Origin of the sequence: Chungangia koreensis (assembly GCF_042651785.1) — a bacterium.
Classification (GTDB): Bacteria; Bacillota; Bacilli; order Bacillales_A; family Planococcaceae; genus Chungangia; species Chungangia koreensis.
Window position 1 is genome coordinate 1 of sequence record NZ_JBHSEC010000012.1, and the last position, 56,098, is coordinate 56,098.

The following is a 56,098-nucleotide window of genomic DNA, read 5'->3' on the forward strand; positions in this document are numbered from 1 at the left end:
CGTCCTGAGCCAGGATCAAACTCTCCATAAAGAGTATGAGTTAAGCTCATAAGTTTTGCTGGCATCATAATGATGTCCAAATTTGTTGTCTGTTTTGTCCGACGGAGGTCGGATCAAAACAAGTGTTTGTTAGACGTTTTGCTGTTCAGTTTTCAAGGTTCATTTTGTTCATCGCCCCGTTGGCGACTTATATATCTTATCAAGTTAGCAACCTCTTGTCAACTACTTTTTATAACTTCTTTTTCGCAGTTCCAAAGCCGGCTAAAGTGACAACGTTCTTTACTATACCACCATCTTTATAACACCGCAAGCTTTTTTCGCAGGAAATATTCGGGAAGTTCGCCTCTTCATTAGAAAGAGAAAAGGATCTGCAATCTCCTGTCAGAACAAGAATGTTCTTCTCGTCTGATAGGATGCAGATCCTATTTCATTCGCTTTATATTAGTCGCGTTTTCTCATTTGAGGGAACAGAAGGATGTCACGAATAGATGGTGCATTCGTCAATAGCATGACGAGACGGTCAATCCCGATTCCAAGACCACCAGTCGGCGGCATACCATATTCTAATGCTTCAATGAAGTCATCATCCATTTCATGAGCTTCGTCGTTTCCTGCTTCTTTCTCTTTTAACTGTGCTTCGAAACGCTCACGCTGGTCGATTGGATCGTTCAATTCTGTAAAAGCATTCGCATGTTCACGGCGTACAATGAACAATTCAAAGCGATCTGTGAAGCGTGGGTCTTCTTCGTTCTTCTTAGCCAATGGAGAAATCTCCACTGGATGACCGAAGATGAATGTCGGTTGCACAAGACTCTCTTCAACTTTCTGTTCGAAGAATTCGTTCAAGATATGGCCGACTTCCATTGTGTCTTTAATTTCAACGCCATGTTCTTTCGCAAGTGCTTGTGCTTCTTCTTTCGTCATTTGCTTCCAGAAGTCAGCGCCTGTGAATTTCTTGACTGCATCCGCCATATGGAGACGTTCCCATCCAGATGATAGGTCGATTTCGTCTTCACCGTACATTACTTTCGTTGTCCCTAATACTTCTTGAGCAACATGGGCCACTAAGTTTTCAGTAAGTTCCATGATATCGCGGTAGTCTGCATATGCTTCGTAAAGCTCAAGCATCGTAAATTCTGGATTATGGCGAGTTGAGACTCCTTCATTCCGGAATACTCGTCCAATTTCATATACTTTTTCAAGCCCACCGACAATCAGGCGTTTCAAATGTAGTTCAATCGCGATCCGCATGTACAGTTCCATATCGAGTGCGTTATGGTGTGTAACGAACGGACGTGCCGCCGCTCCACCTGCGATTGCATGCATCATAGGCGTTTCAACTTCCAAGTACCCGATACTATCTAAGTAATTGCGGATCGAACGGATAATTTTACTGCGTGTGATAAAAGTTTGTTTGCTGCCATCCGTCATGATGAGGTCCAAGTAACGTTGACGATAGCGTTGTTCAATATCTTTCAAACCGTGGTATTTATCAGGCAGTGGGCGAAGTGCTTTCGTCAGGAAGGTGAATTCCTCCACTTTAATAGAGAGTTCACCTGCATTTGTACGGAATACTTTCCCTTTCGCACCTACGATATCACCAAGATCGGCAGTATCAAACAAATGATAGGCTTCTTCACCGATTGCATCTTTCCGAATATATAGCTGAATTTGGCCGCCAAGGTCCTGGATATGCGCGAATCCGGCTTTCCCTTTACCACGCTTCGTCATGATCCGGCCAGCTATTGCTACTTCCGGTTGAGCTTCTTCAAGTTCCTCTTTTGTAAGTCCGTCATATTTATCGATAATCTGGTCTGATAAATGAGTCCGTTCGAATCGTGCGCCGAAAGGATCGAGTCCGCTCTCACGGATTTCGCTCATCTTTTGGCGTCTCACCAATATTTGATCATTCGTTTCATCTAAATGAGACATACTTTACAACTCCTTTTCCGATTTACCGGTGTCCATAATGAATTAATTGTACACAATTTAACCTTTCTCTTCATCCTTTAATGCGTATTTAAAGATAAGAGACCGTATTTCCATTTTTCTAAAAGATTCTTCAATAGAAAAAAGCCGCCATGAAAGCGGCAGCTCCCTTCTTATATCAGACTGCGTTCACTTGCAGTAATTCGCCTTCCACTAATTCGTCAGCGAGAGAGTTTAGTACCGAAACCAATTCGACAGCAGTTTCTGTCTTATTGATCAAATTACGAGCTTTCCCGTTTCCTCGTACACCTTTTAAATACCAAGATGCATGTTTACGCATTTCTCGGACAGCTACCGATTCACCTTTCAAGGCCAACAGACGCTCAAAATGAAGACGGCAGACTGTAATCTTCTCCGAAGCTGTCGGTTCAGCTATCAATTCGCCTGTTTCAAGGTAATGGACCGTTCGATAGATCATCCATGGATTGCCGAGTGCCGCTCGGCCGATCATCACTCCGTCCACTCCAGTTGATTCAAGCATTCGCTTGGCATCTTGCGGTGTTTCTACGTCACCGTTACCGATGACAGGAATGTTAACCGCCTCTTTCATCTGGCGGATCATATCCCAGTTTGCCTTTCCTTCGTACATTTGCACGCGTGTACGTCCGTGAACAGCAATCGCCGCTGCACCAGCTCGTTCTGCCGCTTGTGCGTTTTCAACTCCGAAGAGGTGCTCTTCATCCCAACCGAGTCGCATTTTTACGCTAACCGGTTTGTCGACCGCATCGACGACAGCAGAGACCATTTCATAGATTTTATTCGGATCTAAGAGCCACTTCGCCCCGGCTTCACATTTAATGATTTTGTTGACCGGACAGCCCATATTTATATCGATAATATCGGCATTTGTATATTGATCTACATATTTGGCTGCTTCGACGAGGGTATCCTTTTCTCCTCCAAATATTTGAAGGGAAAGTGGGTATTCGCGCTCATCGATATGGAGCATGTCCATTGTCTTGTTATTCTTTTGGACGATCCCTTTATCGCTGATCATCTCAGCATAGACAAGACCAGCTCCGAATTCTTTGACCGTCAGTCGGAAAGCTGAGTTGCAAACCCCTGCCATCGGTGCCAAGACTACACGGTTATCCATGACGATATCGCCAATTTGGAACGGTGCTTGTTGGTTTGTCATCTTAATCATTCCTTCCGTGAGGCATAAACTTAGTTGTATAGTTCCCGTTAAGGGTTACATGTTAAAAAAGTCTTCGACACTATCAACTGTTTTCCAGATTTGGACACCTTCTGTTCCTACTACTGGAACCGGAGCAATCCCCGGTGCAATTTCCGCAAGCGGAACGAGAACAAACGCCCGCTCATGCATACGTGGATGAGGGACGGTTAATGTCTCTGTTTCAATATTTTCGTGATTATAGAACAAAATGTCAAGGTCAATTGTGCGCGGTCCCCACCGAACCACTCTGACACGATCGAGATTTTCTTCAATCTGTTGACACTCTTGGAGCAAACCTACAGGCGTCAGACTTGTTGAGATTTCAACGACGATATTCAAAAAAGCAGGCTGGTCAGTTAAACCGACAGGCTCCGTTTCATAGACAGAGGAGACATCTTCCAGCTGAATCGCTTCATGCTCATATAGCATATGAACCGCCTTTTTCAGTAATTCAAGCCGGTCACCCATATTGGAACCGAGTGATAAGTAAGCGCGGTTCATGCAAAATCACCTCGGGTAATCTCGACTGCAACAGACTCATAATGCCCTCTAATTGGAGGATCGGGTTTAACTAACGTTACTTTACAACCTTTTACTTTAGCAGAATAAACCCGAAGAACTTCACCGGCAATACGCTCCGCAACTGATTCTATCAACTTCTTCGGTTCGCCTTCTACAATAGCTCGGCATAAGTCGAATACTTCGGCATAGTTGACTGTCTGCTCTAAATCGTCTGTTTCTCCTGCACCTTTCAAATCGACCGCCATCGACAGTTTCACCCTGAAACGCTGACCAAGTCTTGTCTCCTCTGGCAGAGCTCCATGAAAGCCGTAAAATTCCATATTATTAAGGTGAATAAAATCCATCAAAAATCCTCCCCTAAGCTTCCTTAAACCGCTTTTTCCCTACAAGAACATCCATCATGCGGACCATCCGGCTGATTTCCTTTACATCATGCACTCGGACCATGTGGCATCCTAATTGGATTCCGTGACAGACCGTCGCCCCCGTTCCTTCTGTACGTTCATCCACAGGTAGATCCAGCACCGCTCCAATTACTCTCTTCTTAGAAGTGGCAAGGAGTACCGGATAACCCATGTCTGTTAATAGATCCAGCTTCTGCATCATGACAACGTTCTGTTCCATGCTTTTGGCAAAACCGATACCCGGATCGAGCCAAATATGATTCTCTGGAACGCCTGCCTCTTTCGCGATTGTAATACTTTCTTCCAAGTCCGATTTCGCATCTGTCCAGAAATCTTCGTAGTACTCTTCGTTCGTCCTGTTATGCATTAGAATAATCGGCACATTCAGTTCAGCTGCAACTCTTGCAATTTCTGGCTCTCGCCTTGCTCCCCAAATGTCATTAATGATGTGAGCACCTGCTTCAATAGCACCACGGGCAACTTCAGCTTTATATGTATCGATAGAAATGACTGCATCCGTTTCCTCTCGAAGGGCTTTAATCACCGGGACCACTCGGGACAGTTCATCTTCAACAGAGATTTCAGTATAGCCGGGACGTGTTGACTCGCCGCCGACATCAATGATCATCGCACCGTCCGCTAACATTTGTTTTGCATGGTTCACTGCATCTTCCAACATATTATATTTTCCGCCGTCCGAGAACGAATCCGGCGTGACATTTAAAATCCCCATCACATAAGTCTCTTTTTTAAAATCAAATTCATGTCCATTCAACACCACATTTTTTGTGTAATGCTCCAAATTCACAGGTATTCCCCCTAAAAGATCTTCATCTTCATCTTATCGGAAATTCGTCGGAGAACGCAAAAAAGAGAGGGACAATTGCCCTCTCTTCTGTAATTCAGCTTTAGTCTTCAAAATTATATAGAGGGGTGCTTAAGTAACGCTCTCCGTTTGAAGGGATAATTGCCAAGACTTTTTTGCCTTTGCCCAATTTCTTCGCAACCTCCATTGCAGCGTAGATTGCAGCACCAGAAGAGATTCCGCCTAAAACTCCTTCTTGGCGGGCTACTTTACGAGCAGTTTCAAACGCTTGGTCATTCGTTACTTGGATAATTTCATCGTAGATTTTCGTATCCAATACTTCTGGAACGAAACCTGCACCGATTCCTTGAATCTTATGTGGGCCTGGTTTGCCGCCTGATAAGACAGGAGAGTCAGTTGGTTCAACTGCGTAGATTTTAATATCAGGGAAGGCTTCTTTCAAGACTTCTCCTGCACCCGTGATCGTGCCACCAGTGCCGATACCTGAAACGAATGCATCCAGCTGATCCATCGCTTCTACGATTTCAGGACCAGTTGTCAAACGGTGAACTTCCGGGTTTGCCTCGTTGTTGAATTGCTGAGGCATGAAGTAGCCTTTTTCTTCCGCCAATTCTGTTGCTTTAGCAATTGCACCTTTCATGCCGTCAGGACCAGGAGTCAAGACGATTTCTGCACCATATGCCCGTAATAAGTTCCGGCGTTCCATACTCATCGTTTCAGGCATTGTAAGTACTGCCTTATAACCTTTAGCTGCAGCAACCATTGCTAATCCGATTCCCGTGTTACCGCTTGTCGGTTCAATAATTGTGTCGCCTTCTTTTAATTTCCCTTCACGTTCAGCAGCTTCAATCATCGCAAGCGCGATACGATCTTTTACACTGCTGCCGGGGTTGAAATATTCCAATTTCAAATAGATTTCTGCATCGTCAGGTCCTGCTGTACGATTTAACTTCACAATCGGTGTTTTGCCAATCAACTCTGTAATTGAATTTCCTACATTAGCCATATTCCCACTCCTTAATCCCTACTATCTTGATAGGTTTTCTTACTCATATTATCGGACTATTTTTGAAAAACGTCAATTTGTTTGCCTCTCACAGTATATTCCCTTTTCCTTTGCATTTATTCCGACGATTGGAGAGCAAACAAAAAACCGGCATAAGCCGGTTTTTGTTTACAATATGTATGTATATTAAGATTCACCGTAAAACCAGGAAGCATCAAATTCTTCCCAAAATGTCTCAGGCGTAACGGTTTGAGGTAGCTCCTCAAGTGAGAGTTCCCTTCGGACATGATCTTTAACCTCTTCAAACGAGAAAGATTGCCCTTTTTCTATGTCTTTCACTAAGACAATTGCGAATGTACCATCAGATAATTTTATCGGCTTGCTCCACTTGCCTTCACCCAATTCCGAGGCAGTTTTGACGACTGCAGAATCCAATGTTTTCATGTCTTTTGTGACATACCCAATATCCCCGCCGAGGCTTGCTGATGCATAGTGTTTTGAACGTTCGCGCGCTAAAACATCAAACGCTGATCCATTGTCCAACTCAGCAAATGCCGCCTCTGCCTCTTCCTTGGATTCAGTCACAATGATACTTGTCCGGTAAGAAGTAGGGATGTTATAGAGCGATTTGTTCGTTTCGTAATAGTCTTTTATTTCCTGATCATCAATAACAATATCTTTAGTTAACACCTTTTCCAAAATCAGTTGGGATTTGACTCGGTCTCGTAGTTGTTCCTCGTCCATAGTCTGAAGTGATGTATCGGTGCTGTCTTGCGCCGAGCGAATCAACGCGATTTCCAAATCGATTTCCTGATCAGAAACTGGGATGTCAAACTTATCAGCGGCAGCTCCCATCACTCGACTATTCACCAAGGCAAGCAGTGCTTCCTTGCCGACCATCGACTCCATTTTGACCATCCATTCCTCACGTGTAATTGGTTTCCCATCAACGGAGGCAACTGTTTCACTACCTCCCGGATTGTTCGGAATGAGCCAGGCGATGAACCACAGCAAATTGCCAGCCAATAAGATGGCGATTAGGAAAAGGAGCGGCTTTGTTTTAAGCCGCTTCTTCTTTGTTGGATCTGATGAAGTATTACGATTAGTCGTTCTTGTGTAACTCATCGATAAAACCTTCCAATTCTTCTTTCGAATAATGGTATGTTTCAAGACAGAAATGACATTGCGCTTCCGCCATTCCATCCTCATCGATCATTTCGCGAATTTCTTGCTCACCGAGACCTTGGATGGCATTACCGAAACGCTCCTTTGAGCACGTGCATTGGAATTTAACAGGCATTGAATCGAGTACCCTTACATTGTCTTTCCCTAATACTTCTTCCAACAATTCTTCCGGGGATAGCCCTTTTTGGATCAGCTTGGATACAGGTTCCATTTCGGATAGATGCTTCTCAATTTCAGTAATTGTCTCATCATCCGTACCCGGCATGACTTGTACGATGAACCCGCCAGCCGCCAAGATCGTATTATCGGGGTTAACGAGTACGCCTAATCCTACAGAGGATGGTACTTGTTCGGATGTAGCGAAGTAATACGTAAAGTCTTCCGCAATTTCACCCGAAACAATTGGCACTTGACCTGTAAAGAAGTCACGGAGTCCTAAATCTTTCACGACAGTGAGTGTTCCTTCCGTACCGACTGCACGACGGACATCCAGCTTTCCGACTTCATTCAAATCGAAATGGATATGAGGGTTTGTTGCATAGCCACGCACTTCACCTTTGGAATTCGTGTCAACGATAATCGGACCGATTGGGCCTTTCCCCTCGACTTTGATCGTCAGTTTATCTTCACCCTTTAACATCGCACCCATCATCACAGCTGCAGTCATCGTGCGTCCAAGTGCGGCTGAAGCTGTCGGCCACATCATATGACGTCGTTGAACCTCTCCGATTGTATCGGTCGTCCGCGCAGCAAAGGCTCGGACTGATCCGTTAAAAGCAACCGCTCTAACTAAGTAATCACTCACTTTACATAACCTCTTCCTTTATTGATTTCGCTTGTAGATCAGCTGCAGTCCTTTCAATGTAAGGAAATCATCCACTACATCAATGACATCTGTCTCACTCGCAATCAGTTTCGACAACCCACCTGTGGCGATGACTGTCGGTTTCTTCTTACTTTGTGCCTTCATACGGTTCACAATACCCTCGACTTGTCCTACATAACCGAAGACAATTCCAGCCTGCATAGCCGCTACTGTATTTTTTCCCAAAACATGTTCCGGCTTCGCAATTTCTATTCGCGGCAGTTTTGAGGCACGAGTGAATAAGGCTTCAGTTGAAATGCCGATTCCCGGAGCAATTGCCCCGCCCATGTATTCACCTTTTTCATTGACATAACAGTAAGTTGTCGCAGTGCCGAAGTCTACAATGACAAGTGGGCTGCCGTATTCATGGATCGCCGCAACTGCGTTTACAATCCGATCCGCGCCGACTTCACGAGGGTTTTCGTATTTAATATTAAGGCCAGTTTTAATACCAGGCCCAACGACGAGCGGTGTTATAGTAAAATATTTTTTACACATAGTTTCCAAAGAAAACATAATCGGCGGTACAACTGAAGAAATAATGATGCCATTAATCTGATCAAATGATAATCCGGCATGGGTGAATAAAGCTTTGATCTGCATGCCATATTCATCTTCCGTCTTATGCCGATCCGTTTCAATCCGCCAGTGGTACTTCAAATCGTCTCCATCGTAGACGCCTAATACAATATTCGTATTGCCTGTATCAAGAACAAGAATCATCGTAGTTTCCTCACTTAAGCTTTTTCCCACACATCATACCACAATTGTGTATCTATAAAAAAGCTGATTGACCTCCTTTTGGAAGTCAATCAGCTAATTGGTCAATTATTTGCGCTCTTCTTGAATCGGTCCGGTATCTTCACTGTCTCCGCGTTCCCTTGGCAAGTCGCCTGTTGAAGGATCGTTCGGAGCGTTAGTGATATCCGGGTTCACTTCTTCGGATTCGCTATCCACTGTATCTTCCGCTTTCTTGTCGTATGGACGTTCCGGAAGAGTACCATGCTCTTGCAAATGCTTGATCTGAGCTGCATCGAGCGTTTCAACTTCAAGCAATGTAGTAGCGATCAAATCTAAAAGATCGCGTTTTTCAGTCAGAATCTGCTTTGTGCGCTCATATTGATCTTTGATCATACGTTGCATTTCCTGATCGATTTCATAAGCAATCGCATCGGAATAATTTTGCTCCGAGTTAAAGTCGCGTCCTAAGAATACATTTCCGCCCTGTGATTGGCCAAATTGCAACGGTCCAAGCTTATCGCTCATCCCATATTCGGTAACCATCGAACGGACAATGCCAGTCGCACGCTGGAAGTCATTATGTGCACCGGTTGATACTTCACCGAACACGATATCCTCTGAAACCCGACCACCTAACAAGCCGGCTACCTTATCGAGCAATTCCGGTTTTGTCATGAAGTAACGGTCTTCTTTCGGAAGCATAACAGCATATCCGCCAGCTTGGCCGCGAGGAACAATCGTGACTTTGTGGACCATTTCCGCTTCGTCAAGCATGAGACCGATGACCACGTGCCCAGCTTCATGCCACGCGACAATGCGGCGTTCCTTCTCAGATATGACTCGGCTCGACTTAGCAGGACCGGCAATCACTCGATCAGTTGCTTCATCGATATCCGACATATCAATTTTCTTCTTATTTCGGCGGGCTGCCACAAGAGCTGCCTCGTTCAATAAGTTTTCAAGATCCGCACCGGAGAAACCAGGAGTACGTTGGGCAATTGCCTTTAAGTCCACTGTTTCATCGAGCGGTTTGTTGCGTGCATGTACTTGCAAAACAGCTTCACGGCCTTTAACATCTGGGCGGCCAACCGTAATTTGACGGTCAAAACGTCCTGGGCGTAGAAGTGCAGGGTCTAAAATGTCAGGTCTGTTTGTTGCTGCGATGATGATGATTCCTTCATTCGCACCGAAACCGTCCATTTCAACGAGCAATTGGTTCAAAGTTTGTTCACGTTCGTCATGTCCGCCACCGAGACCAGCGCCACGTTGACGGCCGACCGCATCGATTTCGTCAATGAAGATAATACACGGAGCATTCTTCTTAGCATTTTCGAAAAGGTCACGTACACGGGATGCACCGACACCGACAAACATTTCAACGAAGTCGGAACCACTGATTGAGAAGAATGGTACACCGGCTTCACCGGCTACCGCACGAGCAAGCAACGTTTTACCGGTACCTGGTGGTCCAACGAGCAAGATCCCTTTTGGAATACGTGCACCGATTTCACCGAATTTCCGTGGATCTTTCAGGAAATCTACCACTTCTACCAGTTCGGCTTTTTCTTCATCTGCGCCCGCAACATCGTTGAAGCGTACTTTCTTCTTCTCGTCATGATAGAGCTTCGCTTTACTCTTACCGAAGTTCATGACGCGATTACCGCCGCCTTGTGCTTGGTTCAGTAGGAAGAAGAATAGGATGAAAATAATGATAAACGGAATCAGCCCAGTAATAAACTGCACCCAACCGCTTGTTTCAGGCGCTTCGAGCACCTCTACATCCGTTGCTGCAGCTGTTGCACGGATATCACTTAAGATTTGCGGATCATTATATGGGATTTTCGCCGTAAAGGTTTCCCCTTCTTTGGCGTTTCTCAACACTCCGCTTACAATATAGACCCCATTATCCGGCTGCAGGCTTAACTCCTTAACCTGGCCTTCTTCAAGGGTAGAAATAAACTTACTATAACTCAAGTCCTCGGTCTTCTGGTTAGTGTTGTTAAACGTCCCAAAAATCCCAATGATCACGAGGAAAATTAACAGATAAAATATCGTGTATCGAAATATTCGATTCATCCCGAGCCTCCTCACGCGGTTAACAGAAAACTATACTAAATCTTAACATAAGAGTAATTCGGCTTACAAAAGATAAGCCTTTTGCCATTAACTCGTACACAGCCATTCCGTTCCTTTATATTCCTGGCTATTAGAACGAATAAATTTCAGGCTTTAACACTCCGATGTACGGAAGATTTCTATACTTTTCTGCGTAATCTAATCCATATCCGACTACAAATGCATCAGGCACGATGAATCCTACATAGTCTGCTTTCAAGTCGACCTTGCGTCCAGTTGGTTTATCTAATAGGGTTACGATTTTAATGGATTTCGCCTTTCTGTATTTCATGAGATCAACTAAATAACTTAGTGTCAGGCCACTGTCTATAATGTCTTCAATAATGAGGATGTCACGTCCTTCAACACTTGTGTTCAAGTCCTTTACAATCTTGACTTCACCAGAGGACACAGTTGCGGTTCCATAGCTCGAGACATCCATAAAGTCCATTTCTATGTACGTATCAATCCGCTTCATCAAATCGCCCATGAATGGCATCGCGCCTTTCAACACACCAATAGCAAGTGGAAACTTGTCAGCGTACTCGGCAGTCAAAACTTCCCCAAGTTCGCGGATTTTTGTTTGCAGCTCCTCTTCCGTTATCAAAATTTGTTCAATATCATTACCAATCATAGTTCTTCCTCCTATAGTTCCTGTTAAAATTGGTCCGCCACAAACAGTATGTATGATTCATTCCCTTTACACACTGAAGAAAAACGATTTCCATAACGAAATGTTGGAATCGCCAACACTTCATCTTTTGCCGAGACGATCAGCGGCAGCTGCTCCCTTTGTTCTATCGAGACTTTTGCGTCGATGAATACCCGAGACACTCTTTTAGGAGATGACAACTTTGGAAGTTGGATTCTATCTCCTTCTTTCCTGGCTCGAACACACAAAGGCTGTTCGTCTGGATGCAGATTGAAGAACCATCGTTCCATCGACGGATGTTCATCTTCACCCGAATCCGTTCGAGTCCATTTCAGACGAATCCCGTTTCCCGCATCAATCCATGTATCAATTGGGAAATGAAGAGCTTCAGTCTTCTGTTGCTCTTCCGGATGCCTTTCTAAATGCACAGTCTGATATCGACGAATAAGTTTTGTCCCATCCGGCAAATATAATTCGGCATTTCCATCAGCAGATTTGCACTGATTCCAGACGGCTTCGATCAGCTGATTCCCGATTTGCGACTGATCATATAGATAGTTTAATAGTAGTAGAACGGTCCGCCTTTGTAAAGCTGGTGGGATTCGGCTGAATTGAACAGTATCAAGGGTTATTCCGCCTTTTCCATCGGGCTTTGCAGCCTTATTGAATTCCATTTCTGCGAGCTCGTTCATAAAACGTTCATCTTCATTCTGTCTCTCTGCCCATTTAACTGCTGAATGTGAAGCATTTTCATTTTCCTCTTTTATAAGCGGGAGGATATGATGCCTGAATCGATTCCTGGTGTAATTGTCTTTCAAATTACTTGAATCTTCCCTAAAAGCAAGACCTTGCTCATCTATATAACGAAGAATATCCATTTTAGTAATGCCCATAAACGGCCGAATCAGTTTTCTGTTACTGATGTCTCTACTGATTTGCATTCCCGGTGACCGGTTAAGGGCTGTACCTCTGACTATGTTCATCAGCACCGTTTCAAGTTGGTCGTCCGCATGGTGTGCTAAGGCAAGAACATTGAATTCTCCTTCAATCATCACTTCTTCAAAATAATTATATCGCTCCCGTCGGCATATTGCCTGTAGATTACCCTTTTCAACTGCCAATAGATCAGGAATGGGAATAGCCCTGCCGTAGAAAGGAATAAGCCGCTCCGAACAGAAACGTTCCACGAAGCGGCAATCCTCTTCTGATTCTTCCCCTCTTAACATATGATTCACATGTACAGCCGAAACATCTATATGCAAGCTATTTCTTTCCTCATGCAGAAAATGAAGGAGCGCCATCGAATCCGATCCACCGGAACAAGCGACCAATACACGGTCTCCATTTTGAATCAGACTATGTTCTCTTATAAATGACAAAACCTGATTCCGTATTTTCATGCGCGTTCCTCCTTGATTTACTGGACCGCCGTTTCCCGGGAAATAACCCGATGTTTGGACGATGGGGAGAATATGGACCATTCCGGTACAGTATGATCCAGCCTCATCACGATAATCGTCCGGTCATCTGCCGCATGCTTATACTTTCTCGTCATTTCATGCATGACTGCTTCGGCAATTCGGTTCGTATCCCAATCTTCGGCCCTTTGCAATAAGTTATATAGTACATTTTCTTGTTTTTCAATCGGTACGTCCGGAGAAAACATCCCGTCAGTCATCATCACAATGAGATCACCCGATTTTAGCTTCTTCTTCTTTGCTTCAATATTAAAAGACGGCAGAAACCCGACTGGCAAGGATTCACTTTCAATCTTGGAGAAGTCTTTCCCTCTTTTTATATAGGTAGACATTGATCCTGCCTTATATGACCATAATTGCCCTTCTTGTAAATCTAATAGCCCTAAGTCCACTGTAGCATACAAATCATTTCCTTCCTTCAATGACATTACGTAATGAAGTGTATGCATGGCAGTTTCCGGATCCATCTTCCGATTGAGGCACTCACGCATCAAACGGATCACTTTCCGGCTTTCTTTATAAGCATTGATGTCTTGTCCCATCCCATCTGAAAGGACAACTGCGGTTAATCCGTTATGAAGCGGAAAGACCGCATGTGCATCACCTGCATAGATCGTACCATTCTTTGAAGATGACAACACTGCGTAATCCATCTTGAAGCGGACTGCTGAGGAAAGTGAAATCTGCTGATGAGGGAACGGCTCCTTCTTAAAATCTGAGCGGGTGATTTCAAACGGTTCTTTGTACATGTCATATAACGCGGGTAGGATGAATCTTTCCGTCAGTGTTTGATCTGTTTCCCAATCAGCCTTTTTTTCAGGCAGGCAAATAATGATCTTTCGCGAACCCTTTTCCTCAGACAATACATCCACTTGGAAGTGCTGGATATTGAGCTCATTTAATTTGTTTGAGATTTCCTCTTCCTCCAACTTAAACGACGTCATCCCCTCTTTAATATCTGTAATCATATGATCTAAGTGCCTTCCCATATCCCGAAGCTGAAGTGCCAGCATCTTCTTTCCGTGATGCATTTGCCCAGTAAGCATCCTGCTTGTAATCTCTTCTTCAAGTTCGGTAATAAGTCCTGAAGAGCGTACGCATTTATAATTGATTTTTTCGTCAACCTTATGGCGCATTGCTTTTTTTGCAGATCCTTTTGCTACGATCCATTCCTCAATCGTTTCAGCCATTCCGTTATTTTTAGCGCCCCAGCATTTATCTTTCCGGAAACATGTTTGACAAATTGATAAAGGTTCTTCGAACGATAGCTTTACAGTTTCCTCCTTCGCCGGGGAAAATCGTTCATTTACGACTTGGGACATAAAGTCCACAAACTGATGAAAGTCTGAGAGCTGACGGTTAATGCGATCTGTCAGCCATTCTTGACGTTTAAAGACGGTGGAAACCCGATTTGGAAATAGCTGATCCTTCCAATAACTAATCCAGCTATTCGGAACGATAAAATAGACGAATGAGGCGGTTGCAATTGATATGAAATACGTACTATCAATCGGCAGTGTCGCATCGTACATCAAAAAGAATAAACTCGAAAGAATCGCTCCTATTGAAATCCCCGGCTTTCCCCAACGATGGAAAAGTCCTGCACAAAGACCGGTCAACGTATAAACGGCAATCATTCCACTGAACGAAAGATTAGAGACGCTGACAATCATCCCTACAATGGTAGCTACGGCTGTAGCGATTGGCAGTCCGGCGATGGATGCAGCCAAGAGTATAATGAGATGAATCGCCATGACCGGAACGGATACGTATCCCAGCACCATGTTGTCCATCCCCGTCAAAATCATTGCACAGATGATGAATGCCGCCGCTAAACGTTCAAAGGTCCAACGGTCATGAAGAAATTGATGGATTGGCTTGAAGAATAAAAACAAGAATAACGTCATAAATAATGTAAGAATTCCTTCATACGTAACGAACATCCAAACGAAAAACGGGACTTGTCCACTATAGGATAGTAGCTGCCACCCTGTCTGCACGGCAACCACTGCTAAAAGAACCGTAAATGGAATGTATTTTTTGAAAAAGTTGGCCTGAAATAGGAAGTGGAAGAGAGCGATCTGTAATAGATGGATAGTTGTCTCTCCTAAACCTAACATGAGGCTGCCTGCCATTCCACCAGCAAATGTCCAGGGTAAATAGGCTGGATACCGTTTGACGGTCAGCGCCCAGATTGGAAGGAAGAACGGGACAACTGCCTCGAACAGTACGGCTTGGGACAGAAAAAAGGAACAGAATAGAAAGGTGATCGACATCCAGATTTTGACCTTCCTTTTCCGGACAGCCTCCACCCATTTCGTTATGGGGCTGTGGGTTTGCAAGTCGTTACTCCATACTCTCATTTGAAACTCCCCCTTTGCTACATTGACATGAGTATAAGGGGTTTTATGCATGAAAGTTTGTCTGTTCGTGGCAGTGAAAGAAAAAAAGATTTCGACGCAAAAAATGGTTTTCTGATGAATTATTATTTCTTGTTGACAGGAAGCTTTAGCGCTTGTAATATAAGTATTGTTGTTTCAGCGGCGGCGTAGCTCAGCTGGCTAGAGCGTACGGTTCATACCCGTAAGGTCGGGGGTTCGATCCCCTCTGCCGCCATATAATTTATGAATGAGAAGAGACTCAAATGAGCCTCTTCTTTTTTTGTGTCAATTAATAGCGGCTTCTATCAATGCACTGCTGGCGGATGCTTTCGGGCCCGCACGATGCGGGTCATGCGTCCGTTGCCACAGGATGTGGCGGGGCCGATACGAAGTCGGTCAGGAAGGCGTTGCCGCAGGACGCGGCGAACTTAGCCTTCCAACCCTAATAATAAACAATAGCTCCGAAACTCTTCTTAAAAGAAAATAGTAAAAGCGGCCTCTCCTCTGGACGCCGCTTTTTTGGATTAGACGGAAGTATGTCGAACGGATTCGATTTGTTCCTTATGATGGTTGTCGTGCCATACAAAATCCGCGAAATACTGTAGGATCGTCATTGGATAATCTCCAATTTTGAATTCTTTCGTCCAATCAACTTCTTCAATTGCTTGTAATTGATCCTTGATTTTTTGACGCTCTTCTTTCGCGTGTCGGATGACTTCAACGAATATCAGCTTCCGGCCCTCTGCTGCGGCACTTTCGTTGAATGGTTCAAACGGAATGTCCTCTAATTCGCCTCCTTCTTTCATAAGGGGAAGACGTTCTTCACGGGTGTATCGATCCCATTCCGCCATATGCATGAGGATTTCCTTCGGAGACCATTTCCCTTCCAGAAACGGTTTCGTTGCAGTTTCTTCCGGCATCGCTTTGAGGGATTCCAACCAAAATAGATAGTCTTGTTGGTGAATTAGAATTTCTTGTTTAGTCATTACTTCATCTCCTTCCGAATATGAAGAAATTCGACTTGTACAATTGAAAATCCTTTATCTAAATGCAAAAAAGGCAACCCATGAATGGGCCGCCTATATAGAAATTGTCTTGGATTGAAACAGCAGCAAGTTACCCTCTTCTCGCTCCGCGTCCACCGCGTTTGGATTCGGTTGCCCGTTTTAATGTAGATAGACGATCTTCGCTGTCTTTTAGGAAGCGCGCCATCTTCTGTTCGAAGTTTTCTTTGCCTGGGGCGTTGCGATCATTGGAGCGATTTTGGCGAGGTCGATGAGGACGCTCCGGACGCTCTGGACGCTCAGCCTGAGGCTTCGCTTTACGAATGGAAAGGCCAATCTTTCCATCTGTACCGACATTCATCACTTTCACTTCAACTTGGTCCCCGACCTTCAAGTGGTCATTGATGTCCTTTACATAATTATCAGCAACTTCACTGATATGGACGAGGCCTGTTGAGCCACCTGGCAGCTCGACGAATGCTCCGAAATTAGTAATCCCTGTGACTTTCCCTTGTACCTTGCTGCCTACTTCAATTGACATAAAAAAAATGCTCCTCCTTAAGTGATAAGCGGGCTTCCTTTGGAAGCCTTGCAACATATTCATGACTCTTTACAAATACTAGAATCTTACTTTAATTATAGCCAACAAAAAAAGAGTGTCAACAAGACTACTCTTTTCCGTCCTTATTTTCCTTCCCTTTTTTGTCTTTTTCGGGAATGGCAAAGATAATTTCCCCATCCTCGGATAGGTAGTATTCTTTGCGGGCTAATTTGGCGATGTACTCATCGTCATTTAACTTGGTAATCTGGTGCTTCAGTATTTCCTGTTCTTCCTGCACCTCTTCCAATCTCTCGAGAGCTTCCGCCTTTTCCTGCTCTATTGCAGCAAGCGTTTTAGTCTGCGAGAACATCATGGAACCAATACCGATTGCAGTCAGTACGACAAGGATGCCGAACACTGCGAGCCTTCTATATAGACGGACCCGATGAGCTCTTTGGCGCTGCTCCTTGCGGACGACTGCCCGGACATAATCGGTATTGATGGATGCAATTTGCGATGATTTGTTCTTCTCTTTTCTTGCACCCAACATAGAACCCCCCTGACAGTCTTTAATGGTTATTCCATTATAAACTATTTTCGTTTCTTTTTTAAGGGGGTCTTTGCCAATAATTCTATTAATCTTTTAAAAGGTCTCACGATCAGAAGCAAAATCTTTTGTATGACTTGAACGATTTTTAGAATCACATGGATGATGAAGCGAATAATTAGCCAAATTGGCCTAAATAGAACATTTCTGATGACTCTACCCGTAAAACGGAAAGGACGTTGGAAAATAGATTCATACAAGAATATTCCGGCAATCTGAGCAAGTGGATCGTATATCCTCCATGCCCCGTCCCGGATTTCGAATAGTACATAGAACGTCCCAATCCCCAATAAGAGCCACGCTGCCACCTCCAAGAGATTACTCATTCGGTAAATGATTGAACCGGGCTTGGCGTGGCTATATAGGAAACGTATGGCATCGACACCCGCAGCAGTCAAAATGCCGCATGCCATCATCACCAGCAAACTGATGAATTGAAGCGAAACCGTCATCCAAATAATTTATGCAGCAAATTTTTGGAGCCGATCTTGTCGTCCTCATCGTAATTGAGGGAGCGCACATTACCTTCTAATGTTAGAAGGCCCTTGTCCACATCCAAGTGGACGATGCGTAGATCTTCCCCTTTGATTTGCAGCTGTCCTTGAGATGTACGTACCGAGAATTCTTCTTGGTCAAATCGTTCGATTTCTTTTACTGATGTTAAATCCATCCGCTTCCGATTTCGTAGCGATATTAAGTGATCTCCGGAAGGGATTGTGTAAGTCGGGCTATCAGTTTGGATTTGCATGTGTTTTTTTCCTCCTTTGCTTCTTCGTGTTTCCCTATACTGTATGTCCACAAAGAAAAAAACATGACAGGTTGTCTGTCAAGTTTCTAAAATTTAAAAGGTTTATTGGCTATACTATATATAGTGTAAATCGATCAGTATACCGCAGATATAGATAGAGGGAGAGATGACATTGACATTAACTTGGGAAGCCCTCAACATCATCGGGACCTTGGCTTTTGCAATCAGTGGTGCTCTTGTCGCCATGGAAGAAGATTACGATATATTAGGTGTTTTCGTTTTAGGAGTTGTCACGGCTTTTGGTGGTGGACTTATCCGGAATCTATTAATCGGAATACCACTTGAAATCATTTGGAATCAGGAAGTTTTGTTTGGTGTTGCAGTTTTAGCCATTTCTATTGTCTTCATCTTACCGAGTAAATGGATTCGGAAATGGCAAATGTGGGTGATCTTATTTGATGCCATCGGCTTGGGTGCATTTGCTATTCAAGGTGCAAATTATGCTGTATCGATTCAAGCGCCTTTTGTTGCTGTCATCATCGCGGCAACTTTAACTGGGACAGGTGGTGGAATGCTTAGGGATTTATTAGCTGGCCGAAAACCGATGATTTTTCAAAAAGAGATTTATGCCCTGTGGGCTATCTTGGGGGGTCTCGTAATAGGTTTGAATTTAATAGAAGGACCTTATACTATATTCATCCTTTTACCGGTCATTGTGATTTTACGAATGTTATCCGTTTACTTTAACTGGAATTTACCGCGTGAATTTAAATGGAACGATAAATAATCGAACAAAATTGTTCCACTATACTCAGTTAACTCATCAGGGACACATGACACTTGTCATGTGTCCTACTTGACGATTATGCCTTTTTTTAAACCTTTTTTCCCTTTACGCTATATATAAGAATGGCTGAGGTATCTGATCAGCTAATAATTGTACGTATAGGAGGATCAACATGAGTAGTAATAAACAAAAAATTGCTGAATTACGTAAGACTGTTGCCCCTTTTGAAGGTTCGGATCTGGAAAATAGCATCCGGCAAATGATCAATACATTTCCTCCCTTCTTTCTACTATGGATTGCAGCTTATTTGAGCTTAGAAGTATCTTATTGGTTGTCGTTAGCATTCTCCGTATTGGCTGCAGGTTTTGTCATTCGGATTTTCATCATTTTCCATGATTGCTGCCATCAGTCCTTTTTCAAAAGTAAAAAAGCAAATGCCATTGTTGGAACCATTAGCGGAATAATTACGATGTTCCCATATGAGAAGTGGAAGCGCGAGCATTCCATTCATCACGCAACAAGCGGAAACTTGGATAAGCGCGGAACAGGTGATATATGGGTAATGACAGTAAATGAGTACGTAGAAGCATCGTTCTGGGGTAGATTGTCTTATCGACTCTACCGTAATCCGTTTGTCATGTTCGTATTAGGTCCAGCCTATTTATTTTTAGTTACAAACCGGTTAAACCGAAAAGATCCCAAACCGAAAGAAAGACGCAATACGTATTTGATCAATATCTCGATCATTGTCATTTCCGTTCTTTTAATCTGGGCAATCGGTTGGCAGGCATTCCTGTTAATTCAAACTCCCATCTTTTTCGTAGCGGGAGCATTAGGGATTTGGCTGTTTTACGTACAACACCAATTTGAGGATTCTTTCTTTGAGCATGAAGAAGATTGGGATTACGTAAAGGCTGCAGTAGATGGCAGTTCGTACTACAAGTTACCAAAAGTGCTGCAATGGGTTACAGGAAACATCGGGTTCCACCATGTGCACCACTTAGCTCCGCGAGTACCGAATTATAAGCTGGAGCAAGCCCATGAATCTACTCCACCGTTACACAAAGCAACGACGATTACATTAAAAACAAGTTTGGAATCTATCCGTTTCCGCTTATTCGATGAAGATCAAAAGAAATTTGTAACGTTTAAAGAAATTAAGCATTTACTGGCCAATGAAAAGAAGAAACTTAATAATGAAAACGTCAATATAAATTAGTAAGTAGAAAAACCATTCTTAGCAATTAGAATGGTTTTTCTTGTATACTCAAAGCATCACAAAGTCAGGAGAACATTATGCGAAATTGGTTTCATATTTTCCCCAAACAGACAGGACTAAGTGTATATGTTTGGATTATCTTTTGTATTTTGCCTTTTTACTTTATTTTCAAATCATCCAAGTCTCCTATAGAAATCACAATCGGGATAATCATGATTCTACTGTTCTTAGTATTCTATCGTTTCTCTTTCATGTATAAAGGCTGGCCGTTGTATGTATTCGGAGCGTTGCAAATTATACTATGTGTGGCCATGACAATTTTGTTCGGCTATATCTACTTCTCTCTGTTTTTAGCTTTGTTTATCGGTAATATTCAGAATAAAGCGGGTTTTACCACCTTATACACAATACATTTGGCAGCAACGATCGCCTCTCTCAATTTGGGGTTCTTCTTTCAAACAGAAATCTTCCTTACCCAACTACCGTTTATACTTATTTGTGTGATCGGAGTCATTTTACTTCCGTTAACTTCGTACAACCGGAACAAGCAGGAAGTACTAGAAGTAAAATTAGAAGATGCCAACAAGAGAATTGCAGAACTCGTTAAAATTGAAGAGAGGCAGCGAATCGCTCGAGATTTGCATGACATACTCGGACAAAAATTGTCGCTGATCGGTTTAAAAAGCGACTTGGCCTATAAATTAGTAGATCGGGACACGACTTCTGCCAAGAATGAACTCAATGACATTCGACAAACCGCTCGTTTTGCCTTATCTGAAGTACGGGATATTGTATCAAAAATGCGTGGGACCAAACTGGAGGACGAAATCATTCGGGTAAGACAAATTTTAAAAGCTGCTGAAATCGATTCCACGTTTAAAGGAATGGATACGATTATGGGATTGCAGATAATTTTAGAAAACGTCTTAAGCATGTGCCTGAAAGAAGCAGTTAATAATGTTGTGAGACATAGTAAGGCTACTTCCTGTGATGTGACTTTTGAAATGGTCGATTCTGAACTGATCATGCGTATAAAAGATGATGGTATTGGTATCGATGAGAAACAATTTAATGCGGGCAACGGTTTAAAAGGAATGCGGGAACGGCTGGACTTTATAAACGGTACATTGGATCTCCAATCGAGTGGAGGAACCTTATTAACGATTAAAGTTCCTACTGTTTCCATACCGGACGAAGAGGAGGATAATCGATGATTCGGATTGTCATTGCGGAAGATCAGCGTATGTTATTAGGTGCACTGGGTTCCTTGCTCGACTTAGAAGAAGATATGGAAGTAGTAGGAAAAGCGAAAAACGGGGTCGAGGCACTTCAGCTTATTCAACAATTAAAGCCTGATATTTGCATAATGGATATTGAAATGCCCCAAAAAAGCGGATTAGAAGTGGCTGAAGAACTGAAGGACTTCCCGACGAAAATCATAATATTAACGACATTTGCCCGTCCCGGCTACTTTGAACGGGCCAGGAAAGCGAAGGTTGGCGGTTATTTGCTGAAAGATAGTCCAAGTGAAGAGCTTGCGAATTCCATCCGGATTATTATGGAAGGAAGAAGAATTTACTCACCGGAGCTTGTCGATATGGCTTATGAAGAAGAAAACCCATTAACCGAACGAGAAACACAAGTGCTGAGCATGATTGCAGAAGGTAAAAATACGAAAGAGATTGCAAAGGAAATGTATATAACGACGGGAACCGTACGAAATTATGTTTCTCTCATACTCGAGAAATTAGAGGTCAGCAATCGTATCGAGGCCGTATCTCGCTTTAAGGAAAAAGGTTGGTTTAAGTAGATCTACACCATTGTAGGTCTTTTTTTTCGCACGAAAAACGCCGCAATATATGCGGCGCTACGTCTTAATCTTCGTCGTCAATAAATTCCGGCTCCACTTTTTCAAGGCGTTCTTCCTTTAAAATCGTGTACATCAGATTGGCTTCGTCTTTTTTTACAGTGTCTTTCAACAAATTCACCTTCGCTGTAACGACTTTTTGCCCAAAGCGAATTGATAATTCATCTCCGACTTTTACATCTGCGGATGCTTTTGCTTTCTTTCCGTTAATCGTAATCCGTCCCTGGTCAGCAACCTCTTTAGCCAACGTACGGCGTTTGATCAGTCTTGAAACTTTCAAAAACTTATCTAATCTCATATCTTTTACTTCCTTTCCAGCGTCTTTGCCTCATTCCAGAAGGTGTCCAGTTCCTCCAGCGTATAATCCGCGAAGTCCCCTCGTCCTTCCAATACTTTTTGCTCGACGTACGAGAAGCGGTTGAAGAATTTCCGGTTGGCCCCCGCCATCGCCTCCTCAGGCGATATTTTGAAGAATCTCGCAAGGTTTACGAGCGTAAAGAAGACATCCCCCAACTCATCGGTCTGCTCCTTCTTAGTCCCATTCTCCGTCTCGTCCTTGAATTCCTGCCATTCTTCCTCGAATTTTTCCCAAGCCCCGTTCACATCCGGCCAATCGAAGCCAACTTTAGCGGCAGTCTTTTGATAGTTGAATGAAGTGAGAAGAGACGAATCTGCACGGAATTGACCTTTCAACAATGGCTTTTCACTGTTATTCCCCTTCTCCTCCGCCTTAATCGCCTGCCAGTTTTTCACGACTTCTCCTGAATTCTCAACTGACACATCCCCGAATACATGTGGATGACGACGAATCATTTTCGAACTGATGGATTCCAATATGTCTTCCACACTGAAATAGCCATGATCTTCTCCAATTTGGGCATGCAAGAATACTTGGAGCAAAATGTCGCCAAGCTCCTCGATAATAGCGTCATCGTCTTCATCATCAATTGCCTGCAAAACCTCGTATGCTTCTTCGATCAAGTATTTCTTTAAGGATTCATGTGTCTGTTCCCGATCCCATGGACATCCTTCCGGGCTCCGAAGTTTTGCAATGATTTCGCGGAAAGTCGTCCATTCCTTCAGACGTTCCTCTTGTTGTTGGACTGGAGGTACATAGACTGTCGTCAAATTGTCGATATCCATTGAACGATCAAGTTCATATAGAGGTACTTCAAGTATTTTTTCATTCGCAGAACCGGCAGCGGTCACAATCTTAACTAAGTAATCGTCTGCATACTTTTCCATTAGCGTCAACTTCACTTCTGATGCACTAAAGGCATCATACACTTGTGCAATCAGTACATGTTGGTCCATACGGACATCGTCGCGTTTGAAGCTTGTCCCGTCCAATAGCTGGAACCCTTCAATTGGATCAATCCGAAGTGCGGCAAAAATCGGGTCAAGGAAGCTTTGACCTCCTTCAATTTTCAAAGAAACTCTGCCTTTTTTCTCAGCCTCGACTAAGAATTGGACCGTCTGCTCCGCAACTAATGGATGTCCCGGAACAGCATACATGACCGGACCTTCTCCTGATAAGCGGATGAGTTCCTCCGTAATCTCACGATAAACCGGTTCGAAATCGTCATGCTTCTCGTATAGCTCGTCAAAGCTTTTATAGTCCAAACCCTCTGTCTGCAGCTCTTGCAAAACGGGATGTTCCGCGGTACGGACATAGAGTTGTTTTGCATTTTTCAGTGTTCGATAGACCCCTAATGGCAGCTGATTTAAATCTCCAGCACCGAGTCCAATGACGTGAACTTCATTCATATCCATCATCCCTTACCGTTTTTCTGTAATAACAACTGAAGCTGGGCCATTCTTCGCCCTAAAGGAATCAAGTACCATTCCCTGACTGAGATAATTCTAAGTCTTGCGATAATCAGCAGGAATACTGCCGCTCCGATTCCGACTGCTGATAAGCCGGTTATTGTCGCACCCATTCGACTTGAAAATCCATCGAATAAGAAGTAGTCGCCTGCAAACTCCCATATCAATACGATGATGGTCATGACAATAGACGCAAGAAACAGGCCGCTATAGAATTTCATGCTTGCCAAACGGACCGGCCATACTCGTTTAAAGTAGAGCACAAGTCCCAATGTGATTGCCGCAAATCCAATATTCCCGGCGATCGCGGCTCCCATTACACCGAAGTTTGGAATGAGCAAATGGTTTCCGAGCCACTTCAGCACGAGTCCACCAATCAGCAAGACCGCTGGCACCTTCACCTGACCTAAGCCTTGCAAGACGGCAGTCAGCGTTAGAATAAGCGATAACCATAAGATCTGTACCGAAAAAACCATCAATGTCCCTGATTCATCCCTTGTTTGAAACAGCATTTCATTCACATAAGGCATGACCAATACTAATCCGAGTGCCGCTGCCCATCCAAAGAGGAAAGCAATCCGGAACGTCAATTGGACGTACACGTCGCTTCTCCCCTCCTTTTTTGCCTGCGTGTGGGCGACTAAAGGGACGATGGCAAGCGATAATGTCGATGCAATCAGTATACCCATCTGGACGAGCGGCTGACCTCTGTCATACACACCTTTCGTTTCCATCGCCTCTATTCGTTGCACTCCATTTTCAACTAACAGCGAAAATACCGTAAAGGAATCCACTAACTGGAAAAACAACAAGATCAATGAGCTCATGCTGACACTTAGGCTGATGAAGGTCATTTCTTTAATCGTCGGCCAGATAGGGTGTAACGGTTTTTTGGCTAATAGAGATTGTCCTGTCATCACTTTACGGAAATAGACGAATAGAAGGATGACCCCTGCAAGCTCTCCAGCCACCGCTCCCCACATTGCCATTTGGCCTGCAGCATATAGAGAATCACCTGTTTTTACGACGATATACGTTCCTATTAGAATCACTGTTACACGTACAGCCTGTTCTACTACTTGAGATACGGCAACTGGCTGCATACGCCCCCGTGATTGGAAAGATCCTTTTAGCAGAGCAAGGAATGGCATGAGAAGAACAACGAATGATCCTGCACGAAGAAGCGAGGCCAATTCGGAGTCTCCCATCCAACCGGCTATTAGATCAGCGCAACCATATAAGATAATAAAGAATACAACCGAAATGGCACTTAAGAAGAAGAAAGCTACTTTCATCACTTCTCCCGCTGAACTCATCGTCCTTGCCTCTCGGTCAGCCAGCATCTTAGATATGGCCACGGAAAATCCATACGAAGTCCATACCGTGAAGATTCCGATGAACGGATAAACTTGCTGGTATATGTAAAAGCCTTGGTCCCCGACTAAATTCTGAAACGGGACCCGATATACGGCACTCAATAGTTTTACAATGAGTGCGGCTACTGTCAGCAGGACCGCACCCTTCATGAATACTTTCATATTCCATTGTTCTGACATAATACAATTCCCCGCTCCATTCTACAATGTCACCATTATAGCACGAAGGAGAAATGGGAAAAGTTGCATGCATTTCTCCTTCCTACTGATTAAGTGAACTTTACTTTATAATAAAGTTATCCATGGCAGTCCAGTACTGCCGAATGATAGGAGGAATCGGTATGCCGGAAAAAGTTACAGTATTAGGTGCTGGCACAATGGGGCATGGGATTGCCCAACTTTACGCACAAGCGGGTTACGATGTACAAATGTACGATATAAAGGATGAATTTTTAGAGAAAGCGATAGAGCGGATCTCGAATAACTTGGATATGATGATTCAAGAACAGACGATTACAGAGGAAGATAAGAACGTTGCATTGCAGCATATCTCAACATCTACGGATTTGAAGGAAGCTGTAAGTGGGACACGTTTCGTTACAGAGGCGGTTTCTGAGAACTTGAAGATTAAGTTTGAGTTATTCAGCCAATTGGAGGAAATCGTTGATGAGGACGTCATTATTGCGTCAAATACGTCAACATTCTCGATTAAAGAACTGTCCGAAGGCGTTAAAAAGAATGACCGTCTCATCATTACTCATTTTTTCAATCCAGCACATTTAGTACCGCTTGTCGAAGTGGTGAAAGGGCCAGAAACTTCTCAAGAAATCATCGACCGAACAGTAGACGTATTGAAAGCCATCGGGAAAAAACCGGTTGTGTTGAAGAAAGACATCCCGGGATTGATCGCCAACCGGCTTCAAGCAGCTTTGGTCCGTGAAGCATTCTATTTACTCGACAACGATGTGGCTGAGGCAGAGGATATTGACCTGGCTATTACAGCTGGACCCGGTTTCCGATGGGCCTTTATCGGCCCGCTGGAAACCTCTGATTTTGGAGGGCTGGACATTTGGAAAAGTGTCGTCGAGAACTTGGCACCTGTCCTATCCAAGGATGAAAAAATTCCACCTTTTGTAGAAGAGAAGGTTCAAAGCGGCAACCTTGGGACGAAAACGGGGAACGGCTTATTTACGTATGCTGATCACGAAGAAATCCAAAGAAGAATCCGTGAACGGGACGAGTATTTCATCAGGCTGGCAAAGATTAAGGAACAATAAGTCGCAGGTTTCTTGAATACACCCGTAACTCTTCTTCACTTCTGCACCGCAATTCAATTGCGGTGCTTTTTCGTTCTCACCTTACTCTTTTGGGTTCCTTAACAATTTGATTTCTTCCTTTTCAAATTTCGCAACAGCAAGACCAATTGTAATGAGTGTCATTAACATAACCCCTACACCAACGATTAAATAGATCATGGTAAACCATTTACTAATATCAGCTTGAGGGACTAATCCGGTATCCACACTGCTTGGAATCAGACTTATAAAAGCAAAATACAGTGAATTTAAGAAAGACCATCCTTCAACACCGCGATAAAATAATGTACCCGAAAGCAAAATCACAGCTAATGTAAAAAGCAATGATCTGAAAATCGGTTCTTTAAATAAGCGAAAAACTGCTGACAGCAAACGCTTTAACGTTAAAATAAATGAAATCATCATTTTCCCCTTCTGTAATGTAATCTTCGACCGGAACAGCTGTAAGTTCATACGTATTTCAGCATTAACTGAATAGGAGTTTGAGAATATTTTCCATCTTCTCATAGCTCGCAAATTCATGAACCGAAATTAATTTAACCAAAGTGAGTAGCACTTAATCAAATGAAATAGCCTTATAAACGTTTGTTTACAAGGCTCCGTCTCAATCTACTTATAATCTTTCCGACAGCCATGACCTTAAGTCATGAACATTATCCATCGTAACGGTATGAGGAGCAGAGTACGATTTAAAATTCGTCGATGCACCGTGCTGCTTATAGAACTTCTCAGCTTCTACTCCCCATTCGAATGGAAGAACCGGATCTTGCTCACCATGCGATATGAAGGCATCTATCCCGTTTAACGACACATCAGCGTTCTCTTCTCTTACAAATGACGGAATATAGCCGCTTAATGCAACAATCCCCTTGATGCGACCATGGATTTTAATACCAAGTGACATTGAAAGGATGGCCCCCTGACTAAAGCCCATCAAGAAGATCGCTGATGGATCGATCGGGTGATTGACCACTACCTCATCAATGAACTCTTCCACTTTATCCATGGCTGCTTCAAATACCTCCCGATGCGGCTTACCGAATCCCTCTATTGAGAAGAATGCAAACCCAGGCGGTTGCGATAATGGACCACGTATGCTGAAAACGAAGACCTCCTTTCCCAATCCTTCTATAAGAGGAATCAAGTCTTGTTCATTACTTCCCATTCCGTGCATCAGGAAGATGGCAGGGTATTTTCTATTTGGATCAACTGTTTCCGGAGTCCTGCTTACATATGTCAACGTCAACTGAATCGTTCCTTTCCTAATTTCATGTAACCAAAGTATACAAAATAACAGAACACCGCACGAAGTTTATGCTCGCGTGTGGTGTTCATCAAATTTCTAATGTTATTTGTTGGTTACACTGGACTGCTGATACTCATGTTCTTGTTCCAATAACTTTGAAATCATCTTACGGTTTCGCTCCACAAAAGTCTCGTTATGGGACGATACCATTCCGAATTTGTCGGCTTTCGGATCAATATATTGTTTAGCCTGATTGACTGCATTAACGGCATCCTGGAATGCGCCGACCAGTAAGTTAACTTTCCCCTCGAAAGTTAAGATATCCCCCGCAGCAAAAATCCCAGGCTGCGAAGTTTTACCCGTGGAATCTCCTTTAAAGTAGTAATCATCAACTAATTCAGGTTGGAGAGCTTGAGGGAACTCCAATGAAATGTCGCGGTTATAACCATGGTTAATCAGAACTTCATCTACCTTCAATGATACATTTCCCCCAGTATGCTCCACCTGTAAAACCACTTCTTCAATTGCCGTTTTTTCTTGGTTGGAAACCAACGTTTCAATCGTAGTATTTAATAATAATTCTGCATTGCTCTCTTTTAGTTGCTCAACCTGGGCCTCATGAGCGGATAAGGTGTCCTTCCGATAGATGACGATTACCTTTTTGGCAATCGGGAGTAATTCAACTGCCCAATCGACAGCCGCATTCCCTCCTCCTGATATCAGTACGGTTTTATCTCTGAATCGGTTCAACGATTGCACCGTATAGTGAAGATTTGCCATTTCATATTTTTCCGCCCCTTCAAGTTCAAGGCGCAACGGGCTGATAATTCCTCCTCCATTGGCCATGACAACCGTCTTGGAAAAATGCTTTTCTCCATTATTTGTTAGGAGAACAAAAGATCCATGTTCATCTTTCTCAATTCGTTCCACTTTAGTATCGAGGCATACTGTCGGGTCGAATGTAAGTCCTTGCTCAATCAGCTGTTTTCCGAAACGCTCTCCTAATGTCGGTGGCTGTCCTCCCACATCCCAAATCATCTTTTCTGGATAGAGAAGTACTTTTCCCCCTAAGTTGCTTTGATATTCAATAATTTTTGTTTTCATATTCCTCAATCCTGCATAAAAAGCGGTATACAGACCTGCAGGTCCTCCACCAACTATCGTCAAGTCGTACAATTCCGCCACTATAGGTACCCTCCAAGATTAGGTTATACGTATATTTCATTTTAATTTACATTAAATTGAGTCGCTTTATAGTGATAGCTTAACATAGGTGAGAATGATTATCAATATCATTGAAAAATGGAAGGATTATTTTGAGGTGGTGTTTAAGGAGTAACATTTCCGTTGTGAAGACCGTCAGTTGTTCAATATTTGCCGCATTAAAATTCCATTCATTAAGAAAAAGAATAAGCCGCATCCACTCTGGTCAAACCAGAGGAATGCGGCTTATTTCATTGTTCCATTTGCTTTGCGAGGAAGTGGGCAGCAGTTTCAGCCGCTTTTTGCTCGGCATCTCCAAGGAAATGCAGTTTGGAGAAGAGATAGACAGCACCAATCGGATCTCCATTGGCGACAATCGGCGCGATACAGTAAGATTTGATCTGCTCTACCTGCCCTGGTACCCATTCCAGTGACTTTTCATGCTTTTCAATTACAATGGTTCGGTTGTTCAGGATTTCTTCAGCTTCCGCTGATATTCTACGGTTCAAATAGTCCTTTTTGGATACACCGGCAACCGCAATCATTTCGTCACGGTCACTGATCAGAGTCGGTGTTCCTAATGTTTCATATAACGTTTCAGCATATTCCTTTGCGAAATCACTCAATTCGCTGATCGGCGAGTACTTCTTTAAAATGACTTCGCCTTCCCGGTCTGTAAAAATCTCAAGTGGATCTCCTTCACGGATGCGGAGTGTACGTCTAATTTCCTTCGGTATGACGACGCGTCCTAAATCGTCAATCCTTCGGACGATACCAGTTGCTTTCATTCATGATGCCTCCATTTGACAGTATAGAAATTGCTGCGATTCTGTCGTTAGTATGGACGGCTTTTGGACAAATTATGCAACGGATGAACTACTCGCCATCAAATGCAACTGCTTCCTTGAGAGATTCAGGCAAAACTTTTACCATTTTTTCTAAAACATCAAACCACATGATTTTTCCGGTTTTATTTTCATCAATCGTCAGAACGAAGTTTTGGCCATCCATGCCAAAGCCGACAGCACGGCCGAATTCCATTGACGCTTGAACCACTTTCCCACCATCAATATTGGATGATCCTTCTGGTGAAAGTCTTACTGTGATTATATTCGACTTTTGCTTGATGGATTCCACTCCTGCTTGTTTTGCCCAAACTTTCATACGGGCAATTCTCAGCAAATATTCCGTTTCAAGCGGCATATCTCCGAACCGGTCATGCAGCTCGTCGATCAGCTCTTCAACATCCGACTCCTTTTCTACCGCTTTTACCCGTTTATACATTTGAATCTTCTGGAAGCCATCCGGAATGTATTGGTCAGGAATAAAGGCATCCAAGTTAAGGGATATCTCCACTTCAATTGCCTCTGCCTTCACTTCACCAGTCTGTTTTTCATCTATCGCTTCTTTCAGCATTTGTGAATAGAGGTCAAATCCGACCGAGTCAATAAACCCATGCTGTTGCGCGCCCAATAGATTCCCTGCTCCTCGGATGGATAAATCACGCATTGCAATTTTGAATCCGGAACCAAGCTCTGTGAATTCCTTGATTGCCTGAAGCCGCTTTTCTGCAACGTCTGTCAGAACTTTGTCGCGCTGGTACATGAAATAAGCATACGCTACGCGGCTTGAACGCCCGACCCGTCCTCTCAGCTGATACAGTTGTGATAGTCCCATTCGGTCAGCATCATGGACAATCAGTGTATTGACGTTCGGAATATCAATTCCCGTCTCGATAATTGTTGTCGTGACGAGAACATCGTATTCTCCTTCCAAGAAACTAAGAATAATAGACTCCAACTCACTCTCGGTCATTTTTCCGTGGGCATATCCTACCCGAGCTTCTGGAACAAGCATCTGGATTTCATCGACTTTCCTTGCCATATCCTCTACCCGGTTATATAAGTAGAAGGCTTGGCCGCCACGAGCCATTTCACGTTCAATCGCTTCACGTACAAGTGCCCCGTTATATTCCATGACATATGTCTGAACAGGGTAGCGGTTAGCAGGTGGTGTCTCGATTACAGACAAATCCCGTACTCCGATCATAGACATATGAAGAGTCCGTGGAATCGGCGTCGCTGTCAAAGTTAGCACGTCAACATTCGTTTTCAGCTGCTTGATCTTCTCCTTATGGGTGACACCGAAGCGTTGCTCCTCGTCGACGATCAGCAAACCTAAGTCATGGTAAATTACATCCTTTGACAAAAGACGATGGGTTCCTACCACAACATCAACCGTTCCTTCTTTCAAACCTTTAATCGTTTCTGTTTGCTGTTTTTTCGTACGGAAACGGCTTAGCAAACCTACTTCAATCGGATAATCCCCGAAGCGGGCTTTCATCGTTTCATAATGCTGTTGTGCCAGAATAGTTGTTGGAACTAAGAAAGCGACTTGCTTCCCGTTATTGATCGCTTTAAAAGCGGCACGGATGGCAACTTCAGTTTTCCCGTATCCGACATCCCCACAAATTAGACGATCCATCGGCCGCTGCACTTCCATATCACGTTTAACTTCTACAATCGAACGGAGCTGATCCTCTGTTTCTTCATATGGGAAGGAATTTTCAAATGATCGCTGAAGGTCATCATCCTTCTCGAATGCAAACCCTTTTTCAGATTCCCGTTTCGCATATAGTTTGATCAGTTCATCTGCAATGTCTTTGACGGCGTTAGATACCTTTGTCTTTGTCTTCTTCCATTCCGCTCCGCCCAGTTTGTGAAGCTTCGGTTCCTTCTCTTCCGACCCTATATACTTCTGGATCAGGTCAATCTGGTCGACCGGAACAAATAATTTATCATCGGCACGGTAACGGATATGCAAATAATCCTTATGGACTCCATTAACCTCTAACGTTTCTATCCCTAAGTATTTACCAATCCCATGATGGACGTGTACAACATAATCGCCTGTCTTAATTTCGGAATAACTTTTGATGCGCTCCGCATTGGTCATTTTCTGAGGACGGGCTTTCCGCTTCTGTTGCTGCTTGAACAACTCAGCATCTGTGATCACGGCTAAATGCTGAAGTGGCATTTCAAAACCGGCGGAGAGATCGCCTTCTACTAAATAGGTACCAGGCTTAGAAAGATCTGCAGTTTCCGAAGCAAGCTGCGCTTCCATTCCGTAGTCCTCTAATACACTTCCGACTTTTTCGAGTCTGCTCTTTTCAGCCAAAATAAGAACATGGAACTTCCCGACTTTCCAACGTTCCATTTCGTTCTTCAATAAATGCATCTGGCCATGAAAATGCTGCATCGGTTTCAATGAGAAAGAAACGACACGTTTTACCGGAATCCCGGTAAATGTGCGGACGAATAGAGAGAAGTACACCTTCATCTGCTCCAACATGGCCATAATTTCTTTAAATGAAAATGAAAGATTTGCTCCATGGACGATTTTCCCTTCTTCCAAAAGGGAAATGAACCATTCTTCCTCTTCTTTTTCTAATGAATCTGTTACTTCCATAATCCGTCCTAATTCATCGAATATGACAATTCCGTCCTGAGCAAAGTAATCGCCCAAGTAGGAGGGCTGCTTATATAAGAGAGAAATGTATTTAACGATCTGCTCGGGCACATCACCTTGACGTAACAAATCAATGTCATGCTGGATGTTCTGAACTAATAATTCTTTCACATCTTTTTTTGTGATTTTCTTCAAACTGACAGCTCTTGCTTCCTCAAGCTTTTCAGCCAACAGAAGAAGCTCCTGCCTGGTCCAGACAAATTCAGTGGCGGGCAAGATGCTGATGCGATCCAATTTAGCTATGGAGCGCTGATCCTCCGCTGAAAAAGTCCGGATAGAATCCACTTCCGTGTCGAAGAACTCCAGCCGTACAGGATGAAGATCCAATGGATAAATGTCCAAAATCCCTCCACGAAGTGCAAATTCTCCAGGAGCAGTTACCATCGGTTGGCGTGAATACCCCATCGAGACAAGTGAAGTGATCCATTCCTCAACATCTACCTCATCTCCGACAGACGTTTTCAAAATGCTTCGTATCCACTGCTCCTTTTCAGGCAAGTATTTCCGTAGCCCGGCAATCGGTGTGATATAAACACCAGGCTCTCCATTGATCATTTTATTCAATACCGAAATTCGCTCTGCCCGAAGTTCTGGACTGGATACAGATAAATCAGCTGCGATCAGTTCATCGGCAGGATATAAGTGGACAGACTCGTCCCCTATGATTCTCGCTAAATCATCAGCCATCCGCTGAGCTTGCAGTAGATTCGGTGAGACAACCAATATAGGTTTGTTTAGCTTTAACATTGCTGGTATGAAAACCGGCCTTGCACTACCGGATAATCCCGTCACTAATTGCTGATGCTGTCCGTTCTTCCATTCTTGGAGAAGGCTTTTCACTTGAGCATCCTGAGTAAAATATTGAAGCACAGCTTCCATTCGCAGTTTCATTCCTTTCTGACGCGATCATTGATCGCCTAACGGAAAAAGGCTTTGGACGCAAATGCGTACCAAAGCAATTCCCGTTATTGAAGCCATTTCTGTAATGCGTAATAGTCTGGATTGCGGTTAAGTGATTTCTGGCATTCTTCGCAAATGCAGCTAATCGTAGTCCCGCCTTCTGGATCAACAGTCATATAGTTTCCAGAGTCGTCCTTCGCATGAAGCTGAAGTCTGGACATGACATCCTCCGCAGAATCCAATGGTATTTCCCCTATTTCCGTTTCACAATGACGGCAACGATAGCGGATCATGAATACCCAGCCTCCTTTTACCCAAAGTATAGACCAGGCACCGCCAAATTATGCCTTATTGGCTATTGAAATCATTCATGACTGATAAAAACGGCTGCTTGAGCCATGCCTCGGATGCATCTGCACTTTTTACGATGGATTCCCGGATTATGGCTGATTCATCGGTACTAAAATTTGACAGTACGTAATCCGGTACTTTCATCCCGCCGGAAGGTCGTCCGATTCCAATCCGAATTCGATTAAATTCTTGAGTCCCTAAATGCTGGATCAGCGATCTCATACCATTATGCCCGCCTGCACTTCCTTTTTGGCGCAGTCTTAACTGACCAGGAGGAAGATCCAGATCGTCGTAAAGGATTACGATATCTTCAGGATCGATCTCAAAATAATCCATGAGTGGACGGACAGATTCCCCCGAAAGGTTCATATAAGTTAACGGCTTTAGTAGCAAGACCTTTCCTTCGGGACGATGGACCGTCGCGTACATACCATTAAATTTCATCTGATTTAGTGGCGCATTCCACCGTTCGGCCAATTCATCGATTACTTTGAAACCGATATTATGCCGGGTATTTTCATATTGCTTGCCCGGATTACCTAATCCCACAATCAACTTCATGTCGTTCCCCCATTATCCAATCGAAAAAAATGGGACTGCTCATGCACTCCCATTTTTCTTCATCTTATTATTACTCTGCCTCACCAGATGCATCGGCTTTCTCATCTTCTTCACCAGCATCTTCCGACTCTTCTTCTGATACTCGTGGTGCTGATACAGTCACTAATGTGAGGTCGTCATCATCCAAGATTTGGAACTTCACTTTCTCTCGAATATCCGCAACCTTCAATGTTTCACCGACTTGTAACCCTGATATATCAACTTCTACTGATTCTGGTACATCTGATGGTTTCACCTTCAAAATCAGTTCCCGATTCGGCTGTTCCAAAATGCCGCCGGCTTTAACGCCTTCAGACTCGCCTGTCAATGTCACGACTACTTTCACTTCAAGCTCATTGGACATATTCACCGCTAAAAAGTCAGCATGTGTGATTTGCCCTTTCATGATGTCTTGTTGGTAGTCGCTTAACATGACATTTACATCATTGCCATCTACATTCAATGTCAGAACGCCGTTTCTTCCTGACTCCTTCATAGCTTTCATAAGCTCTTTTTCAGGAACTGCAATGGCCGTTGCTTCAAGTTGATATCCATAAACAACACCCGGAATATACCCTGAATTTCGAAGTTCTGTCAATTTAGATCGTTGTTGTTTACCTTCCCGTGTTTTAGCCGTAAGAGTACTCATCAATAAGATCCCCTTTCCGAATCAGATATACCTATCCTATATAGACATTCCCTTAAAACACTGAAACAAAACATGAACTCGGATCAATCAAACAACGTACTTACCGATTTCTCTTCAAAGACACGAATGATTGCGTCTGCCAATAGATTTGCTACAGATAACTGTTTAATCTTCGGTGAGAATTTACTTTCCGGTAACTCGATCGAGTTCGTAATGATCAATTCTTTTATGGCGGAGTTATCGATCCGTTCGATAGCAGGACCGGAAAGTACTGGATGCGTACAGCATGCGTACACTTCTTTCGCTCCACTTTCAATTAATGCATTTGCACCAATCGTAATAGTACCTGCTGTATCAATGATATCATCGATTAAAATCGCCGTTTTTCCTTCTACGTTACCAACGATATTCATCACTTCAGCAACGTTCGGACGCGGGCGGCGTTTGTCGATGATAGCAATCGGAGCTTTTAGGCGATCCGCCATTTTCCGTGCTCGTGTTACACCACCATGGTCAGGCGATACAATGACCAATTCGGATGGATCCAAGTTTTTCTGTTTGAAGTATTCAGCCAAAATCGGCACACCCATCAAATGATCGATCATAATATCAAAGAAGCCTTGAATTTGTGGAGCGTGCAAGTCGAGAACGATGACACGATGTGCTCCAGCAGTCTCCAACAGATTCGCCACAAGTTTAGCAGTAATCGGTTCACGTGAACGGGCTTTACGATCTTGGCGTGCATAACCGTAATATGGCATAACGACGTTGATGGTTTGAGCTGATGCACGTTTTACTGCGTCAATCATGATTAGAAGTTCCATAATATTCTCATTAACTGGACCTGAAGTCGATTGGATGATGAATACATCACAGCCCCGGATGCTTTCCTCGATGTTAATCTGTACTTCTCCGTCGCTGAAACGGTTAACGGAGCTTTTACCGAGCGGTACTCCGATTTTTTCGGCTACTTCTTGTGCCAAGGATAAGTTGGAGTTCAATGAAAAAAGTTTAAGTTTATGGTTCGGATAGCTGTGGGTCATGATGGTCCTCCCGTTATTTCAATTTTAGTTTTTTAACGTAGCCTACTTTGTTTTCTTGTCGTGCTCGCCCGATTGCCAATGCTTCACCTGGTACGTCTTTTGTAATGGTCGATCCCGCTGCCACGTAAGCACCTTTTCCGACCGTTACTGGTGCAACCAAATTAGAATTACATCCTACAAACGCATCATCCTCGACGACCGTTTTGAATTTATTCTTACCATCGTAGTTGACAGTGATGGTTCCACAACCGATATTAACATTCCCGCCAACTTCAGCATCACCAATATAGCTAAGATGTGATACTTTGCTTGCGTTTCCTAAAACCGATTTCTTCACTTCAACGAAGTTTCCGATTTTCACGCCATCTCCTAAGGAGGATTCAGGGCGTATATGAGCGTACGGTCCGATGGTTGTATGGGAACCGACGTCACTATTTAAAATCACGGAGGAATGGACAGTTGTTCCGTCACCGATGCGACTTTCTACAATGTGACTATTCGGTCCGATCACGCAATCTTCCCCAATGACCGATTTGCCCTCGATCATAACGCCAGGTTTTAGAATCGTGTCTCGCCCGATCACTGCATCTGGGCTGATATATGTGTTAGAAGGATTAATAATCGTAACACCGTTTCTCATATGCTTTTCTGCAATACGGAGTCTCATCACTTCTTCAGCTTGAGCCAGGACCACTCGGTCATTGACCCCTAAGGACTCACTGAAATCATCGCTTGCATAAGCAGAGACGATTTCGCCCTCTTTTTGTAAAATTTCAATGACATCCGGTAAATAGTATTCACCTTGTGAATTGTCATTTTTCACTGACTTTAACTTTTCGAATAAAACCTTATTATCAAAACAGTACGTTCCTGTGTTGACTTCTTTAACTGCAGCCTCTTCCTCGTTCGTATCCTTCTGTTCAACGATACGGGTAACTTGGCCTTTTCCACCGCGGATAATGCGGCCATACCCAGTTGGATCATCCGCCATTACAGTTAAAATCGTGGCCTTTGCATTCGTTTCCCTGTGATGGTCTACAAGAGCTTGCATAGTTTCAGGACGGATTAGTGGTGTATCTCCGCATATGACGACTGTTGTTCCATCCAGATCGCCTAAAATCCCTTCGGCTTGCTGGACGGCATGAGCAGTTCCTAACTGTTCTTCCTGTAATGCATATTCACTGCGGTCACCCAATAACTCTTTAACGGTCTCCGCTCCATGTCCGACGACTGTCACGATGCGCTCTGCACCTAAACCTTTTACATTGTCTACGACATGTTCCACCATCGGTTTTCCACAAACCGGGTGCATAACTTTATATAATTTGGACTTCATACGTGTACCTAAACCTGCAGCCAAAATTACTGCATATGTATTTGTCATCATTGAGTCCTCCAAGATTGGTTTGTTTTCCACTATAGACTATAGCGGAAAAAGTGCTTTATTTCAAGGAAACATGGCTTGACAAATCTATGACAGCCGTTTATGATTATGTATTTTTCCAGAAAGGAAATTAATAGAAATTTCCATGAAAAAAGAGCCTTCTCGATTCTGAGGGCTCTTGTTGTTGTATGTTCGCTTATACGCCAGCTCCAGCTTCCGCTTCGGCAATTTCAAGGTATACATCTTCATCCCCTGAAATGTGATAAGCTGCTAATACAGCATCTTGAATTTTAGAACGTGTTCCGGAATTGATTGGATGTGCAATGTCGCGGAATTCGCCATCTGGCGTCCGTTTACTTGGCATCGCTACGAATAATCCAGCATTTCCGTCAATTACACGAATATCATGGACGACGAATTCGTTGTCCAAAGTGATGGAAGCAATGGCTTTCATTCGGCCATCTGTTTGAACACGTCGCAGTCTCACATCAGTTACTTCCATAGTCTCACCACCTCTCCCCTTTGTGACAGAGAAATCTCTTCTATGGTTATTCTACAAGAGTAATAGTTTTCCTCTTTTTTTTTGAAAAATTTTTTAAAAATTTGGTTAGTAATCATAAAAAGAGGGAAAAAGACTATATTTGGAGGCCGACAGGATGTCGGTCACGAAGGCGTCGTCGCACGATGCGACGAACTTAGCCTTCGATCCGCGAACCTCCCAATGCTTCAACTCGATATATTTTAAGATAAAAATAAAGAGAATCTACATGTTCTGCAGATTCTCTATAAGCTATTATTTGCTTGTTTCAGCAATAACTTCAATTTCAATTTTGGCGTCTTTCGGAAGTCTTGCCACCTCCACTGTTGAGCGGGCAGGTTTATGATCACCGAAATAGGAAGCATAGATTTCATTAATTTTCCCAAAGTCATTCATATCTTGAATGAATACGGTCGCCTTCACTACTTGGCTCAAGGATGAACCCGCTTCTTCTAAGACGGCTTTCAAGTTAGCGAATACCGCATGCGTCTGCTCTTCAACAGAACCCTCAACCATTTGGCCTTCCGGCGTTAATGGGATTTGACCGGAACTATAAAACAATCCATTTAAGATGACACCTTGAGAATATGGCCCAATGGCTGCTGGTGCTTTCGTCGTCGCTACATATTTCATTATGATTCTCCCCTTTTTGAAAAGTAATTTCCTTCTCCTAATGTGATGGAACGATCCCTTTCATTCACACCCTGAAGCTTGACAAGCGATAGAAAATCGTCAACCAAACGCTCCTCATGATGCTCGGCCTCTACTAATACTGCAACTCCCGCCAAAGTACAATTGAATTCTTCAAGCAGGTTTTTCATCCCATTCATCGTTCCTCCGACCTTCATAAAGTCATCAGTGATAAGAACGCGTTGTCCGCTCTTCATGCTGCGCTTAGATAGAACCATCGTCTGAATTCGACGGGATGAACCAGTTACGTAATTAATGCTGACCGTCGAACCTTCCGTCACTTTACTGTCCCGTCTTACGATGACGACCGGTACATTCAAGTGGCGGGCGATTGCGTGAGCAATTGGAATCCCTTTTGTGGCAACCGTCATGATGACATCGATTTTTTCTCCCTTAAATGCAGAAGCGAACACTTTTCCAACCCGATTCATTAATTCCGGATTTCCCAAGAGATCAGTCATAAATAGATAACCGCCAGGTAAAAGACGGTCACTGCTGCTTAACTCTGAAATCAGTTCGTCCATTACGGCTCTGACTGCTTGCTCCGTCATGTTCGGTATATATTTAACTCCACCGGCTGCACCCGGGACTGTTTGAAGTAGTCCGATTCCTTTTTCCTCGAACGTTTCCTTTACAATCACCAAATCCTCACTGATCGAAGATTTTGCTGCCTCGTATGTCTCGGCAAAATAGGTGAGCGGGATGAGTTGTTGCGGATGCTCAAGTAAATAGTGGGTCATGTCTACTAACCGTTCGCTCCGTTTCCACTTCATTCAACCACTCCTAAACACGAATATTCTATTCAAAAATTAACACAAATATACGGATTTAATCAAGCGTTTCTCGTTCACCTAACATGCGGACTGCATAAACTTCTTCACAAAATCCTCTAAGTGCATTGTAAATCCGATGAACTCTCGATTCATGCTCGACTAATCCGAATACAGTCGGTCCACTTCCACTCATTAGTACAGAATCTGCTCCAAACCTTTGCATTTGCTCTTTCAATACCCGAACCTCAGGATACAGATCCATCGTGACAGTCTCTAATACATTTCCCATTGAGTTGCATAATAATCGGTAATCCTTCGTTTCGATAGCTTCCATCATTTGTTCCGTTGGAGGATGGGAAAGCTTGTCCAATTTCAAGTTTCCATACACATCAGCTGTTGAAACACCGATTTTCGGTTTGGCTAAGATCACCCAGCAATTCGGCGGAGCCGGTAGATGGCGGATTTTTTCCCCTCTGCCAGTTGCCAGTGCTGTACCTCCATAAACACAGAAAGGAACATCCGATCCGATTTTAGCGCCAAGCTCCGCTAATTCATCAATGGACCTCCCTAACTTCCAAAGCTTGTTCAGTCCTTTTAAAGTGGCTGCAGCGTCACTGCTTCCACCAGCAAGTCCGGCAGCCACAGGAATATTCTTTTCAATCCTAATGGTGACACCTTCGGCAATGCCATATGTATGCTTTACTAACTCAGCGGCTTGATAGGCTAAGTTTCTTCGGTCTTCAGGAATAAAACGGTCCGCTGCAGAGATGCGGATGCTCCCATCGTCACGCCGTTCCAATCCGATCCGATCCGCCAAATCGACCGTCGTCATAATCATCTCCACTTCATGATAACCGTCCGGCCGTTTATGTAATACATCTAATGTTAAGTTGATTTTGGCGGGTGCTTTAACAAAAAGCATCGGAGTTCCTCCATTCTTCAAATTCATGTCCTCCTATTTTACCACAGGTTTCAAAGACTTCTAAGTATGGAGTGTAAGCGATTTATTTTAACTAATATTCAGCTGTTAAATTCAAAAAACCTGTCGGGAAACATCCCGACAGGTTTGTCAGCCGTTTTTGGATTTTGTGGTCAGTAGTTATAGCAGCGTCTATTTTACTGTAGAACGATTAGCCATACCTTGTTCGGCCATTTCAATCGCACGTTTTACCATATTACCGGCATCACGTGCTTTAATGCCTCCCCAACCTTCCTGCTGGACGACATCATAGAACCCTAGTTCTTTTGCAATTTCTTCTTTCAATTGCTCAGACATGATTCCTTTACGTCTTGCCATTAGGGAACTCCTCCTTTTCGGCTGACGATTGTAGTATGCTCTAAAAAAAGAAAAACACTCATCGGTCTGATGAGTGTTCCTCAAAAACAAAATGAGTGCAATGAAAATTACTTAACTACAAACGCACTATTTCCAGATTCGTCAAAGATAGTGATTTCTACGGCTTCAGTCAAAATATCCGTGTAGCTGTAAGATACGCGTTCAAATGCGTTCTCTTCTTGGTCGAGATCAACAACGAAAACTGCGCGATACGTTTCACGAAGGATTCCTTCTCTTTCGATTGTCTTCTTGCGTCCGCCGTTTGCTTTTAAATGCAAACGTTTCCCCAAATGACCATCTAACGATTTTTTAATATCAGCTAAAGTTTTTGGCATTCCGCTTACACCTCACTGACTATAATCGTAACACATTCTTAACGTTCTGTCAATCAAATTTAATATTTTAACAACGGACAATTCAGGTTGTCAACGTTTTTTTATATAATCTGTATAACTTTTTCATATATGAAGTTGGTTTTGTCATAGATCGTCCATTATTCCTTGAAATAAGGGTATAGTGCATCGGCTAATTTGCCGAATTCTTCAATGCTTAGAGTCTCTCCCCTTCTAGTTGGATCTACTCCTACTGTTTCTAATGCATTTAGAATTTCTTCTTTCCTGTCCTTTCCATTCGGTAAGGAGGATTGAAGATTATTGTAAATCGTCTTTCTACGCTGCACGAAAGAGCCCCTGGATACCTCAAACAGAAAGTCCTCATCGATAACCGTTACCGGGACATCTGTCCTTTTCGTCAAACGGATTACAGCGGAATCCACATTCGGTTGGGGCATAAAGACCGTTTTTGGTACAATCATCGCCACTTCAGCTTCCATATAATATTGGATGGCAATTGATAAGGAGCCATACTCCTTCGTCCCAGGCTTCGCCGTAATACGGTCTGCTACTTCCTTCTGCATCATCACGACAAATCCACGAATCGGCAAACGATCCATGATGAGCTTCATCAGTATGGGCGTTGTTACATAGTAAGGGAGATTCGCAACTACCATAATATCTGTATATTCTTCGAGCTCCTCTTTTATCACCTGACTAACGTCAGCCTTTAAAATATCGGAGTGGATCACTTTAATATTGTCGTATGGGGAAAGGGTATCCTCCAAGACAGGAAGCAGCCGCTGGTCAATTTCAAAAGCAACCACCTTGCCAGCAGTCCTTGCCAAATGTTCTGTTAATGCTCCTATACCAGGGCCAATTTCAATTGCGGCAGATTCCTTTGTCAAATCCGCCTTTGATACGATATTCCGTAATATGTTCGGATCAATCAAGAAATTCTGCCCCAAGCTCTTTTTGAATGAAAACCCGTACTTTTTCAGAATTTCCTGGGTCCTGATCGGGGTCGCGATGTCTTTACTCATGATCTTCCTCCTCATCCAGCTTAGAGACAGCCGTTAAAAACTGTGACAGTTCAATTTGGAACATAGACAACCTCTTTTGAAGCTGTTTACCATTCGTATAGCCAATATTCAATAACTCACCTAATTGTTCCCGTCTTTTTCTGGCATCCACGTGGCCAATCAGTTTGGCTTCAATCAATACTGCTAACGGTATCGAATCACCTGTTGCATTCCCTTTACCCGGCGTGTAAACATGTTCTAATGCATGGCGAATGTCTTCATCAGCCGCATGTTCAATTCCAACCTTTTTTCCGTTTTCGGAAATCGTCTTATCCTTCGGTAAAAAAGCATGTTTTACTCCCGGAACATGCTCTTCGATGATGGCACGTATTCTTCTACCCGGGTAATCCGGATCTGTAAATACGATTACGCCCCGTTTTTGTGCAGCATGACTAATTCTCCGGAGAGTCTCCTCTGATATGGCAGAACCATTCGTTTCAATTGTATCCGCTTGAACCGCCCGCTTAATGGCAACAGTATCCGACTTGCCTTCTACCACGATAATTTCTTTTATATCCACTACTATAATTTCCTCTTTTCGCAAACTCTATTGTTCAATTTTACTGATAAGGGGGTATATTGTACAGAAAAGACCACAAAACGAAAGCTGCCCCGCAATGGGACAGCTCAATGTGTAGACTAATACTATAAAGGATCCTTCTATTCAAGTCTGATTAGTCAAGAATCTTAACCTTAACCTTCTTACGTCCAAAGCCATAAGCTTGTTGTTTTGTCGGCATGAACACATCTATTTTGTTTCCCTTAATAGCACTTCCTGTATCGCCTGCTACGGCATATCCGTAACCTTCAACCCAAACTTTCGTGCCTAATGGAATGACGCTTGGATCGACTGCAATCACTTTAGCGTCCGGATTAGATTTCAAGTTGATTCCTGTAGAAGTGACTCCAGAACAGCCGTTACAAAATGCTGTATAAGCAGTTGCAGATACATAGAACTCTTTGCTGCTCGAAGGAGCATCTCCGCGGGATATCGATTTCGTCTTAGCTTTCGCTTTCGTTGGTGCTGCACTAGCCATGACGACCTTCGTTCCGACGGCTACCACTTTCGTTTTAGGGTCTTTTACGACTTTCTCGCCTTTAAGAATCCTGGAAACCGGTGTGCCGTTTTCCTTGATAATCTCATATGTACGAGAAACAGTCCCATTCTCGCCCTTTTGTACAATTTTCTCTGTGCCTTTCAGCAATGATGAATCTTTCTTTGTCTCGACCGCAAACTTTGTTGCTTCTTCCACTACATCGGTGACTTTTTCTACGCGAACGACTTGGACTACATCGTTTGGAAGTACTAATTCTTCCATTCGCTGTTCTACGCGGTCGAACTCATTGAGTTTAACCTCTTGTTGCTTTAAAAAGTCAGCGACAGTAGTCGAAGTGGACATTACTTTCTTTTTGTCCATTCCATCAACTAACGTTACTTCGAAAGCCTTCTCGATCTTGATCTGATCGTCTTCTCCGATCTCCCCGTCCAATGCCGGCGTGACTTTGTCATGCTCGGTTACGGATACATCCGCTTGGGCAAGAATATCTTTCACTTTTTGATCTGTCGTCATGACGGTTTTCGTCTCTTGATCGACAGTGACCGTTACTGGTCTTGCTTTTTCCCACGCGATCGTTAAACCATTTTCGATCTCCGTGTTCACTGAGGGTGTGAGTAAATCATTTTCTGCTACTGTAATATTATGATGCTTCAACAGCTCTCCGACTGTGCTCGCATGTGTTCTGATTTCTGATTGTTCACCATTCAATGTCATGGCGACAGTTTTCTTCGTCCCTTCAAAGACGAGGAACGATGTTACGGCTACAAACAGTGCTACAGCAATGATGCTGAAGACCGCTTGTTTACTCCTCAATGATGGAAAGAACAGGTTTTTCATGGATTTTTTTGTCACGAAAAAACTCCTCCTTTATCACTCGTGTGATTATATAGGCTTCAATTGTACGTGTCAACTAATTATGTTTCTCCGTCGCAAAAGAGCAAGCCTATGTAATGGGGCTCCATATTCGTGTCTATTCTTCGATGTTAAAGAAACGGAGTGCGTTTTGCGTTGTTTTTTCAGCAACTTCCTCAATAGGCAAATCCTTCAGTCTGGCAATCTCCTCTGCCACCAACGGCACGTAAGACGGTTCGTTCCGCTTTCCACGATAAGGGTGAGGGGCTAAATAAGGTGCATCCGTTTCAATGAGCAAATACTCAAGCGGTATTTCCTTCGCGACCTCTTTCGGTTTTTTCGAATTCTTGAACGTCACTGGTCCGCCAAGAGAGATCATGAAGTTCAAATCTATGCATTGCTTGGCGGTTTCAACACTCCCGCTGAAACAGTGCATGATGCCTCCTACTTCCTCTGCGCCTTCTTCCTGCAAGATCCGGACTACGTCCTCTGTTGCCTCTCGGTTATGAATGACAATTGGCAGTTTCACTCGTTTTGCAAGTTGTATCTGTTTACGGAAGATTTCCTGCTGGATGTCTTTTGGTGATTTGTCCCAATGATAATCCAATCCCATTTCCCCAATGGCTACAACTTTTGGATGCGAAGCCAATTCTTCGATCCATTTCAAATCTTCCTCTGTACAGTCAATCGCATCCACTGGATGCCAACCAACAACTGCATAAATATCAGGATGCCCCTCGGCCAGCTCAATTGCCCGCTTAATCGTAATCGTATCGAAACCGATCACGACCATTTTGGACACCTTCGCTTCTCTGGCACGGTTAATTACATCCTGTAGGTCTTCGTCATATTGGTCTGCGTTTAGATGGACATGCGTATCGATATACATAGGTCTCTCTCCTTACGTATTTTTCAGTTTAATCAAAAAAATCGTTTCAAACATCTCATTCATATTACAAATACGTAACAAAATGAGGGTAATTGTATTTCCTGGTAGGCAATATCACACAGTTTACTGTCATTTTTGTCATAAGACAAACAATTCGTCTTACTTATTGCCTTTAATAGGAAATAAAAGGTCATACAATGGTACTATATGGAAGTGGAAGTGATTAATTTAGTTAAATTTCGTTGTAAATAGTAAATCCCGGTGACAAAGACATCACCGGGATAAACATTTATTTTACTTTTGCACCATTTTCCAAGCTTTCATCGACTGAAGCAAGGGAAAGGATTCCGTCTTTCTCGCCTGCTAAGATCATGCCTTGCGACAATTCTCCCCTTAATTTTACAGGTTTCAAATTCGCCACAACAATCACCTTCCGGCCAACCAATTCCTCGGGGGAATAATACTTTGCTATCCCGGAAACTACTTGACGCTTCTCATAGCCAAGGTCGAGCTGAAGTTTTAGAAGCTTATCAGCCTTCGGCACCCTTTCACATTCGTAAACAGTTGCGACACGTAAATCGACTTTTAAGAAATCGTCGATTGTAATCTCGTCACTTTCCGGCGCTTCTTCCTGTTCCTTCGGCTGCGCTTCCTCTTCCTCTTCCTCTTCCTCTTCCGTTTTTACAGAACCTCTCATTTGGTCACGGATGTAAGAAATCTCTTCTTCAGGTTCGAGTCGTGGGAAGATCGGAACTCCTTTTTCAACCACCTTCGTGCCTTCTGGAATTAGATTGAATTTTCCTAATGTATCCCATTCCTTCAGTTCCTGTGGAAGACCTAATTGTTCATGGATTCTTCCTGGAGAGGTTGTCATGAACGGCTGCAGCATAATCGAAATTTGGCGTAGGCTCTCAGCCAGATGATACATGACGGAAGCCAGCTGACCTTTCAATTCTTCTTCTTTCGCCAATACCCATGGCTGTGTTTCATCAATATATTTATTCGTTCTGGAGACTAATGCCCAAAGCTCACTTAATACTAAGCTGAATTGCATTTTCTCAATATTCGTTTCATACTTTTCCTTCGTTGTCACAATAAAATCTCGTAGAGTTTCGTCGAATTCTGTCGAATCCAAGTGATTTACCGGGATGACACCATCAAAGTATTTATTGATCATGGAAACAGTCCGGTTCAGCAAGTTCCCTAAATCATTTGCTAAGTCATAATTAGTTCGTTCCACAAATGACTCTGGAGAGAACACACCATCTTGACCAAATGGAAGTTCACGCAACAAGAAGTAGCGTGTTGCATCGAGGCCATACCGTTCTACGAGCATTTCCGGATAGACGACATTCCCTTTAGACTTGGACATTTTTCCGTCTTTCATCATGATGAAACCGTGTGCGAATATTTTCTTCGGTAACGGCAAGTCCAGAGCCATCAAGAAAATCGGCCAATAAATTGTATGGAAGCGGACGATGTCTTTACCAACGACATGAACATCTGCAGGCCAGTAATTGTTGAACAATGTCTCATCTTCCGATAGGTAGCCAAGTGACGTAATATAGTTCGTCAACGCATCTACCCAAACGTAAATGACATGCTTCGGATCCCCAGGCACGCGAATGCCCCAGTCGAAGGAGGTACGGGAAACCGATAGATCCTCTAACCCCGGCTTAATGAAATTATTGACCATCTCATTTTTACGGGACTCCGGCTCGATGAATTCCGGATTTTCTTCATAATAAGCAAGCAGGCGGTCTGCATATTTCTTCATATTAAAGAAATATGATTCTTCCTTCACTTTGTGGACTGGACGGCCGCAGTCAGGGCAATTGCCGTTTTCGTCCAGTTGTGTTTCTGTATAGAAGGACTCACATGGCGTACAATACCAGCCTTCATACTCACCTTTATAGATATCTCCACTATCAAGGAATTTCTGGAATATCTTCTGCACTGCCTCTGTATGGCGGGGCTGTGTTGTGCGAATGAAATCATCATAGGAGATATCCATTAATGCCCATACCTTTTTAGCCGCTTCCGCCATTTCATCTACATATGCTTGTGGTTCCATCTTTGCCTCGTCCGCTTTTTCCTGGATTTTCTGACCATGCTCATCCATACCCGTCAAAAATCGGACATCATACCCACGAAGCCGTTTGTACCGAGCCATCACATCAGATGCTACAGTTGTATAGGCTGTCCCGATATGGAATTTTCCGCTTGGATAATAGATCGGCGTAGTAATGTAAAATGTTTTCTTTTGTTCGCTCACGAAAAATTCCTCCAATTAGTAAATAGTATCCTTATTTTATCGAATTAAGAAATGAGTGACAATGAAATAGTAATTGGAAAATGACTTTCCATTTGAAACAGCATAATTATTATTCACATAATAATAATTTTCAGCGTTCCATACCGTCATTATAAGCACCTATTAAGTTATGAAACTGCAAAAAAAATAGTAGTTTAGAGCGATAAATTATTGACGATTATGGTAGGAGTTGGTATGATATTGTACAGACAAGAGAACAATGTCGAATTTTGACGAATCATCGCATAGAATGGAAGGAGAAACTTTAAAATGAAATCTACTGGTATTGTACGTAAAGTAGACGAATTGGGCCGTGTAGTTATTCCCATCGAACTTCGTCGTACTTTAGGAATTGCAGAAAAAGACGCGTTGGAAATTTACGTAGACGATGACAAAATTATCCTTAAAAAATACATGCCAAATATGACATGTGCAATTACTGGTGAAGTTTCTGATGATAACCTGCGTCTTGTAGGCGGTAAATTGATCCTTAGCCCAGAAGGTGCTGAGCTTCTTATCAAAGAAATTCAATCCAACTTAGCAGTAAAAGCTTAATAGATGTACATAAAACTGCCGGAATGAGAAATTCATTCCGGCTTTTTTTCGCCTTTTTCAGTTAAAGTTATTCCACATGGTATTCTTGATAAACATCCCTCTTGCTTATTCCACGAATGGCCGCTACCTCTTTTATCGCTTCTTTTGAAGTTAATCCTTTCATCTCCATCACTTGTTCGACATGGTTTGTTAAGGTAAGATCTGACCACCACAAATCCGGGCTTTCCTCTTCACCTTCGAAACCTTTTAATACGATGCAAAATTCCCCTCGTATTTCTTGTTCGGTAGCCCATGTCAGAGCCTCACCTACTGTACCTCGAAGAAATTCCTCAAATTTCTTCGTCAATTCCCGAGCGAGGACAATTTCCCTTTCACTTCCGATCACCTCATCCATATCCTTTAACGCTTCTTTTAGTCGGTGAGGTGCTTCATAGAACAGAAGGGTCTCTTTTTTAGTCTTTAATAGTTCAAGTTCGCTCTTCCGTTCCTTCTTTTTTCTTGGCAAAAACCCGTAAAATGTAAAGGGTTGGGAAGGCAAACCGGATGCAATCAGCGCACTTAACGCTGCATTTGCTCCAGGAATCGGGACTACTGGAAAACCTGCAGCAATCGCTCGCTGCGCAATATCCGCTCCGGGATCTGATATACATGGCATTCCGGCATCGCTCACAAGAGCTACATTTTTCCCCTCTACCAAAGCCTCCATAATCCTATCTCCACCCGTTAGCAAATTATGTTCATGATAACTAAATAAGGGTGTCTGAATTTCAAAATGATTGCACAGTTTTTTCGTATTTCGTGTATCTTCAGCAGCAATCAGGTCTGCCTCCTGAAGAGTTCGGATGGCACGGAACGTCATATCCTCCAGATTTCCGATGGGTGTAGCAACTAAATACAGGATTCCTGTCGTTCCCGCAAAACTGTTCTGTGATTTCATTCCGCTTCCGCTCCTCTCTGATGCTCGGCAATATATCGAAGTTTTGCTGTCCGTGACAGTTGTTTAAAGGCGTACTCCGCTCTCATCGCTTCCGTTTTTGTCTCGTGCATTTCAAAATAGATGCACGTCACCGGCGTCCTCGGACGCGTGTATTTGGCGCCTTTACCTTCATTATGGGTCTTAACCCTCTTCGTTAAATCATTCGTATAGCCTGCGTATAATGTACCGTCAGCACATTTCAGTACGTAGAAAGTATGTTCATTCTTCTGTTCCATAGAGCATGATTCTCACTTCATCTGTATATTCCCCTTGTTCATCGTATACGTAAAGAGGCGGTTCAATCTTTAAATCCGGCTTTCCGTCTTTAATTCCTTCTATTAATAATGTATTCGCTTCCCTGCCCATTTTCGGATACACGAAACGGATCCTTTTCGGCTCGAGTCGATTAGCTCTCATCGCTTCTACAATATCGATTAATCTTCCAGGACGGTGGACGAATGCGGCCTTACCGCCTTGTTTCAATAGTTGGCTTGCTGCACGTACAGCTTCCTCCAACGTTAAATGAATCTCGTGCCGCGCAATCGCAACATGTTCTTTTAAATTCTTTTCACTTGCCTCATGAGCCGGAAAATAAGGAGGATTGCAAGTGACAACATCGTACTTCTCAAACCCAAGCATTTTCGGACTTTCCTTCACATCGCCCTCCACTATCGAAATCCGTTCGTCCAGTCCATTATACCCTACGCTTCGTTTTGCCATATCTGCCAGCCGTTCCTGCAACTCAACCCCGATAATCGAAGCGTTCGTCCGGGCACTCAAGAAAAGAGGGATTGCGCCATTTCCTGTGCAAAGATCGACAATATTCCCTTTTTGGATTGGCACGTAAGCAAATTTTGAAAGAAGCACGGCATCCAATGAAAATGAAAAAACAGATGGGCTTTGAATGATCCGCAGGTTTTCGGCGAGCAGATAATCTAACCGCTCATCTCCTATTAATAATTCTTCCATAGTACCTCCTAACTAACAAAAGACCGACACCCCAGAGGGCGCAGTCTTTAAACGTGTTGTTTATTCAAAAAGGAAAGGCAGAACAAGCAGTCCTCGCCTTTACGGGTGCCCCCGAAATGGACATTGCAAACATGGAACCCTTCCTGGTACAGACGGGCAAGGTTGTCATAACCTTCCCCGATGTCCATTGGTGTGCCCTTTTGTTTGCGGGCATGTTCTTCCGCTTCCTTTTCCTTCAATAGAATGTCATCCAGTCGCTGGCGCAAGTGATGGTTCTCTAATTGCAGCGAATGATTTTCCTCCATCATATGAGCCACTACTTCTTTTAAACCTGAAAATTGCTTCTGGATGGACTCCAAGCTTTGTTCAAATTCCATGACCCGGTCCAAGAAGTTCTGATCCTTCACTACCATCACCGCCTTATTGTTCTGCGAGTTGAACGACTTTGTTGTTGTTTTGGATGATTTCCTCAAGCGTGTAGTCTAATACGCGCTGCTGCTCTGTCAATTCAATCTGCAGGACATGTTCTAAGATATTCATGCCAACCACTTTACCAGGTCCGTCTGGTGTTTCGATCCGATCACCTAAATCAGGCATCATCTCTTTAGCTGCTTCATACTCATCATTCTCGTACTTCAAACAGCACATAAGACGTCCGCAAAGTCCAGAAATCTTCGATGGATTGAGTGATAAGTTCTGATCTTTCGCCATCTTAATAGAAACCGGTTCAAAATCCCCTAAGAACGTTGAGCAACAAAGCATTCTGCCACAAGGCCCAATGCCTCCGAGCATCTTCGCTTCGTCTCTGACACCGATTTGCCGAAGTTCGATCCGTGTACGGAAGACAGAAGCAAGATCCTTCACCAAGTCACGGAAGTCAACTCGTCCTTCTGCTGTAAAATAGAAGACGACCTTGTTCCGGTCAAATGTATATTCCACATCGACAAGCTTCATCTCGAGCTCATGATCGACTATTTTTGCTGTTGCCAGTTCAAATGCCCTTGCAGCTTCTTGCCGGTTTTCTTCTACCTGCTCCCGGTCTTCAACAGTTGCAGGCCTGACTACTGTACGCAACGGAAGTACGACATCATTCTCATCGACCGTTTTCACAGGGATGACAACCTTACCGTATTCAACACCGCGTGCCGTTTCGACTATGACATACTCATCTTTCTCCAATGGGTATGATAATGGATCAAAATAATATATTTTACCCGCTTTTTTGAAGCGGACACCTACTACATTATACAAAGGTACTTCCCTCCTGCAAATTCAACACAAGTTGCTCGATCAGCAGCGTCCGATTCATATTTCGCTGCAAGTGTTGTTTTGCGTTTAATATCGCATCGAGGCGATCAGCCAGTACTTCATAAGTTAAATGAAGTGCCAACTGCTTCCATAATACCATGTGATCAGGATATGTAATAGAGCTTTCTTTCCCAGTTTTCACCGAGATGATGTCTTCATAAGCGAACAAAAGAAGATCGAGGCCTTTTTCCGTGTCTTCTTTCTCTTTAAACACGGGGAGCCATTCTTCCTGTATAAAAAGTAATGCTTCATGGACATCTTTTTCTATTACTTCTACTAATTTTAACACTGTTTTTCGAGCCTGTGCAAATGACTCCGAATTCGCTAATTCTACCGCCTCATCCATATTCCGAGTCATTTTGGAAACGGAGGATGCCATCGCTTCTGTCATTCCATTCTCCTTAAGCTGACGAATCATTTCTTTAAGTGGCAATGATCGAAGACCTATATGCTGACACCGGGACTGAATCGTCGGTAAAATCGCCTGATAACGATCCGTTAAAAGAATTGCCGTGACTTCTCCTTCAGGCTCTTCCAAAAACTTAAGTAGCGTATTCGATGCTGCTATATTCATACGGTCCGCTTCATGCAAAACATATACTCGCTTGCCCGGTTCCAGACCGGTTTTATTCATCGAATAAATCAGTTGTAAAACTTGGTCTTTCTTAATATCTTGTCCATCTGGAAAGATTTCCAAAACATTTGGATGATTGCTCGACTTCAATAACCTACATGGCCGGCATGTTTCACATGGAACATTTTCAAGCGGGGCTTCACAGAGTATTAACTGAATAAGGAAGCTTGAAATCGCCTCTTTTCCGGTGCCTTTTTCTCCTTCTATGGCATAGGCATGAGCGACCCGCTTCTTAGCAAATGAAGATTGTAATCTTTTCATCGCAAGCGGCTGAAGCTGATGCAGTTTTTCAATTGGCCACTGTTCCATTCAACCTTCCCACCTTTTAAAAATCCCGTGCTCCTTTTGGGAAACACGGGGTTCATTATGTGTATAGATTAATGAGTAATCCTTTTATTTCTCCGATTCTCTCCAATAACTCAAGAGAATCCTTTTCCTGATCCAGTAAATCTTCCGCAAGTTCCACCAGCTTCTCATCAATGGTTTCTACAATCTTCAAACGCCGTCCTTCACCGAAGCGATTCCATGTGTGGGATTGCTTTAAGCCGATTCCCGAGGAAACCGCCTCTTTCATGAAGCGTTTAATGAGCATTTTAAATTTAGCAAGGTCCCGAAGGTTACGGGAACGTGCAATTTTGTCGCCGGCTGCGGAAATATCGCCTAATAACCGTGTCAGCTGTTCGTTCTGAAGCTTCTGGTCCTGTTTGACGACCATCTGGCCGAAGCGGGCTGAAGCTTGTGCCGTTGGATGTTGCTCTTTTCGGATCTTGTCGACCCCGACGCGCACATCCTGGTTGATTTTCATGTTGGGTTTCCTCCAGCTTAGAAGTGATGGAATTGTTCAATCGGCATGATGAATACTGTTGCTCCGCCGACTTCAACTTCCACCGGGTACGGGATATAAGAATCCGCATTCCCGCCCATTGGGGATACAGGAGCGACCATTTGCTCACGCGATCGGCAATTATCCTTTATTAATTCAAGGACCTTTGGAACGAGCTGGTCTTCTGTACCAATCAGGAATGTTGTATTCCCTGCTCGTAAGAAACCACCGGTACTTGCCAATTTGGTAGCTCTGAAATTACCTTTCGTTAATGCATTGGATAATCTATTACTATCCTGATCCTGCACAACCGCGATGACTAACTTCATGGTCACTCCTCCTAAGTTTTGATTATCTTCCATTATAACACGAATTTCTGCACTCTATCATCCATTTGTTACAGCTTTTACTGCAGAGTAAGCTGATTGGATAACCTCTTCAAGTGGTTTAGATGCATCAATGACAACCATACGGTCAGGATAACGCTTTAACACCTCTTGGTAACCTTCACATACTTTTTGATGAAACGAGATGCTCTCACTATCCAGTCTATTCACTTCTCTACCCTTATTCCGAACGATGCGTTCAAGACCGATTTCAGGATCTATATCAAAGAAAAGCGTTAAATCCGGCATGGTTTGACCGATGGCAAACTGATTAATCGTTAATACTTCATCAATGCCGAGACCTCTCGCATAACCTTGATATGCGAGTGAGCTGTCGATGAACCGGTCACATAGTACTACTTTACCCTCTTTTAAGGCAGGTTCAATCTTTTCGACGAGATGTTGCCTCCTTGCGGCTGCATAGAGTAAAGCCTCAGTCTTTCCATCCATCTCTTCATGTTCAGGATTTAGGATGATCTCGCGGATCCTTTCAGAGATTCGAATCCCGCCAGGCTCCCTTGTAGTAATTAGGTCAACGCCATCCTCAGAAAGCATAGCAGCCAAGTGGTGAAAGACCGTCGTCTTCCCCGCCCCTTCAGGCCCTTCTATTGTAATGAAAAATCCATTCTTACTCATATTTATTCCTCCGATGTCTCTTTTACGACTAAGATGTTCTTCTCTTTCAATCTGTGTTCTCCCTGTATGGTTGCTCCTGTTGCAATATAGTCCTCTAACATTTCCAAATGACCCATCGTAATTTTTTCACCAGGAACGATAAGTGGAATTCCTGGCGGATACGGCGTGATTGCACCCGCAGCAATCCTGCCCATGGAACGCATATAAGGGATCCATTCCTTTTCTTGTCGATTAATTTCCACAAATGAAAGGACGGGCTCTGATATGTTGTTTTGCTTTGCAGCATGATGTAATTCCATTTCATTTATAGGCAAGAGCATTAAATGATCTACAGCAGATTTGATGCATGACCGGATTTCCGCAAAAGGGTAAGAGTGCGCAGCTTTCAATAAAGGCAGAATGATCAAGACTTGGTACGGATCTGCTAATTCAACAAACACCTTTTCCTTCTCCAAAGCTGTCTGTAATTGATAACCAGATTTCCCCGGAACACGCAGCAATAATTTTAATGAATCATTCGGTTCAATCACTTCAAGCTTTCTGATGGTTTTTAAACCTTCCACGAATTGGCCTCTTCTTTGAAGGAACGTATGCATATCATGCTGCGTGAAGGAAGATAAATATGCACGGGCATCGTCTAACGACGCCATCAGTAAATAGGAAGGGCTGCTCGATTGTAACATTCTCAAATAATGGTTCAAACGCTCTATATCGACCAATGCTGAATTGACATGGAGGAAGGAACCCATCGTCATAGCAGGCAGCGTCTTATGTGCAGATTGGACGACAAGATCTGCACCTATCGATAAGGCCGACTGTGGAAATAGGTCAGACGCCTGTAAATGCGCTCCATGCGCTTCATCTACCAATAGAGGGATATTCGTCTGATGGCAAAGATCACTAATTGCCTTTAATTCTGTCGATACAACTCCGAAATATGTAGGATGAGTCAGAATGACCGCCTTTGCATCAGGATAGGTATGTATCGCTTGCTCAATCGTATCGAAAGAAACATGGCCTGCAGTCTTTGTCTGTTCGTCCCAATCAGGAGCAACATATATCGGAAGTGCTCCGGCCAGCTCCAATCCATGAAAAATCGACTTATGGGCATTTCGCTGAACAATAACCCGGTCACCCGGACGACATACTGTGTAAATCATGGCTAAATTCCCGACCGTCGAGCCGTTTATAAGGAAGAAACTCCGTTCAGCCCCGTAGGTTTGTGCTAATAATTCTTCCGCCTCTTTAATCGCCTCCTCAGGATGATGAAAATCATCCAACCCATTCAGTTCAGTAAGGTCAAACCGCATAACCTCACGAAACACAGGAGGAAGCTGGGAAAGCGATCCGTGCTTATGCCCCGGCACATGGAGTGAGTGATTCTGTTGGCTGTAAAAATGTTTCATCGCGTCAAAGATCGGACGTTTAATCAAAAAATATCCCTCGCTCATGATTTCAGTGCCTCTATTATACATGAGTAGACTGGATTCGTGTGAGGTAAGGGTAATGCGGGAGGAAATTAAAGAGAGATGATTGAACAAGTAGATTCAATTTCAGTTTGAGAGAGGATTATTTGCGAATTCAGGGGATTTATTTGTGGATCGATGATGTGTATTTGTGAGTTTGAAGTTCCAAGTCACATAAAAACGCACTAAGAGTAGTGAGGAAATGGAGCTTACCTTCACTTTTTTAGTTTACTTGCAAGTTTGTCGTGTTTACTTGCAAGTTTTTGTCGATTACTTGCAAGTTCGATTGATTTACTTGCAAATGTTTAATATCACTATAGATGAGGTCTCTCCCGTTTCTTTTTCTGTCGAGATTAATCGAAATACTGTCCAGTTTACCCCTTTTACTGTCCAAAGGAAGTGAATTACTGTCCAATTAGAAAAAGATTAAAAGAATGTGCACTTTCTTTCACTCCTTCTTTTCTTTATACAACAAAAAAACCGCTACCAATCGGTAACGGTCTTCGTATGGCCCAGCGACGTCCTTCGACATCCTTGGATGGATGAGTGCCGGCTGCCCAACAGGACGTTGCTTCTGCTGCCGGCCTCTCACAGGGGGAATCCCCCAACTACCATCGGCGCGCGAGCTTAACTTCCGTGTTCGGGCTGCGAAACCAGATGGACGACGGATTTCTTTGTCAGCCGCAGTCGCTCGGTTCTCGCGTATATCATACGCTCCGAGCCTCTCTTCTTTGCTTCCGCGAACTCCTTGTCCCTCTGTTTTCTCGCAATCATTCTCTACTTTATTTACCTTCGGTAAATCTTAATTAAATAAAAAAACCGCTACCTGTCGGTAACGGTCTTCGTATGGCCCAGCGACGTCCTACTCTCACAGGGGGAATCCCCCAACTACCATCGGCGCTGAAGAGCTTAACTTCCGTGTTCGGTATGGGAACGGGTGTGAC

59 protein-coding genes, 1 tRNA gene and 1 rRNA gene are annotated in these 56,098 nt (G+C 43.4%); 7 read left to right on the forward strand and 54 right to left on the reverse strand.

From position 1 onward, the window contains the following. Nucleotides 1–441 precede the first annotated feature (441 nt). The 13 genes from lysS to ACFOZY_RS07280 form a co-directional block, all read right to left on the reverse strand. Nucleotides 442–1,932, reverse strand: coding sequence for a lysine--tRNA ligase (lysS, locus tag ACFOZY_RS07220; RefSeq protein ID WP_378153831.1), 1,491 nt, complete (start codon nucleotides 1,930–1,932; stop codon nucleotides 442–444). A gap of 175 nt (nucleotides 1,933–2,107) precedes the next feature. After that, a complete protein-coding gene (dusB, locus tag ACFOZY_RS07225; protein WP_378153833.1) occupies nucleotides 2,108–3,127 on the reverse strand; it encodes a tRNA dihydrouridine synthase DusB in 1,020 nt (339 codons plus the stop codon). A 54-nt stretch (nucleotides 3,128–3,181) separates the two neighbouring features. After that, a complete protein-coding gene (gene folK / locus ACFOZY_RS07230; RefSeq protein WP_378153835.1) occupies nucleotides 3,182–3,667 on the reverse strand; it encodes a 2-amino-4-hydroxy-6-hydroxymethyldihydropteridine diphosphokinase in 486 nt (161 codons plus the stop codon). Beyond that, the gene (folB, locus tag ACFOZY_RS07235) at nucleotides 3,664–4,032 is read right to left on the reverse strand and encodes a dihydroneopterin aldolase (RefSeq protein WP_378153837.1); all 369 of its coding nucleotides are present in this window, start codon (nucleotides 4,030–4,032) and stop codon (nucleotides 3,664–3,666) included. The genes folK and folB overlap by 4 nt, the downstream gene beginning before the upstream one ends. 13 nt (nucleotides 4,033–4,045) lie before the next feature. Beyond that, complete coding sequence (gene folP, locus ACFOZY_RS07240; protein ID WP_465251160.1) at nucleotides 4,046–4,900, reverse strand: dihydropteroate synthase; 855 nt, start codon at nucleotides 4,898–4,900, stop codon at nucleotides 4,046–4,048. Nucleotides 4,901–5,000: 100 nt separating this feature from the next. Then, nucleotides 5,001–5,924, reverse strand: coding sequence for a cysteine synthase A (gene cysK, locus ACFOZY_RS07245; protein ID WP_378153839.1), 924 nt, complete (start codon nucleotides 5,922–5,924; stop codon nucleotides 5,001–5,003). 186 nt (nucleotides 5,925–6,110) lie between these two features. Further along, complete coding sequence (locus tag ACFOZY_RS07250; protein WP_378153841.1) at nucleotides 6,111–7,049, reverse strand: peptidyl-prolyl cis-trans isomerase; 939 nt, start codon at nucleotides 7,047–7,049, stop codon at nucleotides 6,111–6,113. Continuing rightward, the gene (hslO, locus tag ACFOZY_RS07255; protein WP_378153843.1) at nucleotides 7,027–7,914 is read right to left on the reverse strand and encodes an Hsp33 family molecular chaperone HslO; all 888 of its coding nucleotides are present in this window, start codon (nucleotides 7,912–7,914) and stop codon (nucleotides 7,027–7,029) included. The genes ACFOZY_RS07250 and hslO overlap by 23 nt, the downstream gene beginning before the upstream one ends. 18 nt (nucleotides 7,915–7,932) lie before the next feature. Beyond that, entirely contained in the window at nucleotides 7,933–8,697 is a 765-nt protein-coding gene (locus ACFOZY_RS07260; RefSeq protein WP_378153845.1) for a type III pantothenate kinase, read from the reverse strand. A gap of 105 nt (nucleotides 8,698–8,802) precedes the next feature. Next, nucleotides 8,803–10,791 carry an ATP-dependent zinc metalloprotease FtsH gene (gene ftsH / locus ACFOZY_RS07265; RefSeq protein WP_378153847.1) on the reverse strand — a complete coding sequence of 663 codons (1,989 nt, stop codon included), beginning with the start codon at nucleotides 10,789–10,791 and terminating at the stop codon, nucleotides 8,803–8,805. Nucleotides 10,792–10,921: 130 nt separating this feature from the next. Beyond that, the gene (gene hpt / locus ACFOZY_RS07270) at nucleotides 10,922–11,464 is read right to left on the reverse strand and encodes a hypoxanthine phosphoribosyltransferase (RefSeq protein ID WP_378153849.1); all 543 of its coding nucleotides are present in this window, start codon (nucleotides 11,462–11,464) and stop codon (nucleotides 10,922–10,924) included. 23 nt (nucleotides 11,465–11,487) lie between these two features. Continuing rightward, nucleotides 11,488–12,882: a tRNA lysidine(34) synthetase TilS gene (gene tilS / locus ACFOZY_RS07275; protein WP_378153851.1), complete on the reverse strand. Its 1,395-nt coding sequence runs from the start codon at nucleotides 12,880–12,882 to the stop codon at nucleotides 11,488–11,490. A 17-nt stretch (nucleotides 12,883–12,899) separates the two neighbouring features. Continuing rightward, complete coding sequence (locus ACFOZY_RS07280) at nucleotides 12,900–15,323, reverse strand: SpoIIE family protein phosphatase (RefSeq protein ID WP_378153853.1); 2,424 nt, start codon at nucleotides 15,321–15,323, stop codon at nucleotides 12,900–12,902. A 179-nt stretch (nucleotides 15,324–15,502) separates the two neighbouring features. On the opposite strand from ACFOZY_RS07280, the gene ACFOZY_RS07285 reads away from it, so the two are divergent. Continuing rightward, a tRNA-Met gene (locus ACFOZY_RS07285) sits at nucleotides 15,503–15,576 on the forward strand. Nucleotides 15,577–15,865: 289 nt separating this feature from the next. Here the strand turns inward: ACFOZY_RS07285 and ACFOZY_RS07290 are convergent. The 5 genes from ACFOZY_RS07290 to yabP form a co-directional block, all read right to left on the reverse strand. Then, a complete protein-coding gene (locus ACFOZY_RS07290) occupies nucleotides 15,866–16,327 on the reverse strand; it encodes a DinB family protein (protein WP_378153855.1) in 462 nt (153 codons plus the stop codon). Nucleotides 16,328–16,457: 130 nt separating this feature from the next. Then, nucleotides 16,458–16,886, reverse strand: a complete 429-nt coding sequence (locus tag ACFOZY_RS07295) for a S1 domain-containing RNA-binding protein (protein ID WP_378153857.1) — start codon at nucleotides 16,884–16,886, stop codon at nucleotides 16,458–16,460. Nucleotides 16,887–17,013: 127 nt separating this feature from the next. Next, on the reverse strand, nucleotides 17,014–17,436 hold the full coding sequence (locus ACFOZY_RS07300; RefSeq protein ID WP_378153859.1) for an FtsB family cell division protein: 423 nt from the start codon (nucleotides 17,434–17,436) through the stop codon (nucleotides 17,014–17,016). 41 nt (nucleotides 17,437–17,477) lie between these two features. Further along, nucleotides 17,478–17,945 carry a spore cortex biosynthesis protein YabQ gene (gene yabQ / locus ACFOZY_RS07305; RefSeq protein ID WP_378153861.1) on the reverse strand — a complete coding sequence of 156 codons (468 nt, stop codon included), beginning with the start codon at nucleotides 17,943–17,945 and terminating at the stop codon, nucleotides 17,478–17,480. Then, nucleotides 17,942–18,241, reverse strand: a complete 300-nt coding sequence (gene yabP, locus ACFOZY_RS07310) for a sporulation protein YabP (protein ID WP_378153863.1) — start codon at nucleotides 18,239–18,241, stop codon at nucleotides 17,942–17,944. Before yabP ends, yabQ begins: the two co-directional genes overlap by 4 nt. Before the next feature lie 166 nt (nucleotides 18,242–18,407). Here yabP and ACFOZY_RS07315 point away from each other — a divergent pair, with 166 nt between their 5' ends. The 4 genes from ACFOZY_RS07315 (at nucleotide 18,408) to ACFOZY_RS07330 (ending at nucleotide 22,057) form a co-directional block, all read left to right on the forward strand. Next, entirely contained in the window at nucleotides 18,408–19,028 is a 621-nt protein-coding gene (locus ACFOZY_RS07315; protein WP_378153865.1) for a trimeric intracellular cation channel family protein, read from the forward strand. Nucleotides 19,029–19,200: 172 nt separating this feature from the next. Continuing rightward, nucleotides 19,201–20,247: a Delta(5) desaturase DesA gene (desA, locus tag ACFOZY_RS07320; RefSeq protein WP_378153867.1), complete on the forward strand. Its 1,047-nt coding sequence runs from the start codon at nucleotides 19,201–19,203 to the stop codon at nucleotides 20,245–20,247. Between the two features lie 77 nt (nucleotides 20,248–20,324). Next, nucleotides 20,325–21,461 carry a sensor histidine kinase gene (locus tag ACFOZY_RS07325; RefSeq protein WP_465251161.1) on the forward strand — a complete coding sequence of 379 codons (1,137 nt, stop codon included), beginning with the start codon at nucleotides 20,325–20,327 and terminating at the stop codon, nucleotides 21,459–21,461. Next, nucleotides 21,458–22,057, forward strand: a complete 600-nt coding sequence (locus ACFOZY_RS07330) for a response regulator transcription factor (protein ID WP_378153871.1) — start codon at nucleotides 21,458–21,460, stop codon at nucleotides 22,055–22,057. Before ACFOZY_RS07325 ends, ACFOZY_RS07330 begins: the two co-directional genes overlap by 4 nt. Before the next feature lie 64 nt (nucleotides 22,058–22,121). On the opposite strand, the gene ACFOZY_RS07335 is transcribed toward ACFOZY_RS07330, so the two are convergent. The 3 genes from ACFOZY_RS07335 to ACFOZY_RS07345 are packed head-to-tail and all read right to left on the reverse strand — an operon-like array spanning nucleotide 22,122 to nucleotide 25,497. After that, the gene (locus ACFOZY_RS07335) at nucleotides 22,122–22,412 is read right to left on the reverse strand and encodes an RNA-binding S4 domain-containing protein (RefSeq protein ID WP_378153873.1); all 291 of its coding nucleotides are present in this window, start codon (nucleotides 22,410–22,412) and stop codon (nucleotides 22,122–22,124) included. Nucleotides 22,413–22,417: 5 nt separating this feature from the next. Next, nucleotides 22,418–23,881, reverse strand: coding sequence for a bifunctional methyltransferase/pyrophosphohydrolase YabN (yabN, locus tag ACFOZY_RS07340; protein WP_378153876.1), 1,464 nt, complete (start codon nucleotides 23,879–23,881; stop codon nucleotides 22,418–22,420). Nucleotides 23,882–23,886: 5 nt separating this feature from the next. Next, complete coding sequence (locus ACFOZY_RS07345) at nucleotides 23,887–25,497, reverse strand: putative polysaccharide biosynthesis protein (RefSeq protein WP_378153879.1); 1,611 nt, start codon at nucleotides 25,495–25,497, stop codon at nucleotides 23,887–23,889. A 161-nt stretch (nucleotides 25,498–25,658) separates the two neighbouring features. Here ACFOZY_RS07345 and ACFOZY_RS07350 point away from each other — a divergent pair, with 161 nt between their 5' ends. Then, nucleotides 25,659–26,594: a 3-hydroxyacyl-CoA dehydrogenase family protein gene (locus tag ACFOZY_RS07350; protein ID WP_378153881.1), complete on the forward strand. Its 936-nt coding sequence runs from the start codon at nucleotides 25,659–25,661 to the stop codon at nucleotides 26,592–26,594. A gap of 81 nt (nucleotides 26,595–26,675) precedes the next feature. Here the strand turns inward: ACFOZY_RS07350 and ACFOZY_RS07355 are convergent, their stop codons facing one another. The 21 genes from ACFOZY_RS07355 to metG form a co-directional block, all read right to left on the reverse strand. Then, nucleotides 26,676–27,140 carry a potassium channel family protein gene (locus ACFOZY_RS07355; protein WP_378153883.1) on the reverse strand — a complete coding sequence of 155 codons (465 nt, stop codon included), beginning with the start codon at nucleotides 27,138–27,140 and terminating at the stop codon, nucleotides 26,676–26,678. 106 nt (nucleotides 27,141–27,246) lie between these two features. Beyond that, nucleotides 27,247–27,879, reverse strand: a complete 633-nt coding sequence (locus ACFOZY_RS07360; protein ID WP_378153885.1) for an alpha/beta hydrolase — start codon at nucleotides 27,877–27,879, stop codon at nucleotides 27,247–27,249. Between the two features lie 102 nt (nucleotides 27,880–27,981). Beyond that, nucleotides 27,982–29,064, reverse strand: coding sequence for an NAD(P)/FAD-dependent oxidoreductase (locus tag ACFOZY_RS07365; RefSeq protein ID WP_378153887.1), 1,083 nt, complete (start codon nucleotides 29,062–29,064; stop codon nucleotides 27,982–27,984). A 269-nt stretch (nucleotides 29,065–29,333) separates the two neighbouring features. Further along, complete coding sequence (gene spoVT, locus ACFOZY_RS07370; RefSeq protein WP_378153889.1) at nucleotides 29,334–29,870, reverse strand: stage V sporulation protein T; 537 nt, start codon at nucleotides 29,868–29,870, stop codon at nucleotides 29,334–29,336. An 88-nt stretch (nucleotides 29,871–29,958) separates the two neighbouring features. Beyond that, nucleotides 29,959–33,501: a transcription-repair coupling factor gene (gene mfd, locus ACFOZY_RS07375; protein WP_378153891.1), complete on the reverse strand. Its 3,543-nt coding sequence runs from the start codon at nucleotides 33,499–33,501 to the stop codon at nucleotides 29,959–29,961. A gap of 74 nt (nucleotides 33,502–33,575) precedes the next feature. After that, a complete protein-coding gene (locus tag ACFOZY_RS07380; RefSeq protein WP_378153893.1) occupies nucleotides 33,576–33,803 on the reverse strand; it encodes an anti-sigma-F factor Fin in 228 nt (75 codons plus the stop codon). Nucleotides 33,804–33,858: 55 nt separating this feature from the next. Next, nucleotides 33,859–34,422 (reverse strand): aminoacyl-tRNA hydrolase, encoded by a 564-nt coding sequence (gene pth, locus ACFOZY_RS07385; protein WP_378153895.1) that lies wholly within the window; start codon nucleotides 34,420–34,422, stop codon nucleotides 33,859–33,861. Nucleotides 34,423–34,492: 70 nt separating this feature from the next. After that, nucleotides 34,493–35,110, reverse strand: a complete 618-nt coding sequence (locus ACFOZY_RS07390) for a 50S ribosomal protein L25/general stress protein Ctc (protein WP_378153897.1) — start codon at nucleotides 35,108–35,110, stop codon at nucleotides 34,493–34,495. A gap of 83 nt (nucleotides 35,111–35,193) precedes the next feature. After that, nucleotides 35,194–36,153, reverse strand: a complete 960-nt coding sequence (locus ACFOZY_RS07395) for a ribose-phosphate diphosphokinase (RefSeq protein WP_378153899.1) — start codon at nucleotides 36,151–36,153, stop codon at nucleotides 35,194–35,196. A 13-nt stretch (nucleotides 36,154–36,166) separates the two neighbouring features. Next, entirely contained in the window at nucleotides 36,167–37,537 is a 1,371-nt protein-coding gene (gene glmU / locus ACFOZY_RS07400; RefSeq protein WP_378153947.1) for a bifunctional UDP-N-acetylglucosamine diphosphorylase/glucosamine-1-phosphate N-acetyltransferase GlmU, read from the reverse strand. Nucleotides 37,538–37,733: 196 nt separating this feature from the next. Then, complete coding sequence (gene spoVG / locus ACFOZY_RS07405) at nucleotides 37,734–38,039, reverse strand: septation regulator SpoVG (RefSeq protein ID WP_378153901.1); 306 nt, start codon at nucleotides 38,037–38,039, stop codon at nucleotides 37,734–37,736. 291 nt (nucleotides 38,040–38,330) lie between these two features. Continuing rightward, nucleotides 38,331–38,708: a RidA family protein gene (locus tag ACFOZY_RS07410; RefSeq protein ID WP_378153903.1), complete on the reverse strand. Its 378-nt coding sequence runs from the start codon at nucleotides 38,706–38,708 to the stop codon at nucleotides 38,331–38,333. After that, complete coding sequence (purR, locus tag ACFOZY_RS07415) at nucleotides 38,708–39,538, reverse strand: pur operon repressor (protein WP_378153905.1); 831 nt, start codon at nucleotides 39,536–39,538, stop codon at nucleotides 38,708–38,710. Before purR ends, ACFOZY_RS07410 begins: the two co-directional genes overlap by 1 nt. Nucleotides 39,539–39,593: 55 nt before the next feature. After that, nucleotides 39,594–40,460 carry a 4-(cytidine 5'-diphospho)-2-C-methyl-D-erythritol kinase gene (gene ispE / locus ACFOZY_RS07420; RefSeq protein ID WP_378153949.1) on the reverse strand — a complete coding sequence of 289 codons (867 nt, stop codon included), beginning with the start codon at nucleotides 40,458–40,460 and terminating at the stop codon, nucleotides 39,594–39,596. Between the two features lie 189 nt (nucleotides 40,461–40,649). Then, entirely contained in the window at nucleotides 40,650–40,835 is a 186-nt protein-coding gene (locus ACFOZY_RS07425) for a small, acid-soluble spore protein, alpha/beta type (RefSeq protein WP_378153907.1), read from the reverse strand. A 107-nt stretch (nucleotides 40,836–40,942) separates the two neighbouring features. After that, nucleotides 40,943–41,209 (reverse strand): biofilm formation stimulator Veg, encoded by a 267-nt coding sequence (veg, locus tag ACFOZY_RS07430; protein ID WP_378153909.1) that lies wholly within the window; start codon nucleotides 41,207–41,209, stop codon nucleotides 40,943–40,945. A gap of 158 nt (nucleotides 41,210–41,367) precedes the next feature. Further along, the gene (gene rsmA / locus ACFOZY_RS07435; RefSeq protein WP_378153911.1) at nucleotides 41,368–42,249 is read right to left on the reverse strand and encodes a 16S rRNA (adenine(1518)-N(6)/adenine(1519)-N(6))-dimethyltransferase RsmA; all 882 of its coding nucleotides are present in this window, start codon (nucleotides 42,247–42,249) and stop codon (nucleotides 41,368–41,370) included. Then, nucleotides 42,242–42,808 carry a ribonuclease M5 gene (rnmV, locus tag ACFOZY_RS07440; RefSeq protein ID WP_378153913.1) on the reverse strand — a complete coding sequence of 189 codons (567 nt, stop codon included), beginning with the start codon at nucleotides 42,806–42,808 and terminating at the stop codon, nucleotides 42,242–42,244. Before rnmV ends, rsmA begins: the two co-directional genes overlap by 8 nt. A gap of 154 nt (nucleotides 42,809–42,962) precedes the next feature. Continuing rightward, complete coding sequence (locus tag ACFOZY_RS07445; protein WP_378153915.1) at nucleotides 42,963–44,198, reverse strand: ubiquitin-like domain-containing protein; 1,236 nt, start codon at nucleotides 44,196–44,198, stop codon at nucleotides 42,963–42,965. A 118-nt stretch (nucleotides 44,199–44,316) separates the two neighbouring features. Continuing rightward, nucleotides 44,317–45,087: a TatD family hydrolase gene (locus ACFOZY_RS07450; RefSeq protein WP_378153917.1), complete on the reverse strand. Its 771-nt coding sequence runs from the start codon at nucleotides 45,085–45,087 to the stop codon at nucleotides 44,317–44,319. Between the two features lie 289 nt (nucleotides 45,088–45,376). Beyond that, complete coding sequence (gene metG, locus ACFOZY_RS07455; protein ID WP_378153919.1) at nucleotides 45,377–47,362, reverse strand: methionine--tRNA ligase; 1,986 nt, start codon at nucleotides 47,360–47,362, stop codon at nucleotides 45,377–45,379. 309 nt (nucleotides 47,363–47,671) lie between these two features. Between metG and ACFOZY_RS07460 the strand changes: the two genes are divergently transcribed. Next, nucleotides 47,672–47,956, forward strand: a complete 285-nt coding sequence (locus ACFOZY_RS07460) for an AbrB/MazE/SpoVT family DNA-binding domain-containing protein (RefSeq protein ID WP_378153921.1) — start codon at nucleotides 47,672–47,674, stop codon at nucleotides 47,954–47,956. Between the two features lie 67 nt (nucleotides 47,957–48,023). Here the strand turns inward: ACFOZY_RS07460 and rsmI are convergent, their stop codons facing one another. The 12 genes from rsmI to rrf form a co-directional block, all read right to left on the reverse strand. Continuing rightward, entirely contained in the window at nucleotides 48,024–48,893 is an 870-nt protein-coding gene (gene rsmI, locus ACFOZY_RS07465; protein WP_378153923.1) for a 16S rRNA (cytidine(1402)-2'-O)-methyltransferase, read from the reverse strand. Further along, nucleotides 48,890–49,168, reverse strand: a complete 279-nt coding sequence (locus tag ACFOZY_RS07470; protein WP_378153925.1) for a GIY-YIG nuclease family protein — start codon at nucleotides 49,166–49,168, stop codon at nucleotides 48,890–48,892. The genes rsmI and ACFOZY_RS07470 overlap by 4 nt, the downstream gene beginning before the upstream one ends. Next, nucleotides 49,152–49,901: a tRNA1(Val) (adenine(37)-N6)-methyltransferase gene (locus ACFOZY_RS07475; RefSeq protein ID WP_378153927.1), complete on the reverse strand. Its 750-nt coding sequence runs from the start codon at nucleotides 49,899–49,901 to the stop codon at nucleotides 49,152–49,154. The genes ACFOZY_RS07470 and ACFOZY_RS07475 overlap by 17 nt, the downstream gene beginning before the upstream one ends. Nucleotides 49,902–49,948: 47 nt before the next feature. After that, complete coding sequence (yabA, locus tag ACFOZY_RS07480) at nucleotides 49,949–50,308, reverse strand: DNA replication initiation control protein YabA (RefSeq protein WP_378153929.1); 360 nt, start codon at nucleotides 50,306–50,308, stop codon at nucleotides 49,949–49,951. A 13-nt stretch (nucleotides 50,309–50,321) separates the two neighbouring features. Beyond that, nucleotides 50,322–51,152 carry a PSP1 domain-containing protein gene (locus ACFOZY_RS07485; RefSeq protein WP_378153931.1) on the reverse strand — a complete coding sequence of 277 codons (831 nt, stop codon included), beginning with the start codon at nucleotides 51,150–51,152 and terminating at the stop codon, nucleotides 50,322–50,324. Beyond that, complete coding sequence (locus ACFOZY_RS07490) at nucleotides 51,145–52,152, reverse strand: DNA polymerase III subunit delta' C-terminal domain-containing protein (RefSeq protein ID WP_378153933.1); 1,008 nt, start codon at nucleotides 52,150–52,152, stop codon at nucleotides 51,145–51,147. The genes ACFOZY_RS07485 and ACFOZY_RS07490 overlap by 8 nt, the downstream gene beginning before the upstream one ends. A gap of 55 nt (nucleotides 52,153–52,207) precedes the next feature. Continuing rightward, complete coding sequence (locus ACFOZY_RS07495) at nucleotides 52,208–52,648, reverse strand: YaaR family protein (protein WP_378153935.1); 441 nt, start codon at nucleotides 52,646–52,648, stop codon at nucleotides 52,208–52,210. Between the two features lie 17 nt (nucleotides 52,649–52,665). Continuing rightward, the gene (locus ACFOZY_RS07500; RefSeq protein WP_378153937.1) at nucleotides 52,666–52,995 is read right to left on the reverse strand and encodes a cyclic-di-AMP receptor; all 330 of its coding nucleotides are present in this window, start codon (nucleotides 52,993–52,995) and stop codon (nucleotides 52,666–52,668) included. 57 nt (nucleotides 52,996–53,052) lie between these two features. Next, nucleotides 53,053–53,688, reverse strand: coding sequence for a dTMP kinase (tmk, locus tag ACFOZY_RS07505; RefSeq protein ID WP_378153939.1), 636 nt, complete (start codon nucleotides 53,686–53,688; stop codon nucleotides 53,053–53,055). Nucleotides 53,689–53,690: 2 nt separating this feature from the next. Continuing rightward, the gene (locus ACFOZY_RS07510; protein ID WP_378153941.1) at nucleotides 53,691–55,139 is read right to left on the reverse strand and encodes an aminotransferase class I/II-fold pyridoxal phosphate-dependent enzyme; all 1,449 of its coding nucleotides are present in this window, start codon (nucleotides 55,137–55,139) and stop codon (nucleotides 53,691–53,693) included. Nucleotides 55,140–55,602: 463 nt separating this feature from the next. Continuing rightward, a complete protein-coding gene (locus ACFOZY_RS07515) occupies nucleotides 55,603–55,746 on the reverse strand; it encodes a hypothetical protein (RefSeq protein WP_378153943.1) in 144 nt (47 codons plus the stop codon). Nucleotides 55,747–56,003: 257 nt separating this feature from the next. Further along, nucleotides 56,004–56,098, reverse strand: a 5S ribosomal RNA gene (gene rrf / locus ACFOZY_RS07520); the annotation flags it as partial.

Coding starts and splice junctions, on each gene's coding strand:
- mfd (WP_378153891.1), bottom strand. CDS start 33,501: ATGAAACTGCGAATGGAAGCTGTGCTTCAATATTTTACTCAGGATGCT.
- purR (WP_378153905.1), bottom strand. CDS start 39,538: ATGAAGTGGAAACGGAGCGAACGGTTAGTAGACATGACCCACTATTTA.
- ACFOZY_RS07460 (WP_378153921.1), top strand. CDS start 47,672: ATGAAATCTACTGGTATTGTACGTAAAGTAGACGAATTGGGCCGTGTA.
- tilS (WP_378153851.1), bottom strand. CDS start 12,882: ATGAAAATACGGAATCAGGTTTTGTCATTTATAAGAGAACATAGTCTG.
- ACFOZY_RS07495 (WP_378153935.1), bottom strand. CDS start 52,648: ATGAAAATCAACCAGGATGTGCGCGTCGGGGTCGACAAGATCCGAAAA.
- ACFOZY_RS07335 (WP_378153873.1), bottom strand. CDS start 22,412: ATGAGATTAGATAAGTTTTTGAAAGTTTCAAGACTGATCAAACGCCGT.
- ACFOZY_RS07500 (WP_378153937.1), bottom strand. CDS start 52,995: ATGAAGTTAGTCATCGCGGTTGTGCAGGATCAGGATAGTAATAGATTA.
- tmk (WP_378153939.1), bottom strand. CDS start 53,688: ATGAGTAAGAATGGATTTTTCATTACAATAGAAGGGCCTGAAGGGGCG.
- yabP (WP_378153863.1), bottom strand. CDS start 18,241: ATGCAAATCCAAACTGATAGCCCGACTTACACAATCCCTTCCGGAGAT.
- veg (WP_378153909.1), bottom strand. CDS start 41,209: ATGCCAAAAACTTTAGCTGATATTAAAAAATCGTTAGATGGTCATTTG.
- ACFOZY_RS07350 (WP_378153881.1), top strand. CDS start 25,659: ATGCCGGAAAAAGTTACAGTATTAGGTGCTGGCACAATGGGGCATGGG.
- ACFOZY_RS07410 (WP_378153903.1), bottom strand. CDS start 38,708: ATGAAATATGTAGCGACGACGAAAGCACCAGCAGCCATTGGGCCATAT.
- ACFOZY_RS07395 (WP_378153899.1), bottom strand. CDS start 36,153: ATGACCCACAGCTATCCGAACCATAAACTTAAACTTTTTTCATTGAAC.
- lysS (WP_378153831.1), bottom strand. CDS start 1,932: ATGTCTCATTTAGATGAAACGAATGATCAAATATTGGTGAGACGCCAA.
- ACFOZY_RS07490 (WP_378153933.1), bottom strand. CDS start 52,152: ATGGAACAGTGGCCAATTGAAAAACTGCATCAGCTTCAGCCGCTTGCG.
- ACFOZY_RS07425 (WP_378153907.1), bottom strand. CDS start 40,835: ATGGCAAGACGTAAAGGAATCATGTCTGAGCAATTGAAAGAAGAAATT.
- ACFOZY_RS07380 (WP_378153893.1), bottom strand. CDS start 33,803: ATGATCCGCTATCGTTGCCGTCATTGTGAAACGGAAATAGGGGAAATA.
- ACFOZY_RS07355 (WP_378153883.1), bottom strand. CDS start 27,140: ATGAGAAGATGGAAAATATTCTCAAACTCCTATTCAGTTAATGCTGAA.
- ACFOZY_RS07475 (WP_378153927.1), bottom strand. CDS start 49,901: ATGGAAGAATTATTAATAGGAGATGAGCGGTTAGATTATCTGCTCGCC.
- ftsH (WP_378153847.1), bottom strand. CDS start 10,791: ATGAATCGAATATTTCGATACACGATATTTTATCTGTTAATTTTCCTC.
- yabN (WP_378153876.1), bottom strand. CDS start 23,881: ATGAATGAAGTTCACGTCATTGGACTCGGTGCTGGAGATTTAAATCAG.
- ACFOZY_RS07260 (WP_378153845.1), bottom strand. CDS start 8,697: ATGATTCTTGTTCTTGATACAGGCAATACGAATATTGTATTAGGCGTC.
- ACFOZY_RS07280 (WP_378153853.1), bottom strand. CDS start 15,323: ATGAGAGTATGGAGTAACGACTTGCAAACCCACAGCCCCATAACGAAA.
- cysK (WP_378153839.1), bottom strand. CDS start 5,924: ATGGCTAATGTAGGAAATTCAATTACAGAGTTGATTGGCAAAACACCG.
- ACFOZY_RS07300 (WP_378153859.1), bottom strand. CDS start 17,436: ATGTTGGGTGCAAGAAAAGAGAAGAACAAATCATCGCAAATTGCATCC.
- ACFOZY_RS07345 (WP_378153879.1), bottom strand. CDS start 25,497: ATGTCAGAACAATGGAATATGAAAGTATTCATGAAGGGTGCGGTCCTG.
- spoVT (WP_378153889.1), bottom strand. CDS start 29,870: ATGAAAGCAACTGGTATCGTCCGAAGGATTGACGATTTAGGACGCGTC.
- ACFOZY_RS07325 (WP_465251161.1), top strand. CDS start 20,325: ATGCGAAATTGGTTTCATATTTTCCCCAAACAGACAGGACTAAGTGTA.
- pth (WP_378153895.1), bottom strand. CDS start 34,422: ATGAAGTTGATTGTGGGATTAGGTAATCCGGGCAAGCAATATGAAAAT.
- spoVG (WP_378153901.1), bottom strand. CDS start 38,039: ATGGAAGTAACTGATGTGAGACTGCGACGTGTTCAAACAGATGGCCGA.
- ACFOZY_RS07450 (WP_378153917.1), bottom strand. CDS start 45,087: ATGTATATCGATACGCATGTCCATCTAAACGCAGACCAATATGACGAA.
- desA (WP_378153867.1), top strand. CDS start 19,201: ATGAGTAGTAATAAACAAAAAATTGCTGAATTACGTAAGACTGTTGCC.
- ACFOZY_RS07290 (WP_378153855.1), bottom strand. CDS start 16,327: ATGACTAAACAAGAAATTCTAATTCACCAACAAGACTATCTATTTTGG.
- rsmA (WP_378153911.1), bottom strand. CDS start 42,249: ATGAGTAAAGACATCGCGACCCCGATCAGGACCCAGGAAATTCTGAAA.
- ACFOZY_RS07470 (WP_378153925.1), bottom strand. CDS start 49,168: ATGGAACAGAAGAATGAACATACTTTCTACGTACTGAAATGTGCTGAC.
- ACFOZY_RS07315 (WP_378153865.1), top strand. CDS start 18,408: ATGACATTGACATTAACTTGGGAAGCCCTCAACATCATCGGGACCTTG.
- yabQ (WP_378153861.1), bottom strand. CDS start 17,945: ATGACGGTTTCGCTTCAATTCATCAGTTTGCTGGTGATGATGGCATGC.
- ACFOZY_RS07510 (WP_378153941.1), bottom strand. CDS start 55,139: ATGAGCGAGGGATATTTTTTGATTAAACGTCCGATCTTTGACGCGATG.
- ACFOZY_RS07330 (WP_378153871.1), top strand. CDS start 21,458: ATGATTCGGATTGTCATTGCGGAAGATCAGCGTATGTTATTAGGTGCA.
- ispE (WP_378153949.1), bottom strand. CDS start 40,460: ATGCTTTTTGTTAAAGCACCCGCCAAAATCAACTTAACATTAGATGTA.
- hpt (WP_378153849.1), bottom strand. CDS start 11,464: ATGATTGGTAATGATATTGAACAAATTTTGATAACGGAAGAGGAGCTG.
- dusB (WP_378153833.1), bottom strand. CDS start 3,127: ATGACAAACCAACAAGCACCGTTCCAAATTGGCGATATCGTCATGGAT.
- glmU (WP_378153947.1), bottom strand. CDS start 37,537: ATGACAAATACATATGCAGTAATTTTGGCTGCAGGTTTAGGTACACGT.
- folB (WP_378153837.1), bottom strand. CDS start 4,032: ATGGATTTTATTCACCTTAATAATATGGAATTTTACGGCTTTCATGGA.
- ACFOZY_RS07390 (WP_378153897.1), bottom strand. CDS start 35,110: ATGAGTACTCTTACGGCTAAAACACGGGAAGGTAAACAACAACGATCT.
- folK (WP_378153835.1), bottom strand. CDS start 3,667: ATGAACCGCGCTTACTTATCACTCGGTTCCAATATGGGTGACCGGCTT.
- rsmI (WP_378153923.1), bottom strand. CDS start 48,893: ATGAAATCACAGAACAGTTTTGCGGGAACGACAGGAATCCTGTATTTA.
- ACFOZY_RS07295 (WP_378153857.1), bottom strand. CDS start 16,886: ATGTCAATTGAAGTAGGCAGCAAGGTACAAGGGAAAGTCACAGGGATT.
- ACFOZY_RS07250 (WP_378153841.1), bottom strand. CDS start 7,049: ATGAGTTACACAAGAACGACTAATCGTAATACTTCATCAGATCCAACA.